The 56737-nt window shown below is 58.8% G+C and carries 53 protein-coding genes and 1 pseudogene (1 of these 54 cut by a window edge); 28 read left to right on the forward strand and 26 right to left on the reverse strand.

From position 1 onward, the window contains the following. From BMX55_RS16770 to BMX55_RS13645, 5 genes and pseudogenes are all read left to right on the forward strand, one after another. Window positions 1–524: pseudogene (locus BMX55_RS16770) on the forward strand (methyl-accepting chemotaxis protein); the annotation flags it as partial. An 11-nt stretch (window positions 525–535) separates the two neighbouring features. Then, window positions 536–1093, forward strand: coding sequence for a chemotaxis protein CheW (locus tag BMX55_RS13630; RefSeq protein WP_091458635.1), 558 nt, complete (start codon window positions 536–538; stop codon window positions 1091–1093). 47 nt (window positions 1094–1140) lie between these two features. Then, the gene (locus tag BMX55_RS13635; protein WP_091458636.1) at window positions 1141–1950 is read left to right on the forward strand and encodes a CheR family methyltransferase; all 810 of its coding nucleotides are present in this window, start codon (window positions 1141–1143) and stop codon (window positions 1948–1950) included. Between the two features lies 1 nt (window position 1951). Continuing rightward, window positions 1952–2461, forward strand: a complete 510-nt coding sequence (locus tag BMX55_RS13640) for a chemotaxis protein CheD (protein WP_177172916.1) — start codon at window positions 1952–1954, stop codon at window positions 2459–2461. Then, window positions 2458–3516 carry a protein-glutamate methylesterase/protein-glutamine glutaminase gene (locus BMX55_RS13645; protein ID WP_091458637.1) on the forward strand — a complete coding sequence of 353 codons (1059 nt, stop codon included), beginning with the start codon at window positions 2458–2460 and terminating at the stop codon, window positions 3514–3516. Before BMX55_RS13640 ends, BMX55_RS13645 begins: the two co-directional genes overlap by 4 nt. Here BMX55_RS13645 and queG read toward each other — a convergent pair. Further along, entirely contained in the window at window positions 3511–4590 is a 1080-nt protein-coding gene (gene queG, locus BMX55_RS13650; protein WP_091458773.1) for a tRNA epoxyqueuosine(34) reductase QueG, read from the reverse strand. The genes BMX55_RS13645 and queG overlap by 6 nt on opposite strands. A gap of 12 nt (window positions 4591–4602) precedes the next feature. Here queG and tsaE point away from each other — a divergent pair, with 12 nt between their 5' ends. Then, window positions 4603–5112: a tRNA (adenosine(37)-N6)-threonylcarbamoyltransferase complex ATPase subunit type 1 TsaE gene (gene tsaE, locus BMX55_RS13655; RefSeq protein WP_091458638.1), complete on the forward strand. Its 510-nt coding sequence runs from the start codon at window positions 4603–4605 to the stop codon at window positions 5110–5112. Beyond that, window positions 5109–6512 carry an N-acetylmuramoyl-L-alanine amidase gene (locus BMX55_RS13660; RefSeq protein ID WP_091458639.1) on the forward strand — a complete coding sequence of 468 codons (1404 nt, stop codon included), beginning with the start codon at window positions 5109–5111 and terminating at the stop codon, window positions 6510–6512. The genes tsaE and BMX55_RS13660 overlap by 4 nt, the downstream gene beginning before the upstream one ends. 9 nt (window positions 6513–6521) lie before the next feature. Here the strand turns inward: BMX55_RS13660 and BMX55_RS13665 are convergent, their stop codons facing one another. Both BMX55_RS13665 and BMX55_RS13670 read right to left on the reverse strand, forming a co-directional pair. Beyond that, on the reverse strand, window positions 6522–7391 hold the full coding sequence (locus BMX55_RS13665) for a lysophospholipid acyltransferase family protein (protein ID WP_091458641.1): 870 nt from the start codon (window positions 7389–7391) through the stop codon (window positions 6522–6524). Next, complete coding sequence (locus BMX55_RS13670) at window positions 7388–8239, reverse strand: lysophospholipid acyltransferase family protein (RefSeq protein WP_091458642.1); 852 nt, start codon at window positions 8237–8239, stop codon at window positions 7388–7390. Before BMX55_RS13670 ends, BMX55_RS13665 begins: the two co-directional genes overlap by 4 nt. Window positions 8240–8370: 131 nt before the next feature. On the opposite strand from BMX55_RS13670, the gene metK reads away from it, so the two are divergent. Further along, the gene (gene metK, locus BMX55_RS13675; protein WP_091458644.1) at window positions 8371–9552 is read left to right on the forward strand and encodes a methionine adenosyltransferase; all 1182 of its coding nucleotides are present in this window, start codon (window positions 8371–8373) and stop codon (window positions 9550–9552) included. A gap of 109 nt (window positions 9553–9661) precedes the next feature. On the opposite strand, the gene BMX55_RS13680 is transcribed toward metK, so the two are convergent. Further along, the gene (locus BMX55_RS13680; protein ID WP_091458646.1) at window positions 9662–10336 is read right to left on the reverse strand and encodes an NUDIX hydrolase; all 675 of its coding nucleotides are present in this window, start codon (window positions 10334–10336) and stop codon (window positions 9662–9664) included. Window positions 10337–10454: 118 nt separating this feature from the next. Here BMX55_RS13680 and BMX55_RS13685 point away from each other — a divergent pair, with 118 nt between their 5' ends. Genes BMX55_RS13685 through BMX55_RS13700 form a run of 4 tightly spaced genes read left to right on the forward strand, consistent with a single transcriptional unit; the run spans window position 10455 to window position 15322 of the window. Then, a complete protein-coding gene (locus BMX55_RS13685) occupies window positions 10455–11300 on the forward strand; it encodes a cysteine hydrolase family protein (RefSeq protein ID WP_091458648.1) in 846 nt (281 codons plus the stop codon). A 44-nt stretch (window positions 11301–11344) separates the two neighbouring features. Continuing rightward, entirely contained in the window at window positions 11345–12544 is a 1200-nt protein-coding gene (gene pncB / locus BMX55_RS13690; RefSeq protein WP_091458660.1) for a nicotinate phosphoribosyltransferase, read from the forward strand. A gap of 9 nt (window positions 12545–12553) precedes the next feature. Next, the gene (locus tag BMX55_RS13695; protein ID WP_091458662.1) at window positions 12554–14254 is read left to right on the forward strand and encodes an NAD+ synthase; all 1701 of its coding nucleotides are present in this window, start codon (window positions 12554–12556) and stop codon (window positions 14252–14254) included. Window positions 14255–14269: 15 nt separating this feature from the next. Continuing rightward, a complete protein-coding gene (locus BMX55_RS13700; RefSeq protein ID WP_091458664.1) occupies window positions 14270–15322 on the forward strand; it encodes a bifunctional nicotinamide-nucleotide adenylyltransferase/Nudix hydroxylase in 1053 nt (350 codons plus the stop codon). Here BMX55_RS13700 and BMX55_RS13705 read toward each other — a convergent pair. Then, the gene (locus tag BMX55_RS13705; RefSeq protein WP_091458666.1) at window positions 15319–16599 is read right to left on the reverse strand and encodes a sensor domain-containing diguanylate cyclase; all 1281 of its coding nucleotides are present in this window, start codon (window positions 16597–16599) and stop codon (window positions 15319–15321) included. The two genes, BMX55_RS13700 and BMX55_RS13705, sit on opposite strands and share 4 nt — an antisense overlap. Window positions 16600–16828: 229 nt before the next feature. Here BMX55_RS13705 and BMX55_RS13710 point away from each other — a divergent pair, with 229 nt between their 5' ends. Both BMX55_RS13710 and groL read left to right on the forward strand, forming a co-directional pair. Continuing rightward, window positions 16829–17119, forward strand: coding sequence for a co-chaperone GroES (locus BMX55_RS13710; RefSeq protein WP_091458667.1), 291 nt, complete (start codon window positions 16829–16831; stop codon window positions 17117–17119). Between the two features lie 47 nt (window positions 17120–17166). Further along, window positions 17167–18816, forward strand: coding sequence for a chaperonin GroEL (groL, locus tag BMX55_RS13715; RefSeq protein ID WP_091458669.1), 1650 nt, complete (start codon window positions 17167–17169; stop codon window positions 18814–18816). Window positions 18817–18898: 82 nt separating this feature from the next. Here groL and BMX55_RS13720 read toward each other — a convergent pair whose 3' ends face one another. Genes BMX55_RS13720 through BMX55_RS13730 form a run of 3 tightly spaced genes read right to left on the reverse strand, consistent with a single transcriptional unit; the run spans window position 18899 to window position 22708 of the window. Continuing rightward, on the reverse strand, window positions 18899–20500 hold the full coding sequence (locus BMX55_RS13720; protein ID WP_091458672.1) for a diguanylate cyclase domain-containing protein: 1602 nt from the start codon (window positions 20498–20500) through the stop codon (window positions 18899–18901). Between the two features lie 44 nt (window positions 20501–20544). Continuing rightward, entirely contained in the window at window positions 20545–22032 is a 1488-nt protein-coding gene (rng, locus tag BMX55_RS13725) for a ribonuclease G (protein WP_091458775.1), read from the reverse strand. A 46-nt stretch (window positions 22033–22078) separates the two neighbouring features. Continuing rightward, window positions 22079–22708 carry a Maf family protein gene (locus BMX55_RS13730; RefSeq protein WP_091458673.1) on the reverse strand — a complete coding sequence of 210 codons (630 nt, stop codon included), beginning with the start codon at window positions 22706–22708 and terminating at the stop codon, window positions 22079–22081. A gap of 180 nt (window positions 22709–22888) precedes the next feature. On the opposite strand from BMX55_RS13730, the gene BMX55_RS13735 reads away from it, so the two are divergent. The 3 genes from BMX55_RS13735 to BMX55_RS13745 all read left to right on the forward strand — a co-directional run bounded on the left by BMX55_RS13735 (window position 22889) and on the right by BMX55_RS13745 (window position 25165). Continuing rightward, the gene (locus BMX55_RS13735) at window positions 22889–24016 is read left to right on the forward strand and encodes a cupin domain-containing protein (protein ID WP_091458675.1); all 1128 of its coding nucleotides are present in this window, start codon (window positions 22889–22891) and stop codon (window positions 24014–24016) included. A 15-nt stretch (window positions 24017–24031) separates the two neighbouring features. Continuing rightward, window positions 24032–24535, forward strand: coding sequence for a hypothetical protein (locus BMX55_RS13740; RefSeq protein WP_091458677.1), 504 nt, complete (start codon window positions 24032–24034; stop codon window positions 24533–24535). A gap of 240 nt (window positions 24536–24775) precedes the next feature. Continuing rightward, complete coding sequence (locus BMX55_RS13745) at window positions 24776–25165, forward strand: hypothetical protein (RefSeq protein WP_091458679.1); 390 nt, start codon at window positions 24776–24778, stop codon at window positions 25163–25165. Window positions 25166–25274: 109 nt separating this feature from the next. On the opposite strand, the gene bamC is transcribed toward BMX55_RS13745, so the two are convergent. The 4 genes from bamC to BMX55_RS13760 all read right to left on the reverse strand — a co-directional run bounded on the left by bamC (window position 25275) and on the right by BMX55_RS13760 (window position 28782). Further along, window positions 25275–26369, reverse strand: a complete 1095-nt coding sequence (gene bamC / locus BMX55_RS13750; RefSeq protein ID WP_245751477.1) for an outer membrane protein assembly factor BamC — start codon at window positions 26367–26369, stop codon at window positions 25275–25277. A 53-nt stretch (window positions 26370–26422) separates the two neighbouring features. After that, window positions 26423–27319 (reverse strand): 4-hydroxy-tetrahydrodipicolinate synthase, encoded by an 897-nt coding sequence (dapA, locus tag BMX55_RS13755; protein ID WP_091458681.1) that lies wholly within the window; start codon window positions 27317–27319, stop codon window positions 26423–26425. Window positions 27320–27390: 71 nt separating this feature from the next. Then, complete coding sequence (locus tag BMX55_RS16495; protein WP_177172917.1) at window positions 27391–27555, reverse strand: hypothetical protein; 165 nt, start codon at window positions 27553–27555, stop codon at window positions 27391–27393. Window positions 27556–27558: 3 nt separating this feature from the next. Beyond that, the gene (locus BMX55_RS13760) at window positions 27559–28782 is read right to left on the reverse strand and encodes an MFS transporter (protein ID WP_177172918.1); all 1224 of its coding nucleotides are present in this window, start codon (window positions 28780–28782) and stop codon (window positions 27559–27561) included. Window positions 28783–28845: 63 nt separating this feature from the next. Between BMX55_RS13760 and BMX55_RS13765 the strand changes: the two genes are divergently transcribed. Genes BMX55_RS13765 through BMX55_RS13775 form a run of 3 tightly spaced genes read left to right on the forward strand, consistent with a single transcriptional unit; the run spans window position 28846 to window position 34817 of the window. Continuing rightward, window positions 28846–30828 carry a DNA topoisomerase IV subunit B gene (locus BMX55_RS13765; protein WP_091458683.1) on the forward strand — a complete coding sequence of 661 codons (1983 nt, stop codon included), beginning with the start codon at window positions 28846–28848 and terminating at the stop codon, window positions 30826–30828. Window positions 30829–30842: 14 nt separating this feature from the next. Next, complete coding sequence (gene parC / locus BMX55_RS13770) at window positions 30843–33203, forward strand: DNA topoisomerase IV subunit A (protein WP_091458779.1); 2361 nt, start codon at window positions 30843–30845, stop codon at window positions 33201–33203. A 30-nt stretch (window positions 33204–33233) separates the two neighbouring features. Continuing rightward, window positions 33234–34817 (forward strand): methyl-accepting chemotaxis protein, encoded by a 1584-nt coding sequence (locus tag BMX55_RS13775; RefSeq protein WP_091458685.1) that lies wholly within the window; start codon window positions 33234–33236, stop codon window positions 34815–34817. Window positions 34818–34823: 6 nt separating this feature from the next. Here the strand turns inward: BMX55_RS13775 and BMX55_RS13780 are convergent, their stop codons facing one another. After that, the gene (locus BMX55_RS13780; protein ID WP_091458686.1) at window positions 34824–35279 is read right to left on the reverse strand and encodes a RidA family protein; all 456 of its coding nucleotides are present in this window, start codon (window positions 35277–35279) and stop codon (window positions 34824–34826) included. Window positions 35280–35418: 139 nt separating this feature from the next. On the opposite strand from BMX55_RS13780, the gene BMX55_RS13785 reads away from it, so the two are divergent. The 3 genes from BMX55_RS13785 to BMX55_RS13795 all read left to right on the forward strand — a co-directional run bounded on the left by BMX55_RS13785 (window position 35419) and on the right by BMX55_RS13795 (window position 39692). Further along, window positions 35419–37947, forward strand: coding sequence for a DNA internalization-related competence protein ComEC/Rec2 (locus tag BMX55_RS13785; protein ID WP_091458688.1), 2529 nt, complete (start codon window positions 35419–35421; stop codon window positions 37945–37947). 63 nt (window positions 37948–38010) lie between these two features. Further along, entirely contained in the window at window positions 38011–38526 is a 516-nt protein-coding gene (locus tag BMX55_RS13790; RefSeq protein WP_091458689.1) for a GNAT family N-acetyltransferase, read from the forward strand. 23 nt (window positions 38527–38549) lie between these two features. Beyond that, window positions 38550–39692 carry a methyltransferase gene (locus tag BMX55_RS13795; RefSeq protein WP_091458691.1) on the forward strand — a complete coding sequence of 381 codons (1143 nt, stop codon included), beginning with the start codon at window positions 38550–38552 and terminating at the stop codon, window positions 39690–39692. 18 nt (window positions 39693–39710) lie between these two features. Here BMX55_RS13795 and BMX55_RS13800 read toward each other — a convergent pair whose 3' ends face one another. Together BMX55_RS13800 and BMX55_RS13805 are read right to left on the reverse strand one after the other, a co-directional pair. Then, window positions 39711–40205 carry a hypothetical protein gene (locus BMX55_RS13800; protein ID WP_091458693.1) on the reverse strand — a complete coding sequence of 165 codons (495 nt, stop codon included), beginning with the start codon at window positions 40203–40205 and terminating at the stop codon, window positions 39711–39713. Between the two features lie 102 nt (window positions 40206–40307). Next, entirely contained in the window at window positions 40308–40775 is a 468-nt protein-coding gene (locus BMX55_RS13805) for a hypothetical protein (RefSeq protein ID WP_091458694.1), read from the reverse strand. A gap of 120 nt (window positions 40776–40895) precedes the next feature. Here BMX55_RS13805 and BMX55_RS13810 point away from each other — a divergent pair, with 120 nt between their 5' ends. Beyond that, the gene (locus BMX55_RS13810; protein WP_091458696.1) at window positions 40896–41870 is read left to right on the forward strand and encodes a tRNA dihydrouridine synthase; all 975 of its coding nucleotides are present in this window, start codon (window positions 40896–40898) and stop codon (window positions 41868–41870) included. 27 nt (window positions 41871–41897) lie between these two features. Here the strand turns inward: BMX55_RS13810 and BMX55_RS13815 are convergent, their stop codons facing one another. Continuing rightward, window positions 41898–43100, reverse strand: a complete 1203-nt coding sequence (locus BMX55_RS13815; protein WP_091458697.1) for an ammonium transporter — start codon at window positions 43098–43100, stop codon at window positions 41898–41900. Between the two features lie 176 nt (window positions 43101–43276). Here BMX55_RS13815 and BMX55_RS13820 point away from each other — a divergent pair, with 176 nt between their 5' ends. Beyond that, window positions 43277–44395 (forward strand): acyltransferase family protein, encoded by a 1119-nt coding sequence (locus tag BMX55_RS13820; protein WP_091458699.1) that lies wholly within the window; start codon window positions 43277–43279, stop codon window positions 44393–44395. A 60-nt stretch (window positions 44396–44455) separates the two neighbouring features. Here the strand turns inward: BMX55_RS13820 and rnk are convergent, their stop codons facing one another. The 10 genes from rnk to BMX55_RS13870 all read right to left on the reverse strand — a co-directional run bounded on the left by rnk (window position 44456) and on the right by BMX55_RS13870 (window position 54090). Further along, window positions 44456–44869 (reverse strand): nucleoside diphosphate kinase regulator, encoded by a 414-nt coding sequence (rnk, locus tag BMX55_RS13825; protein WP_091458701.1) that lies wholly within the window; start codon window positions 44867–44869, stop codon window positions 44456–44458. An 85-nt stretch (window positions 44870–44954) separates the two neighbouring features. After that, the gene (locus tag BMX55_RS13830; protein WP_091458702.1) at window positions 44955–46709 is read right to left on the reverse strand and encodes a phosphoethanolamine transferase; all 1755 of its coding nucleotides are present in this window, start codon (window positions 46707–46709) and stop codon (window positions 44955–44957) included. 52 nt (window positions 46710–46761) lie between these two features. After that, entirely contained in the window at window positions 46762–47871 is a 1110-nt protein-coding gene (locus tag BMX55_RS13835; protein WP_091458704.1) for an S-(hydroxymethyl)glutathione dehydrogenase/class III alcohol dehydrogenase, read from the reverse strand. Between the two features lie 175 nt (window positions 47872–48046). After that, window positions 48047–49342, reverse strand: a complete 1296-nt coding sequence (gltA, locus tag BMX55_RS13840; RefSeq protein WP_091458706.1) for a citrate synthase — start codon at window positions 49340–49342, stop codon at window positions 48047–48049. Window positions 49343–49397: 55 nt separating this feature from the next. Further along, entirely contained in the window at window positions 49398–49721 is a 324-nt protein-coding gene (locus BMX55_RS13845; RefSeq protein ID WP_091458708.1) for an FAD assembly factor SdhE, read from the reverse strand. A 14-nt stretch (window positions 49722–49735) separates the two neighbouring features. Next, entirely contained in the window at window positions 49736–50443 is a 708-nt protein-coding gene (locus tag BMX55_RS13850) for a succinate dehydrogenase iron-sulfur subunit (RefSeq protein ID WP_091458710.1), read from the reverse strand. Between the two features lie 22 nt (window positions 50444–50465). Then, window positions 50466–52271 (reverse strand): succinate dehydrogenase flavoprotein subunit, encoded by a 1806-nt coding sequence (gene sdhA, locus BMX55_RS13855; RefSeq protein ID WP_091458712.1) that lies wholly within the window; start codon window positions 52269–52271, stop codon window positions 50466–50468. 22 nt (window positions 52272–52293) lie between these two features. Next, entirely contained in the window at window positions 52294–52659 is a 366-nt protein-coding gene (sdhD, locus tag BMX55_RS13860) for a succinate dehydrogenase, hydrophobic membrane anchor protein (RefSeq protein ID WP_091458714.1), read from the reverse strand. 58 nt (window positions 52660–52717) lie between these two features. Continuing rightward, the gene (gene sdhC, locus BMX55_RS13865; RefSeq protein ID WP_091458716.1) at window positions 52718–53152 is read right to left on the reverse strand and encodes a succinate dehydrogenase, cytochrome b556 subunit; all 435 of its coding nucleotides are present in this window, start codon (window positions 53150–53152) and stop codon (window positions 52718–52720) included. A gap of 146 nt (window positions 53153–53298) precedes the next feature. After that, a complete protein-coding gene (locus BMX55_RS13870) occupies window positions 53299–54090 on the reverse strand; it encodes a GntR family transcriptional regulator (RefSeq protein WP_091458718.1) in 792 nt (263 codons plus the stop codon). 169 nt (window positions 54091–54259) lie between these two features. Between BMX55_RS13870 and BMX55_RS13875 the strand changes: the two genes are divergently transcribed. From BMX55_RS13875 to BMX55_RS13885, 3 genes are all read left to right on the forward strand, one after another. Beyond that, window positions 54260–55249, forward strand: coding sequence for a malate dehydrogenase (locus tag BMX55_RS13875; RefSeq protein ID WP_091458719.1), 990 nt, complete (start codon window positions 54260–54262; stop codon window positions 55247–55249). An 84-nt stretch (window positions 55250–55333) separates the two neighbouring features. After that, a complete protein-coding gene (locus BMX55_RS13880) occupies window positions 55334–56323 on the forward strand; it encodes an HpcH/HpaI aldolase/citrate lyase family protein (protein WP_091458721.1) in 990 nt (329 codons plus the stop codon). Window positions 56324–56346: 23 nt separating this feature from the next. Beyond that, window positions 56347–56737, forward strand: partial view of a hypothetical protein gene (locus tag BMX55_RS13885; RefSeq protein ID WP_091458723.1) — the 5' portion only. Its footprint extends 236 nt past the window's final position; 391 of the gene's 627 nt are visible here — the first part of the coding sequence; it begins with the start codon at window positions 56347–56349; its stop codon lies beyond the right edge, outside the window.

Below are 56737 nucleotides of genomic sequence, written 5' to 3' on the forward strand. Positions count from 1 at the left end.
TGGCCGAGCGCAGCCAAGTGGCGGCGCAAGAAATTGGAGAAGTGGCAGGTTCAAGCGTTGATCTGGCGGAAAAGGCGGGCAAACTGCTCGATGAGATCGTGCCCAGCATCAAGAAGACCTCGGATTTGGTGCAAGAGATCACGGCGGCCTCAGAGGAGCAATCGTCGGGGGCTGGGCAAATCAACTCGGCCATTAGCCAACTGAGCCAAACGACGCAGCAAAATGCCTCCAGCTCCGAAGAGTTGGCGGCCACTGCCGAAGAAATGAGCGGCCAAGTTGAGCAGTTGCAACAGACCATGGCTTTCTTCAAAATCCAAGGTGGTAGCCGTCAGGTACGTAAGTCTGCATCTGTCGTCCATGGGCCCCGTGCAAGCGCGGGCGGTACCGGCTATGCCAACGGTGGGCGCAAGTTTGGCAATTCATTGCCCACTAAGGCGTTTACGGAGTCGGTGGGTTTGGGTGCCCGAAGCACGTCAGATATGGGCGATACGGAAATTGACGAAACCAAGTTCACCAAGTTCTGAAAGGCAGCGCCATGAACCAACTCGTCCCAGCATCAGCTAAATCGGCCCATGCAACGGTACAAGAAAACCAGCAGTATCTGACGTTTTTACTCAATGGCGAGCCCTTCGCCATTGGTATTTTGTGTATCAAAGAGATCATCGAATACAACGGTCTGACCGAAGTGCCGATGATGCCCCATTGCATTCGTGGCGTGATTAATTTGCGTGGTGCGGTGTTACCCGTGCTGGATTTGGCCGTGCGTTTTGGCAAAAAGCCGGGTGCAGTGAGCAAAAAGACCTGTATCGTCATCGTAGAGGTGAGGATGGGCGAAGAAAGTCACGACATGGGCGTGGTGGTCGATGCCGTCAATGCGGTGCTAGAGATTCCGCGCAATGAGATCGAGCCTGCCCCGGCCTTTGGTGCCAAAATCCGCACCGACTTTATTGAAGGTATGGGTAAGGTCAATGGCCATTTTGTGATTTTGCTCAACGTCAATGAAGTGTTGTCGATTGATGAAATTGGTTCTATGGGGCGGGCGGCGGCGGCAGTGGCCGACACGGTGTCATCAGCATCTGCACTGGGTAGCTGAACAACCCTATGCCGCGTTTTGGCTTCCTTGCACGGTAGCCATGCAACATGACTACACCCCTGAACGATCAAGAGTTTGCGCTGTTTCAACGCTTTATCTTTGACGCCGCTGGCATCACCTTGCCAGCCTCGAAAAAGGCACTGGTCAGTGGGCGGTTAGCTAAACGTCTGCATCACTTTCAACTGGAAAGTTATAGCGAATATTTCCATCTGCTGCACAGCGGGCACAACCTTGCCGAACTGCAGATGGCCATTGACCTGCTCACCACCAACGAGACCTATTTTTTTCGCGAATCCAAGCACTTCGATTTTCTGCGCCAACAGGCCCAAGCCGCCCGTGGGCGTACCGCTATGTTCCGGGTTTGGAGCGCAGCCAGCTCTAGTGGTGAGGAGGCTTACAGCATTGCGATGGTGTTGGCCGATGTTTTGGGCACTGAAACCCCTTGGGAAGTGGTAGGCTCAGATATCAGCACCAAGGTGTTGCGTGGCGCGACCAGGGCACACTACTCAATGGAGCGCGGGCGTAATATTCCAACGGACTATTTGCGCAGGTTTTGCCTGCGTGGTACACAGGAATACCATGACACCCTGCTCATAGACCGTAGTTTGCGCCAGAAGGTGCATTTTCGCCAACTCAACCTTAATGCTACCCTGCCCCAACTGGGCCTGTTCGATATCGTGTTTTTGCGCAATGTGATGATCTACTTCAACGATGCCACTAAACGCGAAGTGGTAGCCCGTGTTATTGCAGCGATCAAGCAGGGCGGATACTTTTTCATTGGCCATGCCGAGAGCCTCAACTACATCACCGACGAGGTGCAGCCGCTCGCGCCATCCATTTACCGCAAAAAACTATGACATGGCGCGCCTGAACGATTTAATCGACATCTTTCTCAAGCCCGGAGAGTATTTTGTCGGAGATGCCAACTACCAGATACGCACCATGCTCGGCTCTTGCGTGTCTATCACTTTGTGGCACCCGGTCAGCGGCATCGGAGCGATGTCCCATTTTTTGTTGCCCACACGCAATCTCGTAGATACCAGCGTCCGGCCCTTGGATGCCCGTTATGGGGACGAGGCACTGCAACTGATGTTGGCCGAACTGGCTCAAGCAGGTATCAAGCCACAACAATGCCAGAGCAAAATTTTTGGTGGCGGCAATATGTTTCCTAAGCAAACTCGCAAGGGGCTGATGCACATTGGGCGCAAGAATGGCGAAGCCGCCCGAACCCTGTTGTGCGCCCATGGTATCCCTATTGTCTCGGAGAGCCTGTTTGGCATTGGCCACCGGCAAATTATTTTTGATGTCAGCACTGGGGATGTCTGGTCACACCAGGTTAAGCCCTTACCCATCCCCCCTTCGCCATGAAACGTATCAAAGTGATTGTGGTGGACGACTCCGCCGTAGTGCGCCAAGTTGTCACTGCCCTGCTCGAAGCCGACCCCGAAATTCAGGTGCTGGCCGCAGTGGCTGACCCGATTTTGGCCATGTCACGTATGGCCCAACAGTGGCCCGACGTATTGGTGCTCGACATCGAGATGCCGCGCATGGATGGCATTACCTTTTTGAAGAAAATCATGGCTGAGCACCCGACGCCAGTGGTGATTTGCTCTACCCTGACGGAAAAGGGCGCCCAAACCTCGCTGGCGGCGCTGTCTGCGGGTGCCGTGGCCATCATTACCAAGCCCAAGCTGGGGCTCAAGCAGTTTTTAATGGATGCCAGCGACGATTTGACCTCTGCCGTCAAGGCGGCGGCACGGGCCAATGTGCGCAAATTGCAGCCGCGCGACAAACTGACAGCGGATGCTATTTTGCCTGCCGTAGACAGTGCCCGCCAAGCCATGATCCAGACCACCGAGCGCGTGGTGGCGCTGGGCACCTCTACGGGCGGCACGCAGGCGTTGGAGGTGGTGCTCACGGCGCTGCCCAGAGTTTGCCCCGGTATTGTGATTGTGCAGCACATGCCTGAGCAATTTACGGCAGCCTTTGCCAATCGTTTGAACGGCTTGTGCCAAATTGAGGTGAAAGAAGCGCAAAACAATGACCGTGTGATGTTGGGGCGGGCGTTGATTGCCCCTGGTGGTAAACACATGCTGCTGCGCCGCAACGGGGCGCAGTATTTTGTTGAGGTGGTAGATGGCCCGCTGGTCAATCGGCATCGGCCTTCGGTGGATGTGTTGTTTCGCTCGGTGGCCAAGAGTGCTGGAACCAATGCGCTGGGCGTCATCATGACGGGTATGGGAGACGATGGTGCCGCCGGGCTGCTGGAAATGCGCAAGGTAGGGGCACAAACGCTGGGCCAAGACGAAAGAAGCTGCGTGGTTTATGGGATGCCCAAAGAAGCGGTCAAGCGCGGTGCCGTGATGCGTGCGGTGCCACTCGAATCGATTGCCCGCGAAATCCAAGCGCAGTTGTCGCTATAGCCTGCTACCCATTTGCACCGAGGAAGCTTGCCCCTGCGCCAGTGCCCAAACCACATGCTCGCGCACCAGCGCGCTGCTATCGGCCACACGCTCTTGCAGTGCAGTGCGCAAATCGAGCACTTGTTGGCTATCAGCGGTGCGTAGGGCGTTGCCCAAGGCCACGGCCACGTTGCGCAACCAGCGTTCATGACCAATACGGCGGATCGGGCCGCCCTCGGTCAGGCGCAAGAAGGTGGCTTCATCCCAAGAAAATAAGTGAATGAGTTGTTGGCCCGACACACCAGTGCGGGCATCAAAATCGGGCAGGGTGCTGGTCTGAGCAAACTTGTTCCACGGGCAAACCAGTTGGCAGTCGTCACAGCCATAAATGTGATTGCCCAGCAGGGGGCGCAACTCCAAAGGAATAGGCCCACTGTGCTCAATGGTCAGATAAGAGATGCAGCGGCGGGCATCAAGCCGGTACGGAGCTACGATGGCTTGGGTGGGACACACATCCAAGCAAGCCGTGCATTGGCCGCAGTGTGCGCTGACTGGCTCAGTAGGCTCCAAGGCCAAGTCGATGTAGATTTCGCCTAAAAAGAACAGCGAACCAGCTTGCCGGTGCAGCACCAGCGTGTGTTTGCCGCGCCAGCCTTGGCCGCTGCGGGCGGCCAGTTCGGCTTCTAGCACCGGGGCCGAATCGGTAAAGACGCGGTGGCCCAGCGGCCCTACGGCCTGCGCCAGTTGGTCGGCCAACTTTTGCAGCCGAGTGCGCAACACCTTGTGATAATCGCGGCCACGCGCATACATTGAGACCACACCCTGCGCAGGTTGTTGCAAACGCGCAAACTCTAGCGCCTGCCAACCGGCGGGGGTGGTGCGCGGCAGGTAGTCCATGCGTGCGGTAATCACGCTGACGGTGCCTGGCACCAGTTCTGCCGGGCGCGCCCGCTTGAGGCCGTGCGCTGCCATATAGTGCATATCGCCGTGGAACCCTTGCTCCAGCCACTGTATCAACCCCGCTTCTGCGCTGGATAAATCTACACCGGCCACGCCAATTTGGGAAAATCCCAATTCGCGCGCCCATTGCCGAATTTGAGGAACGAGTTGACTGCTGCTTACCACCATTGCCCGATTGTAGAAACTACCGCTCCCCCGGTGGTGTTCACATGGCACCATGAAGACGACACCGCCCGTTTTGCCCAGCAGTTGGCGGCGCAGCCACTGCTGGCCGATGCCTTCATTACCCTGCATGGCGACCTAGGGGCGGGCAAAACCACGCTGGTGCGTCACCTGCTGCGCGCTTTGGGCGTGCAAGGGCGTATTAAAAGCCCCACCTATGCCGTGGTAGAGCCGCACCAGACAGAAACGCTGTCTATCTATCACTTTGATTTTTATCGCTTTGATGACCCGCGTGAGTGGGAAGATGCAGGTTTTCGGGATGTTTTTGCCAGCCCCGGCCTGAAACTGGCTGAATGGCCTGAAAAGGCGCAGTCGGTTTTGCCCTTGGCCGATGTGGCCATCACCCTAGAAGCCTTGGACGAAGACGTCCGCCAAGCCACGCTGCAAGCGCATACCCTGTGCGGCCAGCAATTGCTGCAAGGATTGCAGGCATGAATTTTGATCTCCATCCCCTGACAACTACCCGGCGCGCCCTGTTGCAACGCGGTGGACTGGTGCTGCTACTGGGTACCAGCGAGTTGGCCCGTGGTGCTGGCATTTTGGCAGTGCGCGTCTGGCCTGCTGCAGACTACACGCGCCTGACCATCGAGTCGGACACGCCACTCAAAACCAAGCAATTTTTCATCACTAAGCCGCCCCGGTTGGCCGTGGATATCGAGGGCATAGAGCTGAATGCTCAACTGCGGGAGCTGGTGGCCAAGGTGCGCGCTGATGACCCGAACATTGCAGGCATCCGCGTGGGCCAAAATGCCCCGGAGGTCGTACGGCTGGTGATTGACCTCAAGCAGGCAGCGCGGCCCCAAGTGTTTGCCTTGCCCCCCGTGGCTACCTATGGACATAGGCTGGTGCTGGACTTGTACCCGGCCACCCCCGTCGATCCGCTAGAAGCGCTGATTGCCGAGCGGCTGCGCGAACCAACATCGGCCAGTGCCAACAAACCATCTGCCGCACCCAGTCCAACAGGGGGTGTCGTCGATCCGCTCGATGAACTGATTGCTAAGCACGGGAGCAATAACCCCAGTAGCTTTACTACCCCGCGTCCTGCACCCCCCGCGCCGCCTCCTTCCCAAGCGCCCAAAACCAGCCCAGCCCCTAGCGCCCCACGCCAGACCGACCGGCTCATCATCGTTGCCCTCGACCCCGGCCACGGTGGCGAAGACCCCGGTGCTATCGGCCCCAATGGCACCCGCGAAAAAGACATCGTGCTGCGCGTGGCGCACTTGCTGCGCGAACGTATCAACCGCACCACGGTGGCGGGCAACCCGATGCGGGCCTACCTGACCCGTGATGCCGATTATTTTGTGCCTCTGGGCACCCGCGTGCAAAAAGCGCAGCGGGTACAGGCCGATTTGTTTGTCAGTATCCATGCCGATGCTTTTACCAATCCGGATGCCCGTGGTGCCAGCGTTTTTGCCTTGAGCCAAGGCGCAGCATCTAGCACGGCGGCGCGTTGGTTGGCGAACAAAGAGAACCAAGCCGATTTGGTGGGCGGCATCAATGTGCGCGCCAAAGACCAGCATGTGCAGCGCGCGCTGTTGGACATGAGCACCACGGCACAAATTAACGACAGCCTGAAACTCGGCAGCGTGCTGTTGGGCGAAATTGGCAACCTAGGCAGGCTGCACAAGCCGCGTGTGGAACAAGCGGGTTTTGCCGTGCTCAAAGCCCCTGATATTCCCAGCGTGTTGGTAGAAACCGCCTTTATCAGCAACCCAGAGGAAGAAGCCAAGTTGCGCAGTGTCAACTACCAAGAGCAACTAGCCGATGCGCTGATGCGTGGCATTACGCGCTACTTTGCCAAGAACCCACCGTTGGCGCGCAGCCGTTCGGTGTAGTGGTTGTTTTTAATACACCGCAGGCTCGCCCGCAGGCCGGGTTTTAAAGCGCTTGTGTACCCAGTAATACTGACCCGGTATGGGGTCGATGTAGCGCTGTAGCTCTTGGTTCATGCGCGCGGTGTCGGCCTCTACATCGCCACTGGGAAAATGTTCCCACGCCGGGGTGATCTCAGCCACATAGCCGGTGGGTGTTAGGCGTGTGACCATGCCCACTACCTTGGCCCGCCCCAGCCGGGCAAAGCGCGACAGCGACGGCACGGTGGCTGTTTTTACCCCATAAAACGGTACAAAAATGGATTCGTTCGGGCCAAAATCCATATCGGGCAGCAAATAGAGCAGGCCGCCTTGGCGCAGATTGGCAATGATGGGTTTGACACCATCGGCGCGGTTGAGCATGCGCACATCGCCAAAGCGCTGGCGACCCTGCATAAACCAAGCATCCACGGCAGGATTGGGGTGGGTAGAAAAAATCGAGGTGAAAGCACGGGTGGTATGCAAAGGCAGTGCCAGCCCACCGGCATCCATGCCGTAAAAATGCGGCGCAAAAATGATGGTGGGGGTGTCGCCCTCCAGCTCATGCAGTGCGCCTTGCAACTGCACCCGCTTTAAGACCAGCTCCGGCGGCGCAGCCCACAGCCAACTGCGATCCAAAAAAGTTTGGCAGAAAACGACAAAACATTCACGCGCCCACGCTTTGCGCTGTGCGGCGCTGGCCTGCGGAAAGCACAGTGCCAGATTGCGCAGTGCTATCTTGCGCCGGGGGGCGGCTAGCACAAACAACAAGCGCCCAATCAGCCAGCCCAAGCCACGCAGCACACGCAAGGGCAGCCGCGCCAGAACTTGGCGCATAAGCCACACGCCTAGGCGGGCGCTCATGCTGGCACCTCGGTAGTGGTAGCCTCAGTGCGCGGTTGTTTGTAGCGGCCATAACCCCACAGGTATTGTTCAGGGCATTGGCGAATGACATGTTCCATAGCTTGGTTGATTTGTAGCACGGCAGTTTCTAGGTGTGCATTCAGTGGCACCGGCAGGGGTTCAAAAAAAACAACAAAGCCACGCCCCCAAGACAGGCGCTCACAGCGCACTAGCACCACCGCAGCGTTGGTTTGCAAAGCCAGCCGAGCGGCCAGTGTCATGGTGTAGGCATTGCGGCCAAACATGGGGGCCCAATGGCCTTGGCCTTCGGGTGGTACTTGGTCGGGCAGCAAACCCACCGCTTCGCCCCGGCGTAGCGCCTTAATCATCTGGCGCACCCCAGCCAGTGTGGTGGGTACCGCTTGCATACCTGGGCGGTTGCGTGCGGTCTCCATCACCTTGGCCAGCCAAGGCTGGCGCGCTGGGCGGTACAGTACAGTGATGGGGCCATGCTCGCTGCTCCAGCGCCGCGCCGTGGCTTGGGCGCAGAGTTCAAAGCAGCCCAAATGCGGTGTGAGGTACACAATGCCACGCCCGGCAGCATAGGCTTGCTGTACGCATTCTTCCCCCACCAAACGGCAAGGCGGCGGTGCCCCCAGCCACAACCGGGGCAATTCAGCCACCATGCGCCCGGCATGGGCCACGCCAGCGCGCACTTGGGCAAAGCCGTAGCCTGCCAGCGCAGCATGGGCTATAAAGCGACGCCGGTAGGTGGGCGAGGCGCAAAAAACTACCCAGCCCAGCACTGCACCCAAGGCGTGCAACAACCACAGCGGCAGGATGGAGAAAATTTGGAAAGCAACAGGCATTAAGATGGAGGGGTCGCTGAGTTAAAAGAGCAACTTGCAGGGCGACGTTAAACACATCTGCTAAAGCGTTCGCCAAAACTCGTTTCGGGTGGGCGCAACGCCCAAGTGCTGAACTACAGGAGTTTATTCAAATGGCGAACGACTTTCTTTTTACCTCCGAATCGGTCTCTGAAGGGCACCCCGACAAGGTGGCCGACCAGATCTCTGATGCGATTTTGGACGCTATCTTCAAAGAAGACCCCCGCTCGCGGGTGGCTGCTGAGACGTTGACCAATACCGGCTTGGTGGTGTTGGCGGGCGAGATCACCACCAACGCGCATGTCGATTACATCCAAGTCGCCCGCGACACCATCAAGCGCATTGGTTACGACAACACCGACTATGGCATTGACTATAAAGGCTGCGCCGTATTGGTAGCCTACGACAAGCAAAGCAATGATATTGCCCAAGGCGTCGATCATGCCAGCGATGACCACCTGAACACCGGCGCGGGTGACCAAGGCCTGATGTTTGGCTACGCCTGCGACGAAACCCCTGAGCTGATGCCCGCGCCGATCTACTACGCACACCGCTTGGTAGAGCGCCAAGCACAACTGCGTAAAGATGGCCGCCTGCCGTTTTTGCGCCCCGATGCTAAGAGCCAAGTGACGATGCGCTATGTGGACGGCAAGCCGCACAGCATTGACACCGTGGTGCTGTCCACCCAGCACCACCCCGACCAAAGCGAAAACCAGCACAAGATGAAGGCCAGCTTCATTGAGGCGGTGATTGAAGAAATCATCAAGCCAGTGCTGCCCAAAGAGTGGCTGCAAGACACCAAATACCTGATTAACCCCACGGGGCGTTTTGTCATTGGCGGCCCGCAAGGCGATTGTGGCCTGACTGGGCGCAAGATCATTGTCGATACCTACGGCGGCGCTTGCCCCCACGGCGGTGGTGCCTTCTCTGGCAAAGATCCGACCAAGGTAGACCGCTCGGCTGCTTACGCTGCCCGCTATGTAGCCAAGAACATTGTGGCCGCTGGCTTGGCCAAGCAATGCCAAATTCAGGTGGCTTACGCCATTGGCGTGGCCCACCCCATGAACGTCACCGTTTATACCGAAGGCACCGGCGTCATCCCCGACGACCAGATTGCTGCACTGGTCAACCAGCACTTTGATCTGCGTCCCAAGGGCATCATCCAAATGCTCGATTTGCTGCGCCCGATCTACGAAAAAACCGCCGCCTACGGCCACTTTGGCCGCGAAGAGCCAGAGTTCACTTGGGAACGTACAGACAAGGCGGCGTTGCTGCGTGCAGCAGCCGGGCTGTAAGCTGCGCTAGCAGATTCAAGCCGCTTTGCGTTACAAGGCCCAACTGCTGCGCAATGCAGCAGGCCTGAAAGGCTGAGGCCTGCATTAGCAGGCATCATGGGGGCTTGCGCTACAGTCCGCGCGCGCTCAAAGACAACTGCTGGCGAAACGCCGCCCGCACACGGTACAACTGTGCGGGCCGGTGGGCAGCGCCCGTTTGTAGTTGGCCGGGCAGGGCTTCGAGCATCCCCAGTTCCTCCATCTTGCGGCGAAAGCTGACTTTGTTCAGCGTTTCGCCCAGCACGGCTTCGTACACACTTTGCAATTGCGGCAAAGTGAAGGGCTGGGCGCACAAATGCACCGGCAATGACGAATACAAGCTCTTGCTGCGCACCCGCTCCAGCGCGGTGGCAAGGATGTCGGCGTGGTCAAAGGCCAGTGCAGGCACGTTTTGCACCGGCAGCAACTGCAAACCACGCGACTGCTCTAGCACTGAGGGTGGCACCAGCGCACAGTAAGCCACCGACACCGACCAGCCACGTGGGTCGCGTGCTGGCCCCGAAAACGTGGCTAACTGCTCTAAATAGGGGCTGACCAATCCGGCTTTGGCTTGTAGCACGCGGGCGGCGCTGGCCTGCGTACCAGCATCTTCTTGGGCATGGACATAGCCTCCCGGCAGCGCCAGCACACCGGCAAACGGTGCTTTGTCTCGCGGCAACAACGCGACGTGCAAAGCACCGTGCAGCAAAGTCAGCAGCACCACATCGACTGTGCAAATGACATGGTGCTGTTCGGTAGAAGGCATATTCTAGTTTGTCCAATTTTTGAAGAAACAAGCGTATCACTGGGATGTTTGTTCTTTAGTTAGTTGCAAATTTAATCTAACTAAATTATACTGACTGCACCCCCTCAAGGAAAACGTGATGGCCTACCCCGTACAGCTTTTGGTGATTGACCCCCAAAACGACTTTTGTGACCTGCCCACGGCATGGCAGCCCACCTATCCATTGACAGGTGCGCGCATGGCACCCGCACTGCCCGTGGCCGGTGCCCACGCCGATATGCAGCGCTTAGCCCACTTCATCAGCGTGCAAGGGGCGGCGATAGACGCCATCACTATCACGCTGGATGCACACCAGCGCTACGACATTGCCCACCCCGATTTTTGGTATGGCGCACAGGGCGTTGAGGTAGCCCCATTTACCCCGATCACTGCTGCCCAAGTGCGGGCTGGTACGTATCGCCCGCGCCATGCAGACAGCTTGCCGGGCGTACTGGCCTATTTAGATGCGTTAGAACAGCAAGGCCGCTATACCCACATGGTGTGGCCGGTGCATTGCGAAGTCGGCCACTGGGGGCATAACATCCATCCCAGTGTGGCGGCAGCGTGTGGCGTTTGGCAAGCGCGGCGCCAGCGTGCTGTGACCCATGTTTTGAAGGGTATGAACCCTGCCACCGAGCACTACAGCGCCTTGCAAGCCGAAGTGCCCGACGCCACCGACGCCCACACGCAACTCAACACCCGCCTGCTGGCCGCGCTGGACAGCGCCCAAGTGTTGTTGATTGCAGGCGAGGCCAGCAGCCATTGTGTGCGCGCCACCACCGAGCACTTGGTGCAGCATCTACCCAGCCAGTGCCCCGAACGCATCGTGTTGCTGACCGATTGCATGAGCCCAGTCGCAGGTTTTGAAACCCAACACGCTGCGTTTTTGGCCGAGATGCAAGCACGCGGCGTGCAACTGGCCCGTTCAAGCCAGATTCAGCTCTAACCGTTGTGCATTCATCGCCATCCACCCTCACCGGAGCTACTGCCATGCAGCCGATCATCACCAGCTTGCTTGATACCGATTTGTACAAGTTCACTATGTGGCAGACCATGCTGCACCGGCACCCGCAAACTCAGGCCGAGTACCACTTTGTCTGCCGCAACAAACCACAGTACCCGCTGGCCGACTTGCTGGATGAGGTCAACGCCGAGCTAGACCAGTTGTGCAGCCTGCGCTTTACCCCGGCTGATTTGGATTACTTGGCTGGGTTGCGCTTTATTCGCTCAGACTTTGTCGATTTTTTGCGCCTTTTTCAGTTCCAACGTGCTTTTATCCACGCCCATGCCGAAGGTGACGCCCTGCACATCGTGGCGCGGGGGCCGCAAGTGCATGTGATGGCGTTTGAGATTTTTGTGCTGTCTATCGTTAACGAGCTGTACTTTCGCCGCTTTGACTCCGCCACCGCTTTGGCGCAAGGGCGGGTGCGTCTGCAACAAAAAATCGGCCAATTGCAAGCACTGGCCAGTGAAGTGGCCATGGCGCATCCGTTTGAGCTGTTTGACTTTGGCGTGCGCCGTCGTTACTCCGGGGTGTGGCAGCGCGAAGTGGTGCAAGCCTTTGCCCGCGAAACGGGGCAATGGTTCAAAGGCACCTCCAACGTGCTGTTGGCGCGTGATTTGGGGTTGGTGCCCATCGGCACCATGGCCCATGAGTATCTGCAAACCTACCAAGCCCTGGGCGTGCGCCTGCGCGATTTTCAAAAAGCAGCGCTAGAAGACTGGGTGCAAGAATACCGGGGTGATTTGGGCATTGCCCTGACCGATACCGTGGGCATGGACGCCTTCTTGGCCGATTTTGACCTCTACTTTGCCAAGTTGTTTGATGGCCTGCGCCACGACTCCGGTGACGCCATCGTATGGGGCGAGAAAGCCTTGGCCCACTACGAGCGCCTGCGCATTGACGCCCACACCAAACGCTTGGTGTTCTCTGATGGGCTGGACATCTGCCGTGCCTTGGAGCTGTACCACCACTTTGGCAACCGCACCCAATTGGGTTTTGGCATTGGCACACACTTGACCAACGATATGGGCCTGCCCGCATTGAACATCGTCATGAAGCTCACCCACGCCAACGGTCAACCCGTAGCCAAACTCTCTGATAGTCCCGGTAAAACGCTGTGCGACGACCCTACCTTTTTGGCCTATCTGCGCCAAGTGTTTGCGGTTACTCCCTCACCCCAAGCCTAGGAGAACGCCATGCTTCGCATCACCGTAGCCCAGCTTAATCTGACCGTTGGCGACATCGAAGGCAATGTGCAGCGTATGGTGGCTGCTGCCGAGCAAGCCGCCGCCGTCCAATCTGAATTGGTGGTGTTTTCAGAGTTAGCGCTGTGCGGCTATTACCCCGGCGATTTGCTGGAGGAACCCGCTTTTTTGCAGCGCATGGAGGCCGGGCTGGCAGCACTGTTGCAAGCCTCTGAACAATGGCCTGCGCTGCATTGGGTGGTGGGCACGCCTACCCCAGCCCACGGCCCCGGCAAGCGCTTGCACAACAGCCTACTGGTGCTGCAAGGCGGCCAAGTGCGTCTGCACTATGCCAAACAACTGCTGCCCACCTACAACATCTTTGATGAACGCCGCCACTTTGAACCCGGCCCCGACGTAGCCCAAGTGCTGCGTATTGGCAGCGCACAGGTAGGCTTTTTGATTTGCGAAGATGGCTGGAACGACCACGGCGCCGATTACGCCACCAATCCGTTTCAAACGCTGGCCGATGCCGCGCCTGACTTGGTAGTCAGCATCAACGCCAGCCCCAGCCACCTTGGTAAACGGGGGCAACGCCAGCAGATCTTTGCCGATGCAGCGCGCCGCCACAGTCTGCCCATTGTGTATGTCAACCAAATTGGCGGCCATGACCAACTGGTGTACGACGGCGCATCGTTTGCGGTAGAACCGGCCAACGGCGTCGTTTTTGAAGCCCAGCGGTTTACCGAAGACATTTGCACTTTGCAATTCAAGCACGGTCAGTTTTTGACTGCCCAAGGCCAGCCCCCCACGCCGGTATCGGCCCAAGACATCTCCAGCCACGATTTTTACCACCGGCAAATGGTGCTGGGCCTGCGCGACTATGCGCGCCGCTGCGGTTTTACCCAAGCGGTGGTAGGCAGCTCCGGCGGCATCGACAGCGCCCTGACGCTGGCGCTGGCGGTGGAGGCACTGGGGGCCAGCAATGTGGTGGCTGTGACCATGCCGTCAGAGTTTTCTAGCAGCGGTTCGGTGGATGATTCGGTACAGCTTTGTCGCAATTTGGGCATTGCGCTGCACACCCATCCGATTGCCGATTTGGTGACCTGCTACGCGCAGCAGTTTGCCACCAGCTTTGGCACACCCTTGCGTGGCCTAGCGCTGGAAAATGTACAAGCGCGCATTCGGGGCACAGTGCTCATGGAATACTCCAACACCTTTGGCCACTTGCTTTTGACCACCGGCAACAAGTCAGAAATATCGGTAGGCTATTGCACTCTGTACGGTGATACCAACGGCGGGCTGGGGTTGATTGGTGATTTGTACAAAACCGAAGTGTTTGCGCTGGCCCAGTACCTGAACGCTCAGGCCGGGCGCGAACTGATCCCACAAGCCATCATCGACAAAGCCCCTTCGGCAGAACTCGCCCCCCAGCAAAAAGACGCCGACAGCCTGCCGCCCTACCCGGTGCTGGACGAAGTGCTCAAACTGCTGATCGAAGGCGAGCGCTTGGCTGCTGCCGAATATGCCAGCGCACACGCTGTGGTGCAGCAACTCCAGCAACACGACGCAGGCCGGGCGCTGGTGCAGCGCGTGCGCCAGATGGTGGCGCGCAACGAATATAAACGCCGCCAAGCCCCGCCCATCGTGCGGGTACGCGCCCGTGCTTTTGGCAGCGGGCGACAAATGCCCATTGCAGCGCACACCGTTTAAAGGAATCCATTGATGATGAACGACACCGCCATTTATATCGGGCGCTTTGAGCCTGTTCACCACGGCCATTTGGCGCTGTTGCGCCACGCACTGGCCCATGCCCGTCAGATGGTGGTGGTGTTGGGATCGGCGTGGCAACCGCGTTCGGCCAAAAATCCTTTTACTTGGCAAGAGCGCGCTGACATGCTGCGCCAAGCCCTGCCCGCCGCTGACCATGCGCGTGTGCAGTTTGTGCCAGTGCGCGACTACTACAACGAAGCGCGCTGGGTAGCCAGCGTGCGCCAAGAAGTGGCGGCACGGGTGCCTGCTGGTGCTCGTATCGCCTTGGTCGGTCACTTTAAGGATGCCAGCAGCAGCTACCTGCGCAGTTTTCCGGGCTGGGAGTTGCTGGGCGTAGCCCGCCAAGGCAGTATTGACGCCACCACCATCCGCGATGCCTACTTTGGCGCGGGCAGCGGCGCGGTGTTGGCTGCCCTAGCTCCGCTGGCCGAACAGATGCCCGCCACCACCTTGGCGATGCTGCACCGCTTTGCCCAAGGTAGCGATTACCTTCGGTTGCAACAAGAATGGCAAATGCTGCGCCAATACCGGGCCGCTTGGGCCAGTGCGCCCTATGCGCCCGTCTTCGTCACGGTAGATGCGCTGCTGCGCTGCCAAAATCAGGTGTTGTTGATTCGCCGAGGCCATGCTCCCGGCGTCGGGCAACTGGCCTTGCCCGGTGGTTTTTTAGAGCCACGCGATACCCTCTGGCAATCGTGTCTGCGCGAGCTAGCTGAAGAAACCCACTGCGATCTGCCCGAAGACACCTTGCGCGCCGCCCTGCGCCAGATCAGCGTGTTTGACCACCCAGATCGCAGCCAGCGCGGGCGTACCATCACCCACACCCACTACTTTGATTTGGGCGCGCAGCCACTGCCCGCTGTACAGGCTGGGGATGATGCGGCGCAGGTGCAATGGGTGCCCATCAGCCAATTGGCCGCACTGGAAGCTGAGTTTTTTGAAGACCACTTTCATATGCTGGACCACTTTTTGGGCTTGACCAGCAGCTTGCCCAGTGCCAGCCCTTAGGCCAGCACTGCCAGTTCTACCCGGTTGCGCCCTTGGGCCTTGGCTCGGTACAAGGCCGAATCAGCGGCCAAAAATAGTTCGTCCACCTGTTGGCCGTGCTCTGGAAACATCGCGACGCCAAAGCTGCAAGTAATGCCTTTCAGCCCCGGTACTTCGGGCCAATCGAGTTCTTCTAGCCGCATCCGCAGCCGCTGGGCACAGCGGAGCACATGCCCACAAGGTGCCCCGGCACTGACCAGCAAAAACTCCTCGCCGCCCCAACGAAACAGGCTATCGGTGGCCCGCACCTGCGCTTGGATCTCCCGCGCTACTTTGCGCAGCACCTCATCGCCTGCTTGGTGGCCAAAGCGGTCATTGATGTCTTTGAAGTGGTCTAGGTCAAACAAGCACAGCCCCAAGGGCAAGTTTTGTTGCTGGCATAGCTGCAATTGCTGTTGCAAGATATGTTCACATTCGCGCCGGTTGAGCAAGCCTGTCAGGGCATCGTAGGAGGCTTGCATTTGCAGGGCCTGCTCGGCGTGCTTGCGGTCGGTGATGTTCTGCACCATGCCCACTACCCGCGTGGGCTGGCCTTGGGCATCGCGTTCACAAACGCGACCTCGGTCATGCACCCACAGATAATGGCCGTTGCGGTTGCGCAGCCGGTATTCGGCCTCATAGCGTTCTCGCAGGCCTTTGATATGTTCTTGCAGCGCCCGGCGCACCCGGCTGGCATCATCGGGGTGGACGTTGGTGGCCCAAGTCTCTAGTGTGGGCTGCATCTCGTGTGGGCCATAGCCCAACATGCGCTTGAGCTGGGGGCTAAAAAACACCTCGTTAGTGGGTAGGTTCCAGTCCCATAGGCCATCAGATGCCTCGGTCAAGGCGTAGCGCAACTGCACATCGCGGTTGTTCAGGTCTTGCTCTAGGGCTAGGCGGCGGCTGATGTCGCGCGCCACCGAAACAAAATACTCGCACCCTTCATGCACTAAAGCGCTCGTAGCCACTTCTACCGGCACTTCTGCGCCGCTGTGGTGGCGGTGGCTGCCAATAAAAACAAACTGCCCTTGGGCCTGGCGGATAGCTTGGGCAATGCTGGCCCAATGCTCAATACCAAGCACATCCTTTTGCAAACTCAGCACTGAATGCTGTACTACCTCCTTGCGCGGCAACCCCACCTGCTGCAAGGCGGCGGCGTTGCAATCGAGGATGTTGGACGTTTGCGGGTCAATCAGGTAGACCGCATCGGGCAGATGCTCAAATACCAACTGGTGCAAGGTGGGTGTAGAAGTCTGCATGGTGTGGTTCTTTTTATCGGGCAGCCTGCCCGTGGGGGCGCGTAAGGTGCAATGTTAAGGCACAGGCTTTGTGTGCCCTCTCTTGAAATCCAGCAAAAAGCCCTTATCATTAGCACTCGACTGGCAAGAGTGCTAACAAGCCCTTGCCAGCGGAAGATTGGCCAGGCGTCTGCTCATGCAGGCACCGGTAGATAAAGTAAATTTTTTGACCCCTTCAGGAGATAGATCCATGAAACTTCGCCCCCTGCACGACCGTGTCATCGTCAAGCGCATCGAAAGCGAAACCAAAACAGCCTCCGGCATCTATATCCCTGACAACGCCGCCGAAAAGCCTGACCAAGGTGAAGTGCTGGCCGTTGGCCCCGGCAAGAAGAACGACAAGGGCGAAATCGGCACCATGAACGTCAAGGTCGGTGACCGCGTGCTGTTTGGCAAATACAGCGGCCAAACCGTCAAGGTCGATGGCAATGAACTGTTGGTCATGAAAGAAGACGACCTCTTCGCCGTGGTTGAAGCCTAAGCGCTTTGCGCACTGACCCCTGTTTTTAGAATTCTGGAGAAATACACATGGCAGCAAAAGACGTAGTTTTCGGTGGTGAAGCCCGTGCCCGTATGGTCGAGGGCGTTAACGTCCTGGCCAACGCCGTTAAAGTGACGCTCGGCCCCAAGGGCCGCAATGTGGTGCTGGAGCGCTCGTTCGGCGCTCCTACCGTGACCAAGGACGGTGTGTCCGTGGCCAAGGAAATCGAACTCAAAGACAAGCTGCAAAACATGGGCGCGCAGATGGTCAAGGAAGTCGCTTCCAAGACCTCTGACAACGCCGGTGACGGCACCACCACTGCTACCGTGCTGGCCCAAGCCATCGTGCGCGAAGGCATGAAGTACGTGGCCGCTGGCATGAACCCCATGGATTTGAAGCGCGGTATCGACAAGGCTGTTGAAGTCCTGATCGCCGAGCTGAAGAAGGCTTCCAAGCCCACCACCACTTCCAAAGAAATCGCCCAAGTGGGTTCCATTTCTGCCAACTCTGACACCAGCATCGGTGAAATCATCGCCAATGCCATGGACAAAGTGGGCAAAGAAGGCGTGATTACCGTTGAAGACGGCAAGAGCCTGCAAAACGAACTCGACGTCGTTGAAGGTATGCAGTTTGACCGTGGCTACCTGTCGCCCTACTTCATCAACAATCCCGAAAAGCAAGCAGCGATTCTGGACAATCCCTTCGTGCTGCTGTTCGACAAGAAGATCAGCAACATCCGCGACCTGCTGCCCACACTGGAGCAAGTGGCTAAGGCTGGCCGTCCGCTGCTGATCGTGGCTGAAGATGTCGAAGGCGAAGCTCTGGCAACGCTGGTGGTTAACACCATCCGTGGCATCCTGAAGGTCGTGGCTGTCAAGGCTCCTGGCTTTGGCGACCGTCGCAAGGCCATGTTGGAAGACATCGCCATCCTGACTGGCGGCAAGGTCATCGCTGAAGAAGTCGGCCTGACTTTGGAAAAAGTCACGCTGGCCGATCTGGGCCAAGCCAAGACCATCGAAGTGGGCAAAGAAAACACCATCATCATCGACGGCCACGGCGCTGCCGCTGACATCGAAGCGCGCGTCAAGCAAATTCGCGTGCAAATCGAAGAAGCCACTTCCGACTACGACCGCGAAAAGCTGCAAGAGCGCGTGGCCAAGTTGGCTGGCGGTGTGGCCGTGATCAAGGTCGGCGCTGCCACCGAAGTCGAAATGAAGGAAAAGAAGGCCCGCGTGGAAGACGCCCTGCACGCTACCCGCGCTGCGGTGGAAGAAGGCATTGTGGCTGGTGGTGGCGTGGCTCTGCTGCGCGCTCGCCAAGCTGCTGGCACCATCAAGGGTGACAACACCGACCAAGACCACGGCATCGCCTTGGTGCTCAAGGCCATCGAAGCGCCCCTGCGCGAAATCGTGGCCAATGCCGGTGGCGAGCCTTCGGTGGTGGTCAACGCCATCTTGGCTGGTGCTGGCAACTACGGCTTCAACGCTGCCAACGACACCTACGGCGACATGATCGAAATGGGTATTCTGGACCCCACCAAGGTGACCCGCACGGCGCTGCAAAACGCTGCTTCTGTGGCCAGCCTGATGCTGACTACTGAGTGCATGGTTGCAGAGACCCCCAAGGCTGAATCGGCTGGCGGCCCTGACATGGGTGGCATGGGCGGTATGGGTGGCATGGGCGGCATGGGTATGTAATACCCAGCCCGGCTGGCGCTCTATCAGTGCCAGCCTTGCTTGCCAAGCCCGCAGGTTGCAAAGCCTGCGGGCTTTTTTGCATTTAACCCACCGCTGGTGCTGCTTGGTAAAACTGCACCTGATTGCGCCCGGCCTCTTTGGCTCGGTACATGGCGGCATCGGCCTGATCGAGCAATTGGGCTGGGGTGCTGCCGTGCCCGCAAAAGAAGGTCACACCAGCACTGGCGGTGCAATGGTGTTCTACCGTGTGGGACTGGCCGTCTTGGGTCACTTGCAAGCGGTAAGGCTCCGACAGGGCTTGGATGATTTTCTCTGCCACATGGCGTGCTTGTTCGGTGGCGGTGGGCAGGTTGGGGCTCAGGCCATTGAGCACCACCACAAACTCATCGCCCCCTAAGCGTGCAGCGTTATCGGTGCCCCGGATGCTCTGGCATAGGCGCTGCGCCACTTCTATCAGCAGCAGATCGCCCACATTGTGGCCATAGCGGTCGTTCAGGGGTTTGAAGTTGTCTAAATCCATAAACAGCACCGCGCTGTGTTGCTGGCTACGCTGGTTTTGTGCCATTGCCCGCTCTAGGTGCTCATGCAGTAAACGGCGGTTGGGCAGGTGCGTCAGGGCATCATGAAATGCCAGCTCGCGGATGCGCGCGTCTATCTCTTGGCGCTCGGTGATATCAGAGCAAAAATTGAGCGTGGAGGGCTGGTCGCACCAGTCGATAGCCACGCCGCTGATCTCCATCCAGCGCACGCCGTGCGTTTTGGTTTCTACGCGGGCCGGGTATTTCAAATCGTCAGCGTGGCCTTCTAAGCGCTTTTGGTGGTTCTCGCATACCAGAGCGCGGTCATCGGGGTGGATAAAGCGCAGGATTGGTTGGCCGAGCAATTCATCATGGTTATAGCCAAACAGCTCGATAAACTTGGGATTGACAAAGCGCAGGATGCCTTTTTCGAGCACGCAAATGCCCTCGTTGGCCGATTCGATCAGTTTGCGGTAGCGGTCTTCGCTGTCTACCCGCGCCTGCTCGGTACGCTCTTGCACCATGACCAGCATACCGACCGACAGCAGCAGGGTATCGAGCAGCGATAGCATGAAGCTCAAAATTACTGTGATGGTGGAGTCAGTGACCTTTTGTGCCGGATCCCAGCCTGCCAAAGTGACCACGATCCGGTAGATCATGGTCAAGGCGGTAAATACGGCGGCAAAACCCAAGATGTATTGGCCGCGCCCAGCGGTTTGATGACGCCATTGCCACAGCAGTACCGACATGTGGACAAATTGCAGCAAAGTGATGGCCGATAGCAGTATCCGGCGCGCTTGGTATGCATCGACCAGCCACCAAGTGCCCAGCCCCACCAAAACTACCGGAATAGCCACCAACCCCCTAGGGGGTGTGCGGCACTGAAAGCGGTATAGCGCCAGCACATACAGCGCCATCGCCCCATTGATCGCTATATTGGCTAGTACCACCGACAGCAGTGGTGACACCTGACCACGCAAAAAGAACAGGGCATAACCCATGCCCTGTGACATCAGGCCGAAAGAAAAAACCAACAAATCGGGCTGGCGGCGGTAAGCCACCGAAGCAATTGACAATGCCATTGCCGTCACGCCGACGAAGAGCATGACAAACATGGTGGGAATATGCAGGCTTGTCACGGTGGCGGTGGTAGGCAATGGTGGCAAACGAACAGCCTAGGGGCGGGCCACCATCTTATGCGCGATAGGCGCTAGAGCAGCACAATGTCGTACTGTTCTTGCCCAATAGCGTTTTCTGCTTGCAAAGAGATAGGCTTGCCAATAAAGTCACTCAGGCCCGCCAGATGCTGGCTTTCTTCGTCCAGCAGCAGTTCCACCACTTGGGGGGCTGCCACCACACGAAATTCACGCGGGTGGAATTGGCGTGCCTCGCGCAAAATCTCGCGCAAGATGTCGTAGGCGACGCTGCGCACGGTTTTGATGGCACCACGCCCTTGGCACGAGGGGCAAGGCTCACACAGCATGTGCGCTAACGAGTCACGGGTGCGCTTGCGCGTCATCTCCACCAGCCCCAGTTGCGAAAAGCCGCCCGCCATTGTCTTCACGCGGTCACGGGCCAGTTGCTTTTTGAACTCGGCCAGCACCGCTTGCTGGTGGTCTTCGCGCACCATATCAATAAAATCGACAATGATGATGCCACCCAGATTGCGCAGGCGCAGTTGCCGTGCAATGGCCCCAGCGGCTTCTAGGTTGGTTTTAAAGATCGTGTCGTCAAAATTGCGCGCCCCGACAAAACCGCCGGTGTTCACATCCACGGTGGTCAGGGCTTCGGTTTGGTCAATGATGAGGTAGCCGCCCGATTTCAGATCTACCCGGCGGCCCAGCGCACGGGCAATTTCTTCGTCAATCGAATACAAATCGAAGATCGGGCGCTCGCCCTTGTAATGCTGCAACTTTGCGGCAGCGGCGGGCATAAATTCTTGACCAAAGGCGCGCAGGCGCTGGAACTGCTCCATCGAGTCGAGCCGGATGGTGTGCGTATGTTCGCCCACCAAATCACGCAGCACCCGCTGCAATAAATCCAAGTCTTGCAGCAGTAGCGATTTGGGTGGCTGCTTGAGCGAGGCTTGCTTGGTGCGCGCCCAAGTTTTGCGCAAGTAGGCGATGTCTTCGGCCAGTTCGGTATCAGTGGCATCTTCGCCATTGGTGCGCAGGATAAAGCCACCACCGCCGCCGGTTTCTTTGCTGCCCACCAGCGCCTGCAAGCGGGCACGCAGGGCGTCGCGCTCGGCCACGGGTATTTTTTGCGACACGCCTACATGGTCGTCTTGTGGCAAGAACACTAGTAAGCGCCCAGCAATGCTGATTTGCGTGGACAAGCGTGCGCCTTTGGTGCCCATGGGGTCTTTGACCACCTGCACGATCAGCGTTTGGCCTTCAAATACCTGTTTTTCAATTGGCACCAGTGGCTCGCCCTTGCGCGCCAGCGCGGGCGGCTCGCCGTCGGGCTGGCGCTGCCAAACATCAGCTACGTGCAAAAAGGCAGCGCGCTCTAGCCCGATATCGATAAAAGCCGACTGCATACCCGGCAGTACGCGCACCACTTTGCCCAAATAGACATTGCCCACCAGGCCGCGCTCTAGCGGGCGCTCTAGGTGCAGCTCTTGCACCGCGCCGTTCTCGACGATGGCAACGCGGGTTTCTTGGGGCGACCAGTTGATGAGGATGTCTTGTTGCAGGCTGGGCATGGGGGGTGGGTGCGCACGGGCGCACGGCAAAGGGGAATCAGAGGGCAAATCCGACGCCGCGCAGCAATTGCGCGGTTTCGAACAGGGGTAGTCCCATGATGCCTGAATAACTGCCGCTGATGTGCTGCACGTAGGCCGCTGCCAGACCTTGAATGCCATAGGCACCAGCCTTGCCCAGCGGCTCACCACTGGCTACATAGGCGGCAATTTGCTCTGTGCTCATGGGGGCAAAAGTGACCCGCGATACCGACAAAGCGCTCCAGCGCTGCGTGCCGTGTTGCAAGGCCACGGCGGTGAGCACGCGGTGCGTGCTGCCCGACAGTTGCGCCAGCATCTGCGCGGCGTGCGCTGCATCGTCGGGCTTGCCAAAAATGGTGCGTCCTTGGGCCACGGTGGTGTCGGCACACAAAATGGGCGCGGGTGGCAACCCCCGGCGGGCATGGCGGGCCACGGCGGCATCGAGTTTCAGGGCCGTAACGCGCTGCACATAGGTGGTAGGCGCTTCGTTGGGCCGCACGGCTTCTAGGGCCTCGGCGTCTTCGGCCTCATCGGGGTGGTTGGGTGCGTGGGCCAGCAACAACTGGTGCGCGATGCCCAATTGTTCTAGCAATTGGCTGCGGCGCGGGCTTTGCGAGGCCAAATAAATAAAAGAGGAATGGTGGCTCACGGTTCAGACGGGCATCAGACTTCCTTTGGTAGAAGTCGAGAAAGCGCAAAAAGTAGCAACAAAAAGAAAAGTGAAGAGATTACGATACACCACGAAGCGGCTTGAAAAAGCCACGGCTGTTCCGTAGCAGAATTGTCGCAGTTTGACCAACAGGCCCTTTGCCGGGCCAGAAACCTTGTCATGGACACCAAGCAACCCCTCGTCCTACTGGCTGGCCTGACGCCTGCACAGTTTATGCGCCAACATTGGCAGAAAAAACCCCTGCTGGTGCGCCAAGCCATACCGGGCTTCAAGGCACCGCTGTCGCGGCCCGAATTGTTTGCACTAGCGGCCCAAGAGGGCGTGGAGTCGCGCCTTGTGCAGCAGACCGATGGTGTTTGGTCATTGCGCCACGGCCCTCTGCCCCGGCGTGCCTTGCCACCTTTGCAGCGGCCCCATTGGACAGTGTTGGTGCAAGGGGTTGATTTGCACCACGAAGCTGTGCATGCGCTGATGCAGCAGTTTCGCTTTGTGCCCGATGCCCGCTTGGACGACTTGATGATCAGCTACGCCAGTGATGGCGGTGGGGTTGGCCCGCACTTTGACAGCTACGACGTATTTTTGCTGCAAGCGCAAGGCCGCCGCCGTTGGCGCATTGGGCGGCAAAAGAACCTCACCTTGCGCGACGATATGCCGCTGAAAATCTTGGCCCAGTTTGAGCCAGAAGAAGAATATGTGCTCGAACCGGGCGATATGCTTTACCTGCCACCGGGTTGGGCGCACGATGGCATTGCTGAGGGCGGCGACTGCATGACCTATTCGGTCGGGTTTCGCGTGCCTGAGCGGGTTAATTTGGCACAAGAACTGCTGGTGCGGCTAGCCGATGAAGACGAAGGCGAGCAAGACCAGTTGCTCTACCAAGACCCGAAACAGCCCGCCGTCAGCCATGCGGCAGAAATTCCTACCACCTTGCATGACTTTGCCCGCAAGGCGCTAGATTGGGCCTTGCAGCAGCCCCAAGCATTAGAGCGGGCTTTGGGTGAGTACCTGACTGAGCCAAAAGCCAATGTCTGGTTTGAGCCGGGGCCAGAAGGGGTGATGCTAGAGCAGGTGGTGCTCGACCGGCGCACACGCATGATGTACGACGCCGAGCACATTTTTATCAACGGTGAAAGCTATCGCGCCGCTGGAGAAGATGCGCAACTGATGCGCCAGTTGGCCAATGACCGCGCTTTGGATGGCCGTGCCTTGGCCCATGCCAGCGACGATGCACTGGAGCTGCTGTCTTCTTGGTGTGATGCCGGTTGGTTGCACGCCCAAAAACCCTAACTCCAGCGCGTTGCCATGACCGTTGCACCGACCCACCTTTTACCCCAAGGGCGTTTTCAGGGGCGCGAGGCCTTTCAGCAGTTGGTGCGTGACGCCTTGGCTACCGCTGCCGCTGAAGGTTGGCGCGAGATCATTCTCAGCGACGCCGATTTTCACGATTGGCCCTTGGGCGAGCGTGCGGTGGTGGAGTCTTTGCAGGCGTGGGCGGGCAGTGGGCGGCGCATGACGCTGCTGGCCTGCCAGTACGACGATGTGCTGCGCCGCCATGCCCGCTTTGTGCAGTGGCGTCGCACTTGGGATCACCTCCTGACGTGCCGCCGCAGTGCAGCCGCAGATCGGCTGGATGTGCCCAGTGTAATTTGGTCGCCGGGTTGGGTGTTGCAGCGCCTCGATCCTGAGCGCTGCAACGGCGTGACAGGGGCCGAACCAGAGCGCCGGGTGTTGCAGCGCGAAAGCCTGAATGAGTGGCTGCACAACAAAAGCTCCCCAGGATTTCCAGCTACCACACTGGGTTTGTAATCGATTTGTCAGCTCTGTGGCCTGCATTTGGCAGCAAAACTGTCAGATTGTTGCAACGTCTTGGGTAGGCAGGTATGTGTAAGCGTTAGCCTGTATTGACAGAATCCCAATATAATCGCGGGCTGTAAATAAGTAAGCAGACGCAAAACTTCTTGCGTCCATTTGCCCAAGCGTAGTTGGCTGCGCCAAGCCCAACGCGATGGCATCCCCGTTTTTGACTGTCCAACTAGGAAACCTGAAATGAACAAGACCCTTGTCATCGCTTCGTTGATTGCTGCTGCCGCTCTGGCCGCCTGCGGTAAAAAAGAAACTCCTCCCCCCGCACCAGCACCTGCTCCCGTAGAAGCTCCCGCTGCTGCCCCCGCTCCTGCTGCTGCCCCTGCTGCCGCTGCTGATGCCGCCCAAGCTGCTGCTGGTGCCGCTGGCGCCGCTGCTGGTGCCGCTGGCGATGCTGCCAAGGCTGCTGGTGATGCCGCTGCTGGCGCTGCTACTGCCGCTGGCGATGCTGCTAAGGCTGCTGGTGCTGCCGCTGCTGGTGCTGCTACTGCCGCTGGCGATGCTGCCAAGGCTGCTGCTGACACTGCTGCTGCCGCTGCTGCTCCTGCCGCTGCTCCTGCTGCCGCTAAGTAATAAGCAAGCGCTGTTCTGGGGCTAAAGCCCCAGAAACTAGCAAGCCCCGTGCTCACGCAACGGGGCTTTTTTTATGCTCCTCCCAAACAAGGGAGGGGCCACTTAGGCGTCAGTTGAGCTCGTCGGCTAACACGCGCACAATGCTGGCTGCACTGGCCGAGGTTTCGGCAGCGCCGCTGGCATTGAGCACCAAGATGGTGGAAGCATTACCCTCGCTGCGCACGACGATACGGTATTTTTCTGGCGTGATGGTGGGGGTGCTACTGAGCAGCTTGCTAAAGAAACCCTGCTCTTGCTTGTTGGCGTTGGCCGGGACATAGCGCACAAAGTACAAGCCTTGGCTGCGGTCGCGGTCTTCTACGGTAAAGCCGGTGCGATCTAGTGCCAGCCCCACCCGACGCCAAGCGCGGTCAAAACCCTCGTTCAGTTGCAGCACGGGAGTATTGTTGACGGTTTCGAGGCGCGCAGTGGGGGTAGCTGGGGTAGTAGCTACCGTTGCTGCTTGCGCCTGCTGCTCTTTGCTGGCCCCCAGCTTGACCATCATGCGGCGCAGAAATTCGGTCTCTAGCTCAGGATCAGCCTGTCGCGGTTGCCAGTGTGTGGCATCTTTGCTGCTGTTGCTATAGACCTCCACCATGCCTCGGTGGGCGACATAAATTTCTGTGCCACCATTGGCATTGCGCTCTAAGCGGATGCGAAATTTGTCGCGCTCGCCAGTGGAGTAGATCGAGTCCAGCACCTTGCCCAGCGCACTGCGGATAAAGTCTTGTGGAATCTTAGCCCGATTTTCTGCCCAATCGGTTTCCATGATGCCCAGATTGGCTTGGTCTTGCACCAGCACAAAGCCGTTTTCGAGCCAGAACTCGCGCACAGGTTCCCACAGTTGCTCGGCAGAGCGGTTGACTACCAGCCAGCGCTGGTTGCCTGCGCGCTCAATGCGTACATCGCCCAAGCTGTTGACTGCAGTGGCCGGGCCTACCGGCTGCACGGCTTGCTTGGTTTGCAATGCATTGGCTGAGACCACGCCACCGGGGGCGGCATAACGGCTGTCGCGCGAGAGCTGTTGCAAATCAGGTGGCACCTCCAGCGTGGCAGCCTTGGTGGCACTCTTGTAGTTGATTTTGTCGCTTTCCAGTGCGGAGCAGGCAGACAGTGCAATCGTCAGGCCCAGCAGGCCCAGTCGTGCAATAGGGGTTGGTTTCACGCAGAAATCCTTGAAAAGACAGGCAGGCACACTTAGGCTGGCACGCGCAGGGCTTAGAGCAATTGGGCGCTGCGCAATGCCGCTTCGACCACGGCTTCGTTGCTGCTGCTCAAAGGCGTCATGGGCAGGCGCAGAGTGCCGCCACACAGACCCATGCGCTGCATAGCCCACTTGACCGGGATGGGGTTGGCCTCGACAAACAGTTGCTTGTGGATGGGCATGAGCTGGAATTGGATTTGCATGGCGCGGGCAATATTGCCTGCCAGCGCTGCGGCGCACAACTCGTGCATCAGGCGTGGGGCCACATTGGCCGAGACGCTGATGTTGCCATGACCGCCGCAGAGCATCAGTGCCACAGCGGTAGGATCATCGCCCGAATAGACGCCAAAGCCTTGGGGCACATCACGGATCAGCCATTGGGCGCGCTCGATGTTGCCCGTGGCTTCTTTGATGCCGATGATGCCGGGCACTTGGGCCAAGCGCAGCACGGTGTCGTGCTGCATATCGGCCACCGAGCGGCCCGGCACGTTGTACAAAATGATGGGCAAATCGCCCGTGGCCTCGGCAATGGCCTTGAAATGCTGGTACTGGCCCTCTTGCGTGGGCTTGTTGTAGTAGGGAACGACCTGCAACTGGCTGTCGGCACCTACGCCCTTGGCAAACTTGGCTAGCTCAATTGCCTCAGACGTGGAGTTGGCACCGCAGCCCGCCATGATGGGCACGCGCTTGGCGGCCTGCTCTACGGCTACGCGGATGATCTCGCAGTGCTCTTGCACGTTGACGGTGGGTGACTCGCCCGTAGTGCCAACCACACCAATGCAGTCGGTGCCTTCGGCAATGTGCCAGTCGATGAGTTTGCGCAAGGTGGGGTAATCCACGCTGCCGTCTTCGTGCATGGGGGTGACGAGGGCGACAATGCTGCCGGTAAGGGAGACGCTGGAAGTGGTCATATCCGCAGTGATAAACGGTAAAAGGGCATTCTAACTAGAGGCCGGGTGGGCCGATAGCTGTAGAGACCAAGTCAAAAGCACGACCAGACCTGATTGGCTAGCAGCACCATGAAGTCGGGCTGGGTGTAGAGTGCAAAAACGGCCAGCAATGCCAGTATGGCAGCAATGCGGGCCAACCAAGGGAGCCATTGGTGCTCAAGTTGAGCGCTAGAGTCTGCGGACGAGGGTGCCGACATACTTCAAGCCCCTTGCATGGCTGGGCGGTCAATGGCCTGCTCTTTGATGGGTAAGCTGACCAAGGCGGCCAACAGCCCCAGCACGATAGAGATGCCCCAGACGATGTTGTAACTGCCCGTTTGGTCGTACAAATAGCCGCCCAGCCAGACGCCCATAAAGCTGCCCACTTGGTGGCTAAAAAAGACAAAGCCGCCCAGCATAGATAGATGCTGCACGCCAAAAATCTGCGCTACCGTGGCATTGGTCGGTGGCACGGTGGACAGCCACAAAGTACCCATCACCGCTGAGAACAAATACACCGACCAAGGCGACAACGGTGCCCACAAAAACAGCACAATCGCCACCGAGCGCGTGAAATAAATGGTGGCCAAAATATAGCGCTTGGGCACGCGCTGGCCCAAGCTGCCAGTCAGGTAGGTACCCACCACATTGAACAGGCCGATCAGCGCCAGCGCATGGCTGCCCACATCAGGCGAGAGGCCATGATCGCGCAGGTAACTGGGCATGTGTACGCCAATAAACACCACCTGAAAGCCACAAACAAAATAAGAGGCCGTGAGCAGCAAAAAGCTGGGGTAGCGCAGCGCTTCGCCCATCGCTTGGGCAATGCTTTGCCCCCGCTGCGCTGCGCCACTGCCCTGAAAGCCCGGCTCACGCAGGCCCAACGCCAGCGGCATGATGAACAGCACCATCACCCCCAGCACCAACAACGACTGTTGCCAGCCCAATGCATTGATTAAAAAGCCCTCCACCGGCACCATCAAGAATTGACCAAAGGAGCCTGCGGCTGCTGCCACCCCCATCGCCCATGAGCGCTTGTCTGGGGCAATCTGGCGGCCCAGTACGCCATAAATCACGGCATAGGTGGTGCCCGCTTGCGCCGCACCAATCAACACCCCCGCTGTGAGCGCAAACATGGTGGTGTTGGGCGACCAAGCCATGCCTGCCAGCCCCAGCGCATACAGTAGCGAGCAGCCCACTAGCACCTTAAAGGCACCAAAGCGGTCGGCGGCCATGCCCATAAATACGCCAATCACCCCCCAAGACAGGTTTTGTATCGCCAAGGCCAGTGCAAATGACTGGCGTGTCCAGCCCATCTCTTGCGTGATGGGTTGCAACCACAGGCCAAAGCCGTGGCGTATGCCCATCGACAAGGTAACGATGGCGGCACCACAGGCCAGCACTTGGAACATGGAGAGTTTGCGGGGGGACGGCGAAGAAGGCATCGGGCAACTGTAATAGCAACGGCGTTATTGTGCTGTAGCCGCCACGGCCTAGAATCCGCGCCCATGCCAGCCAAACCTACCTCTCCCTCCCTTCCTGAATATTCTGAAAGTTCGATCCGTGTGCTCAAGGGGCTAGAACCCGTCAAGCAGCGCCCCGGCATGTACACCCGCACCGACAACCCGCTGCACATCGTGCAGGAGGTGCTAGACAACGCGGCCGACGAAGCCTTGGCCGGATACGGCAAAAAGATCAAAGTGAGCCTGCACCTCGATGGCTCGGTGAGTATCGAAGATGATGGCCGGGGCATTCCCTTTGGTCTGCACCCCGAAGAAAACGCCCCCGTCGTAGAGTTGGTTTTTACCCGCCTGCACGCCGGTGGCAAGTTTGATAAGGGCCAAGGCGGCGCTTACAGCTTCTCAGGCGGCTTGCACGGCGTGGGCGTGAGCGTGACCAATGCGCTCTCGACCCGCCTCGAAGTGACCAGCCACCGCGAGGGCCAAATGGCCTGTTTGGCCTTTGCTGGGGGCGATGTGGTCGAAGCCTTGCAAGTGCGCCCCTTGCAGGCGGGCGAGCGCAAACAGGGCACCACGGTGCGCGTTTGGCCCGATGCCAAATACTTTGAATCCAGCCAGTTGCCTATGGGTGAATTGGTGCATCTGCTGCGCAGCAAAGCGGTGCTGATGCCGGGTGTCATTGTGACCTTGGCCAACGAAAAAACCCGCGACACCCAAACGTGGCAATACAAAGGCGGTCTGCGCGACTACCTGATGCAAACGTTGGTGGCCGACCCCGTGATTCCGCTGTGGGAGGGCGAGGGCTTTGCCGATAGCAGCCACGATAGCTTTGCCGAGGGCGAAGGGGCCGCATGGGCGGTAGCCTTTACCGACGAAGGCGCGCCAGTGCGCGAAAGCTATGTCAATTTGATTCCGACCAGTGCCGGTGGCACCCACGAATCGGGGCTGCGCGACGGCCTGTTTCAAGCGGTAAAAAGCTTTATCGAATTGCACAGCCTTTTGCCCAAGGGCGTCAAGCTGATGCCCGAAGATGTGTTTGCCCGCGCCAGCTATGTGCTCAGTGCCAAGGTGCTCGACCCACAATTCCAAGGCCAGATCAAAGAGCGCCTGAACTCGCGCGATGCCGTGCGCTTGGTGTCGGGCTTTGTACGCCCAGTGCTGGAGTTGTGGCTGCATGAGCATGTGGAATATGGAAAAAAACTGGCCGAATTAGCCATCAAAGCCGCGCAAACGCGCCAGCGCGCTGGGCAAAAGGTAGAAAAGCGCAAAGGCTCCGGCGTAGCCGTGCTGCCGGGCAAGCTGACGGATTGTGAAAGCCGCGACATTGCCTACAACGAACTGTTTTTAGTGGAGGGCGACTCCGCTGGGGGCAGTGCCAAAATGGGCCGCGACAAAGAAAACCAAGCCGTGCTACCGCTGCGCGGCAAGGTGCTCAATACGTGGGAAGTAGAGCGCGACCGGCTGTTTGCCAACAACGAAATCCACGATATTGCCGTGGCGATTGGCGTCGATCCGCACGGCCCAGAAGATGAACCCGACTTGTCGGGGTTGCGCTACGGGAAAATTTGTATTTTGTCGGATGCCGATGTCGATGGCTCGCACATCCAGGTGCTGCTGCTGACACTGTTCTTCCGGCATTTTCCCAAGCTCATTGATACCGGCCATGTGTTTGTGGCGCGGCCACCGCTGTTTCGCGTCGATGTGCCAGCACGCGGAAAAAAACCTGCCAGCAAACTCTATGCGCTCGACGAGGGTGAGTTGACCGCCATTCTGGACAAATGCACCAAAGAAGGCGTACCACGCGACAAATGCACCATCAGCCGCTTTAAGGGCTTGGGTGAGATGAATGCCGACCAACTCTGGGAAACTACCCTCAATCCCGATACCCGGCGCTTGATGCCGGTGCATTTGGGAGCGCTGGACTTTGCCGCTACCGTGGCCTTATTGACCAAGCTGATGGGCAAGGGCGAGGCCGCCTCGCGCCGCGAACTGATGGAGCTGCACGGCGACAGCGTAGAAGTGGATATATAGGCTGAATGCACAACATGATTTCTGATCTTCTGAACCCTCCGGCATCCCCGGCCTCCGCCTCTGACCACCCTGAAAGCCTAGGCGGCTATGCCCAACGGGCTTATCTCGAATACGCCCTGAGCGTCGTGAAAGGCCGGGCTTTGCCCGATGTCTGCGATGGCCTCAAGCCCGTGCAGCGGCGTATCTTGTACGCGATGGATCGCATGGGCCTGAGTTACTCTGGCCCCACCGGCAATGTGGCTCCCAAACCCGTGAAAAGCGCCCGTGTGGTGGGCGATGTGCTGGGGCGCTTTCACCCGCATGGCGACCAATCGGCCTACGATGCTTTGGTGCGCATGGCGCAAGACTTTGCCCAGCGCTACCCGCTGATTGACGGCCAAGGCAACTTTGGCTCGCGTGATGGAGATGGCGCAGCAGCCATGCGCTACACCGAAGCGCGTCTGTCCAAAATTACCCGCTTGCTTCTAGATGAAATTGACGAGGGCACGGTCGACTTCATCCCCAACTACGATGGCTCTACCGTGGAGCCGCACCAGTTGCCCGCCCGCCTGCCCTTTGCCTTGCTCAATGGGGCCAGCGGTATTGCGGTGGGCTTGGCGACAGAAATCCCCAGCCACAACCTGCGCGAAGTGGCTGATGCCTGCGTGGCGCTCATCAAGAATCCGCAACTCTCGGCAGAAGAGTTGCAAGCCCTGATTCCCGGCCCCGATTACCCCGGTGGCGGCCAGATCATCAGCAGTGCCAGCGATATTGCCGATGCCTACCGCACCGGGCGCGGCAGCCTGAAAGTGCGCGCCCGCTGGAAAATAGAAGAACTGGCACGCGGCCAGTGGCAATTGGTGGTCACGGAGTTGCCCCCTGGCGTGAGCACGCAAAAGGTGCTGGAAGAAATTGAAGAACTGACCAACCCCAAGGTCAAGGCGGGCAAAAAAGCCCTGAGCCAAGAGCAAAACCAGCTCAAGGCCAGCATTTTGGCGGTCTTGGATGGTGTGCGTGACGAGTCGAGCAAAGATGCCGCTGTGCGCTTGGTGTTTGAGCCAAAAACCAGCAAAACACCGCAACAAGAACTGATTACGGCGCTGCTGGCGCATACCAGTTTAGAAACCTCTGCGCCCATCAACCTGACGATGGTGGGCTTAGATGGCAAGCCGGTACAAAAATCACTGCGCCGCATGTTGGAAGAGTGGATTGCCTTCCGCCAAAACACCATTACCCGGCGCAGCCAGCACCGGCTAGACAAGGTGCTCGACCGCATCCACATTCTGGAAGGGCGGCACACGGTGCTGCTGCACATTGATGAAGTCATTGGCATCATCCGTGAGTCTGATGAACCCAAGGCCGCGTTGGTGGCCCGTTTTTCCCTGAGTGAGCGCCAAACCGACGATATTCTCGAAATCCGCCTGCGCCAACTGGCCCGGCTCGAAGCCATCAAAATTGAGCAAGAGCTGCAAGAGCTGCGCGACAGCCAAGGCAAGCTTGAAGATATTTTGGGCAGCCCGGCCACGCTGCGCCGCCTGATGGTGCGCGAGATCGAGCAAGATGCTAAGCAGTTTGCCGATGCGCGCCGCACCCTGATTCAAGCTGAGAAAAAAGCCGTGGTCGAGGTCAAGGTGGTGGATGAGCCGGTCACGGTGGTGGTGTCAGAAAAAGGCTGGGTGCGTACCCGCAACGCGCATGGACATGAGGCGGGCAGTTTTGCCTTCAAGGCAGGCGATGGGCTGCACACCACCTTTGAATGCCGCACGGTAGATACGCTGGTGGTGTTTGGCACCAATGGCCGCGTCTATTCGGTACCGGTGGCGCAATTGCCCGGTGGGCGCGGCGATGGTCAGCCCATCACCACGCTGATCGAGCTAGAAGCGGGCACCCAGATCGCCCATTACTTTGCTGGCCCTGCACAGGCGCAACTGTTGTTGGCCAGCAGTGGCGGCTATGGATTTTTGGCGAATGTAGAAAACTTGGTGGCGCGCAATAAGGGCGGTAAAGCCTTTATCACCTTGGCCGAAGGGGAGACGGTGTGCCTACCCTCGGTGGTGGCTTCTGGCTGCACTGCGCCAACCACAGAGGCTGCCGCCACCCATGTGGCCTGCATTTCTAGCGGCGGACGTCTGTTGACCTTTGACCTCCAAGAGCTTAAAGCCTTAGAGCGCGGCGGGCGTGGCTTGATGCTGCTGGCCTTAGAAGACAAAGATACGCTGGCCGGGGTGGCCGTCTATAGCCGCAGTATTCGTATCGCTGGCGTAGGCCGTGGTGGCAAGCCCCGCGAGGAGGTGCTGGAGCTGCGCTTGCTCAATGCCGCCCTAGCCCCGCGTGGCCGTAAGGGCAAAGAGGCCCATTTTGGCTTTAAGCCCACTAGCGTGGCCCGCTGCGTGTGAATACGCTAGAGGCCAAACCAAGGAAGTGACATGAATAAAACACCAAAAATTTCGCAGCAATTGTGGCTGACGGTGGGAGCCGTGATTCTTCTGATGCTGCTGGCGATGGGGTTCATTGGCCGCCATGTCATACAGCAGCAGGCCCAAGATGACGCCATGACGGCAGAGTTGAGCCAGCGGTTGGACACTGCCACCCGCTGGATGGGGCTCACAGAGACCAATGCAGCGCGCACACAGGCCATTGTTACTAGCAGCGATCCGGCGGTAGAGGTGGTGTTCAAAGAGACGATCAGTGCTACCTCAATGCAGATTTCGACTTTGCAAAAATCGCTTGAAGCCATGAATCTGCGCGCTATTGATCGCGAGCAGATGGCCAAGGTGGGCGCTGCGCGCAAGGCGATGCTGGAGTTGCGCGCTAAGGCCCGCCAACTCAAGGCCGACGGCCAGCCTGAGCAGGCGGTGGCCCTGATTGCCCAGTCGTACAACCCAGCCACCACTGCCTATCTGCAAACATTGAAAGGTTTTGTACAGTTGCAACACGACGCCCTGCAAACTTGGCAGCAAGAACAATCACAGGTGCGGCGTCAAACTTTGGTGCTGGTCGGGCTAGTGTTGTTGTGCATTATTGTGGTGATGGTGGTGGGGGCTTGGCTGCTGATTCGGCACATGCAGCAATCATTGGCCCAAGCGGTTTCTTTGGCCGAGCGCATTGCGCAAGGCGATTTGACGGCTTCGGTGCAAGTGGCCCGCCAAGACGAATTTGGCGCGCTGCTGCGTTCATTGCAGGCGATGGGGCAATCTTTGGCACAGGTGGTGCAGCAGGTGCGCGATAGTGCTGGCAGCATTGCTACGGCCAGTGCCGAGATCGCGATGGGCAACCAAGATCTGTCCATGCGTACTGAGCAGACTTCCAGCGATTTGCAAAAAACAGCCGCTTCCATGGAGCAGTTTGCGGGCACGGTAGAGCATAGCGCCAACAGTGCCCAAGAGGCCAGCCGCTTGGCTGCTGGTGCCTCAGAGGTGGCACAACGTGGTGGCCAGATGGTGGCCCATGTCGTCTCCACCATGGAAGATATCAACCATAGCAGTCGCAAAATTTCCGACATCATTGGGGTTATTGACGGCATTGCCTTTCAGACCAACATTTTGGCGCTCAATGCAGCGGTAGAGGCCGCGCGGGCCGGTGAACAAGGCCGGGGTTTTGCAGTGGTGGCCTCTGAGGTGCGCAGCTTGGCTGGGCGTAGTGCCCAAGCAGCCAGAGAAATCAAGGCGCTGATTGGCGCTTCGGTGGATCGGGTGGAGGAGGGCTCGCGTTTGGTGCAAGACACAGGCACCACTATGCAAGACATCGTGCAGGCGGTGCAGCGCGTCAATGACATGATCGGCCAGATCAGCACTGCTGCTACCCAAGCCAATGCAGGGATTGCCCAAGTCAACCAAGCCGTAGGCAGCCTAGACCAAATGACGCAACAAAACGCTGCCTTGGTGGAAGAGAGCGCTGCTGCGGCACAAAGCCTGCGCGAACAGGTCGACCAATTAACCCGTGTGCTGTCGGTGTTTACCAGCAGTGCGCCTAGGGTGCAGGCCCCACGGTTGGCCGCCGCAGTGTTTTAAGTGGTTTTAGGCCAGTTCGGCAATCAACTCAATCTCGACGCAGGCTCCCAGCGGAATCTGCGCCACGCCAAAGGCGCTGCGGGCGTGTACGCCCTTGGCACCAAACACCTCGCCCAGCAACTCCGAGCAGCCGTTGGTGACAAGGTGCTGCTCGGTAAAGTCGGCGGTAGAGTTGACCAAGCTCATCACTTTGACGATGCGGGCAATCTTGTTCAGATCGCCAGTGGCGGCGTGCAAGGTGCCCAGCAGATCAATCGCCACGGCGCGGGCAGCCAGTTTGCCCTCTTCGGTGCTGATGTTGCGGCCAAACTGGGCTGCCCAAACTTGACCATCTTTGCGCGCAATATGGCCGCTCAAAAACAGCAGCTTGCCACTTTGCACAAAAGGTACATACACAGCAGCCGGGGTAGCTGCGGGTGGCAGTGTGATGTTCAGGGCTTGCAGTTTGTCGTAAACGCTCATGGAGGAAATCCTTGTAATAAAAGGGGTTGAAAATAAAATTGCCAGTGTGGCACAGCCGCCATCGCGTTAGCAGGCGCGTAGGATGATGCCCGCCATGAATGCAAGCCCTACTCCGTCCATTACTGCATCCTCCTACTTGATGGCAGATTGTCCAGCCCGATCACGGCCTTGGCATTTTCTGGCCTTGTTGCTGGGTAGTTTGGCCGGTGCAGCGGTGCAGGTGAACCAAGCCCAGCTTTGGCCTGTACAGTGGTATGAAGTTTTGGCCTTGATAGGCTTGGTGCTGCTCTTGGCGCTGTGGTGGACGAGGCGCTGGTTTGCCAAAAACTGCACGATTTGCACCCCTGTTTTTGGGGCCTTGGCTGCAGCCCTCCTGCTGTTTGCTGTCACTGGTCTGCGGGCCAGCCACTTTACCGCGCAGGCATTAAATCCAGTTTTGGAAGGGCGCGATATCCGTGTCACGGGCATGGTAGTGGCTATGCCCCAGCCCTTGGAGGGCGGGCAGCGCTTGCGCTTGGCGGTGGAGTCGGCCACGCTGGAAGGCCAAGCGGTGCGCTTGCCAGAGCTGATGGATTTGGGTTGGTACCACCGCCCACAGCATGGCAGTGCCGACGCCGATACCGTAGCCCCGGCCTTGGTGCGTCCCGGCGAGCGCTGGCAAATGACGGTGCGCCTCAAAGCCCCGCATGGGCTGCGCAATCCACATGGCTTTGACTATGAACTCTGGGCGTGGGAGCAGGGTGTGCAAGCCGTGGGCGATGTGCGCGCAGGCAAAAAAGACACAGCACCGCAGCGGCTGGCAGCCACTTACCAGTATCCCGTAGAGCAGGCCCGCCAGCAGGTGCGCGACGCCATCATGGCGCAACTGGCTGCCAACCCTGCTGATGCCGCCAGCCAGCGCGTGGCCGGTGTGGTGGCGGCCTTGGTGACCGGAGACCAGCGTGCCATTGAACGCTCCGACTGGGACTTGTTTCGCACCACCGGAGTCTCTCACTTGATGAGTATCTCTGGGCTGCACATTACCCTGTTTGCGTGGTTGGCAGCAGCGCTGATTCGGCTGCTGTGGCGGCGCTCCACGCGCCTGTGCCTGCTGCTGCCCGCACCTTCTGCGGCGCTGGTGGGTGGGGCGTTGCTGGCGGCAGCCTATGCTTTGTTCAGTGGCTGGGGCATTCCGGCGCAGCGCACGATTTCCATGTTGTGCGCAGTGGCGCTGCTGCGCCTGTGGGGGCTGCGCTGGCCTTGGCCCCACGTTTGGTTGCTCACCTGTGCTGCTGTGGTGTTGCCCGACCCGTGGGCGCTGTGGCAGCCGGGGTTCTGGCTCAGTTTTGTGGCCGTGGGGATTTTGTTTGCCAGCGATCCGGGCGCTGGCGTGCCAGATTCGCCCAGTGTAGTGGGCCGTTTTTTGTCCATGCTGCGCGAGCAGTGGGTGGTGACGCTGGCCCTGACACCACTGGGATTGTTGATGTTTGGTCAGGTCTCTTTGGTAGGGTTTGGGGCCAATATGCTGGCTATTCCGTGGACGACATTGGTGGTCACGCCGTTGGCCTTTTTGGGCGTAGTGTGGGCACCACTGTGGCAGTTGGCGGCCATGGCCGTGCAGGCGATGGTGCTTTTGCTGGAGTGGTTTGCCGCCGTGCCTTGGGCGGCACTGTGGCTGCCGATAGCACCGCTGTGGGCGGGCATGGCTGCGGTGGCGGGCGGCACCTTGTTGGCTTTATCTTGGCCGTGGCCGGTGCGCTTGCTGGGGTTGCCCCTGATGATTCCGGTGTTTTTTTGGCAGCCGCCGCGCCCGGCACCGGGGCAGTTTGAATTGCTGGCTGTGGATGTGGGCCAAGGCACGGCGGTGCTGGTACGCACCGCCACACGCACACTGCTTTATGACGCCGGGCCGCGCACCAGCGCGGGCAGCGATGCGGGCAGCCGGGTGCTGGTGCCCCTGTTGCGTGCGCAGGGCGAGCGCCTCGATACCCTACTCCTCAGCCACCGTGACAGCGACCACACCGGCGGTGCGCTGGCCGTGCTGCAAGCACAACCGCAGGCGCAGTTGCTTGGTTCCGTGACCGAAGAGGCCGACTTGCAGGCGCTGCGCCCTGTTACGCCTTGCGTCGCGGGCCAACGCTGGCGCTGGGATGGTGTTGAATTTTCCATCTTGCACCCCCAGCCGCCAGAAGCTGCGCCAGCCACCGTAGGCGCGCGCAAGGCGCGCAGTAGCACCAATGCGCAAAGCTGTGTGCTGCGCATTGTGGCTCCCAGTGGGGTAGCTGCGTTGTTGCCTGGCGATATTGAAAGCGCCCAAGAACAGTTTTTGTTGGCACAAAATGCTCCACTGCGGGCCGATGTGTTGCTGCTACCCCACCACGGCAGCAAAACCTCATCCAGTGCTGCTTTTTTGGATGCCGTACAGCCGCGCAGCGCTTGGGCGCAAAGCGGCTACCGCAACCGTTTTGGTCATCCAGCCCCAGAGGTTCTAGAGCGTTTGCAGGAGCGTGGTATTGCTCTGGTTGATTCCGTGCGCTGTGGTGCGGCCCAGTGGTCTTCAACACAGCCGGGCAGCGTGCATTGCCAGCGCCAATTGCAAGCACGTTATTGGCAACATCTGCCTGCCGGCTTGAGCCAGCAGTTTTCTGGTGATGGTCACCGGGTTAAAGCCCTTGAGCGCTACCGCTAGAAATCCATTTGCGGCGACAATGCCGCTCCTTTTGATTTTTTCCTGTTTTCGTTCGGTTTTTTCATGTCCATTCAGGTACGTCCCGCTACGCTACGCGATGCCAAAGCCATCGCTCAACTCCATACCCTATCGGCCCAAACAGTTTATAAGGGTCTGATTCCTGATGAGCATCTCAAAACCATGTCGGTGGAGAGACGCCAAGCTTATTGGCGCGAAGCCATCGAATACTGCGAGCCGCAGGTACAGGTGGCTGTAGAAGACGACAAAATCGTCGGCTTTGTTGGCTACGACCGCTCCCGCGATGAAAAGTCCCGCCCCACCACAGGTGAAATCTGGGCTATCTATGCCGCCCCCAGCCACTGGAATCAGGGCGTCGGTTTGGCCTTGTGGGATGCCGCCCGCGAAGGCTTGCAAGAAGAAGGCTGCACCAACGTCACCGCTTGGGTGCCACTGCGCAACGAGCGCGCCATCCGTTTTCACGAACTCGCGGGCTTTAAGCGCGAGATGTCCACCGCCAAAACCGCTGTGGTGGGCGGCGTGAAAATCGAAGAAGTGCGCCTTAAGCGCTCCCTCAACTGAAATCCACTTTACCGAAAGCTACCATGATCGAATGGAACGAACAGGGCGAGGTGCGCACAGCGCGCTGGCGTTCCGAAAGCGGCGCACCCGCGCCCAAGCGCGTGATTCTTGCCGACGACACCTTGTCGGCAGACACCGCTTACCGCCATGCCTGCGCAGGCACCGCCCTGCTGTGGCGTGGTGATTTTCAGAACGCCCGCTTGCTGTTGCAGGCGCTGATGCGCCGGGTCGATCGCAAGCCAGCCAAGGCGGCGGCCCGCAGTGCCAGCAAACGCGCCCAAGCCACGCCAGAGCAGGCGTTCCACCTGCACCGGCAGGCACAATCGCAGCGCGCGCGCACGCTGGCGGCCATCGTCATTCAGTTGGAGGGCGACTACCGCATTGCCTTGCGCCGTGCCCCCGATTGGGTGCAAGCCTGCACGCAAGCCTGGGGTGAAGCCACGGGCGAAGCCCAAGTGGTCACGCTGCGCGAGTTGCTAGGCTTGGTTGGCGCTTATGAGTGGCGAAAAAAGGGGGTAGAGATTGCCGCCTTGGGCGCAGATGCGCGTATTCATCCACATTACGGTGTCTTCTCCCCCGTGCGTGGCGAGTACATTGATCTGGTAGCGCAAGCGCCCTTGCCCTCGCAAGAGCTGGCGTTTGATATTGGCACCGGCACCGGCGTACTGGCCGCTGTGCTGGCCCGTCGGGGTGTGCGTCACATCGTGGCCACCGAAAATGCCCCGCGCGCGCTGGCCTGTGCGCAAGACAACCTCCAGCGTTTGGGCCTGACAGCACAGGTGCAAGTAGAAGCAGTGGATTTGTTCCCCGCTGGGCAAGCGCCATTGATTGTGTGCAATCCCCCTTGGCTGCCCGCCCGGCCCAACTCGTCGATAGAGCAGGCTGTCTATGACGAAGGCAGCCGTATGTTGCGTGGCTTTCTGGCCGGGTTAGCCGCACACTTGGCCCCCGGTGGCGAGGGCTGGCTGATTTTGTCGGATCTGGCCGAACACCTAGGCTTGCGCCCGCGTGAGCAGCTATTGGGCTGGATCGCCGAGGCAGGCTTGCGCGTGCTAGAGCGCCGCGATGTGCGTCCGCAGCACCCCAAGGTGCAAGACAGCAGCGACCCCCTGCACGCAGCCCGGGCCGCTGAAGTTACCTCACTGTGGCGGCTGGTGCCTGCCTGAGCGCTTGAGAGCAGGTTCTTAGCACGATTCCAGCGCCATTTCTGGCGCTGGGCCAGCCCATACCGCAGACACTTGGGCGCGCAGCGATGCCGCGCGCTCATCGCCCGCATGGTGGGTCACTTGGGCAAACAGTTCTTCGGCCACATGGCGCAGGGTGTCGCCATCGCGGGCATTGCGTAGTGCTGTGCGTAGGCGGTGGGCCAAATCAGGATGACGACGGGCAAACATGCGCTCGCAGACATCAAACAGGTACATGCGCGCCCCGGCCAGTGACAACTCGCTGCGCTGCACCGCTGCTTGTTCGGTTTGGGCATGGGCTTGGCTGGTACGCGTCAGGTAGCCTTGGTGCAGTAGGCTCTCGACAATTTGTGCGCCCATGCCGTGGTACATGGCCTGCAAGGCCGATACCGGCTTGCCATCGGCCAGTAGCAGCAACGAACGCTCACGCAGGCTCAGGGTGCGCACACCGGGTGAGAGTTCCTGGTGGGCTTTTTCAGTTTTCTGCAACAGCATGAAAATTAACCGTGGGGGCAAGTAAAAGAACGATTACATCACCCTTGAATGACAATCTGATGAAGTGAAATCCTTTGTCAGTGGGGACTTGTTTCATCATTTTCAACCTGTCTTCTCATTGAGTGCTGGAGAGGTCAATGCCGCAGGCATCTGGGCGCGCAGGGATGCAGCACACTCATCGCCAGCATGGTGCGTGATTTGGGAAAACAGTTCTTCGGCCACATGGCGCAGGGTGTCACCATCGCGGGCATTGCGCAAGGTTGTGCGCAGGTGGTGGGCCAAATCAGGATGGCGGCGGGCGAACATGCGCTCGCAAACGTCAAACAGGTACATACGCGCACCGGCCAGCGATAGCTCAGTGCGCATTGGCACATGGGTTGTGTTGTCTGTGAGGTAGCCTAGGTGCAACAGACTTTCGAGAATTTGCGCACCCATACCGTCGTACATGGCTTGCAAGGTCGAGGTCGGCTTACTACCGGCCAGCAGCAACAACGAGCGCTCACGCAGCCCTAGGGTACGCATACCGGATGAGAGTTCTTGATGAGCTTTTTCAGTTTTGTGCAACTGCATGAAAGTCAATCATTTGGATGGGAAGATCAACGATTGCATCGTCTTTGAATGACGTTCTGATGAATGCGATACTTGCCGCCAGTAAAGCCTTGGCACTCTCCCTTTTTTCTGATTTTTTTTATGCCTTTGCTCTTGGCCCCCATGGAGGGCTTGCTTGATTTTGTGCTGCGCGATGTACTCACCCGCGTGGGTGGTGTGGATCGTTGCGTGTCTGAATTTATTCGCATCACCGGCACTTTGCTGCCCGACAAGGTGTTCTTGCGCTATGTGCCAGAGTTGCACCACGGCAGCCGCACGCTGGCCGGGGTGCCAGTGCGGGCGCAACTGCTCGGCTCTGACCCGGTGTGCATGGCCGAAAATGCGGCGCGTCTGGCGGCTCTTGGCCCCGAAGGCATCGACTTAAACTTTGGTTGCCCAGCCAAGGTGGTCAACCGCCACGGTGGTGGTGCTGCGCTGCTACAAGACCCGGAGCATATTGCCCTACTGGTGGCCGCCGTGCGCCGCGCTGTGCCCACGCAACTGCCAGTCTCGGCCAAGATGCGCCTAGGCTACCACGATGCCAGCTTGGCGCGTGAGTGCGCCCAAGCTATGGCCGACAATGGAGCTTGTGAGATTGTGGTTCACGCCCGCACCAAGCAAGACGGCTACCGCCCCCCCGCCTATTGGGAGCAGATTCCGGCCATTCAGGCTGCCGTGTCGGTGCCGGTGGTAGCTAACGGTGAAATCTGGACGGTGCAAGACGCCCAGCGTTGCCGGGCGGTGTCCGGATGCCATGCCCTGATGCTGGGGCGTGGCATGGTGGCTGATCCGGGGCTGGCACTGGCTATCCGCGCTGCGGATGCTGCCGCTAGTGGTCAAGTGCCAGAGGCAGCTTTAGCCCCAGTGCAATGGCCTGATCTGTGGCCCCACCTTGCCAGCTTCTGGCAATTGGTCTGCAACCATTTAGAACCGCGTCAGCGGGCGGGTCGCCTCAAACAGTGGCTCAATTTGTTGCGCCGTCGCTTTCCAGAGGCCGAAGTGGCCTACCAGCAAGTTCGCACCCTGACCGATCAGCGCACCATCACCATTTGGGTGCAAGCGCAGCAGCCAAGGTGATGGCGGCTGTTCGCACCATTTTGGGGTTTACCAGCTCACTTCGCGGTCGGGGGTGGCACTGATTTTGTGCAAAGACAAATCGGCCCCATCAAATTCTTCTTCTTGCGATAGGCGCAGGCCCAGTGTGGCCTTGAGCGCACCATATACCAGCGTACCCCCCAGCAAGGCCCAGCACACGCCCATGGCTGTGCCCATCAGTTGCCCCCAGAAGCTCACGCCGCCTAGCCCCCCCAAGGTCGATTGCCCGAAGATGCCAGCGGCAATGCCGCCCCAGGCACCACACAAGCCATGCAGGGGCCAAACGCCCAGCACATCGTCAATCTTCCACTTGTTTTGTGTGAGCGTGAACATCTGCACAAAAATGCTGCCCGCAATGGCACCAACCACCAGCGCCCCCAGTGGGTGCATCAGGTCAGAACCTGCACACACTGCCACCAAGCCCGCCAACGGGCCATTGTGGACAAAGCCCGGATCGTTCTTGCCCAGCACCAAGGCCGCTAGGGTTCCGCCCACCATCGCCATCAAAGAATTGACGGCCACCAAGCCAGAAATTTTGTCCAGCGTTTGTGCGCTCATCACGTTAAAGCCGAACCAGCCGACAATCAAAATCCAAGCGCCCAAGGCCAAGAACGGAATATTCGAGGGTGGGTGTGCCGAGATGGCACCATCCTTGCGGTAGCGGTTGGCACGCGAGCCCAGCAGCAGCACGGCAGGCAAGGCGATCCAGCCGCCCACAGCGTGTACCACCACCGAGCCAGCAAAGTCGTGAAACTCCTCGCCAGTCAGGGCCTTGATTTTCTCTTGCACACCAAAGTGCTGATTCCAGACAATGCCTTCAAAGAAGGGATAGACCAAGCCGACAATCACGGCGGTGGCGATCAGTTGCGGCCAGAACTTAGCCCGTTCAGCAATGCCACCGGAGATGATGGCTGGAATGGCGGCGGCAAAGGTCAGTAGAAAGAAAAAGCGCGTCAGCTCGAAGCCATTTTTCTGTACCAACACCTCGGCACCGACAAAAAAGTGGGTGCCATAGGCCACACCGTAGCCCACAGCAAAGTAGACTACGGTAGAGACCGAAAAATCGACCAAAATCTTGACCAGAGCATTAACTTGGTTCTTTTTGCGCACCGTGCCCAGTTCTAAAAATGCGAACCCAGCGTGCATTGCCAGCACCATGATGGCACCTAGCAAGATGAAAAGGGTGTCTGTGCCCTGTTTGAGTGATTCCATGACTTTCTCGCGGCCTCGCAAGAGGTAAAAAACGACGTTTTTGGTGCATAGCACCAACTTTGCACCAGAAACAAGCAAAAATTGCGCCAGCCTAGTTTGTCAACCAGATGACAAACTGGGGCGTTAAACGGGGGCTTTTGCTTTCTCGGTGTAGCGGCCTCTCAGCCAGCCTGTTTATGAATTCCCCCCTCTCTCGTAACCCCTTGATGGATGCCATCAAGGGCTTGGCCTGTGCTGCCATTGTTTGGCACCACCTCGCGTTTTATGGGCCGATGTCCGATGTGGTGCATCTCCAAGCCCCGACCCTGATGGAGTGGTTGTACGACAACGCTCGCATGGCGGTACAAGTTTTTTTGGTGCTGGGCGGCTATTTGGCGGCAGCCAGTTTGGCACCGCAGCGGGTAGCGCGTTTTGACAGCGTGGGCGCGCAACTGCTGCGCCGCTTTGTGCGCCTGCTGGTGCCCTATGCCGTGGCGTTGTTGCTGGCTATTGTGGTGGCTGCTTTGGTGCGGCCTTGGTTTGACCATCCCAGCGTGCCTGAGGCCCCTTCGCTGGCGCAACTCCTAGCCCATGCTTTGCTGTTACAGGATGTGGTGGGTGAGGAGGCGCTTTCTGCCGGGGTCTGGTATGTGGCCATTGATTTTCAACTGTTTGCCCTGAGCACGGTATTGCTTGCTGGGGTACGGGCTTGGCCGGGGCTACCTCGTCGCAGTGCAGCTACCGTGAGTACGGTGCTGGTGCTGGTGTTCACGGCAGCCTCCTTGTGTTTTTTCAACCGAGACCCGGCTTGGGACGCGTGGGGCTGGTATTTTTTTGGTGCCTATGGCTTGGGCATGTTGTCGTATTGGGCCGTACATGCTTCGCGCCCCGGCCTGTGGCTGGCAGGTATCGCGTTGCTGGGCGCACTGGCACTGGGGCTAGAGTTTCGGGCGCGCATCGCTGTAGCCTTAGGCACGGCGTTGGGGTTGGTGCTGCTGATGCGTCGTCCGCTCGCCGTTTCTGGTTGGTCTGGCATGGCCTTATTACAGCGCTGGGGGCAGATGTCGTACTCTATTTTTCTGGTGCATTTTTCGGTTTGTCTGTTGGCCAATGCCGTGGTGAGCTATTTTTGGCCGCAAGATTTGTTGGCCAATAGTGCGGGTCTGCTGCTGGCTTTTGGGCTGTCCTTGCGGGTGGGGCGCATCTTGTACCAGCGGGTCGAATCCCGAGTGCCTGCATGGAGCATGGCATGGCGCTGGCAGGCCAGTTTGATTGGCATGGGCTTGTTGGTGGCGTGGTTGGAGTTATTGGCCTGAGGCTCCATCGCCCGTTTCACATTCAAATAAAGTGAGCGGAACTTTGCTGTGGTGCATAGTCTAGCGGTGCAGTTCCCCAGCGCGTTCTGGTTGGTACAAAATGTCGGTCACGCGCACGGTCATGGCTTTACCGCCGGGGCCGGGCCAAGCCAGCTCATCGCCTGCCGACAAGCCCAGCAACGCGCTGCCCACGGGGGCCAAAATCGACACCTTGTCGGCGCTGCCATCCAAATCACGCGGATAGACCAGCGTTAAACGCAGTTCCTTGCCCGTCTCTACGATCGTGAACTGCACGGTAGAGTTCATAGTGACCACATTAGGCGGCATTTCTTCGGGTGCCAGTACATCGGCGCGGTCTAGTTCTGCCTGCAACTCGGCTTTGCCCGCCAAGGCACTGGAGGGAATGCCCGCCAGCAGGGCTTCGATCCGATCCAAATCCAAAGAAGACAAAATCAGCGGCGGCTTGTGGCTCATGGCATCCTCACGGTAGGCAAAATGGCGCAATGTAGCCCATTGCCAATCTCGCACTGGTGCGCACGGGCAATGGCCGCACCCATCTTTAGCTGCTGGCCTTGGCTGTGGGCACGCTGCGGCAGGGGGCATAGATGTCTTGGCTGCTTTGGTACACCGTGCTTTGCACGTCCATCAGGCCAAGCACTGAATGAAAATAGGCATCGTGGCTGATGGGCTTGTCCGCCAATTCTTTTTGCAAGCAGCCCGTGCTTATGTGCTGGCGTGCCTGCATGGCGGGCGACAGCCAAGTAATCCACGGTACTTGCTTTTGCACATCGGGGGCAATACGGTAGGGCAGGCCATGTAGGTAGATGTTGCCTTCGCCCAAAGACTCTCCGTGGTCTGACACATAAACCATTCCGGTGGCGGCCTGCGCTGAGCGGGCTTGCAACCACTCAATAGTGGTGTGCAGAAAAGCGTCGGTGGCCACAATGCTATTGTCGTAGGCGTTAACCACCTGCTCTTGTCCGCACTCTTGCAGGGCATTGGAGGTGCATTCTGGCCCAAACGCTTTTTGCGCCTTGCTGGAGCGTTTGAAGTAGGCTGGGCCGTGGCTGCCCATTTGGTGCAAAACGACCACCACGCCACGGGCGCGTTGCTCTGCGGGCAGGGCGGCGATTTGGGCTTCCAAGTTTTTCAGCATGATGGTGTCGGGACACTCACCAGCAGGGCACAGTTCTGGGTCTTTTTCTTGGCTGGTGCTGGCTTGGGCAACGCGGTCACAAATGCCTTTGCAGCCCGATTGGTTATCTACCCAGAGTACGGCCAGCCCGGCATGGTGTAGCACATCCATCAGGCTCTCAAAATTGGCCTTGCGGCCTTCAAAACCCTCACGGCCTAGGTGTGAGAACATACACGGCAGCGAGGCCGCCGTGCTGGTGCCACAAGACCACGCATTGCGCGCACTAATCACATCGGTGCGCGCCGACAATAGCGGCGTGGTGTTGCGTGTATAGCCATTAAGGCCAAAATTGACACTGCGGGCGGTCTCACCCACCACCAACATGAGCAGCGGTGGCTGGGCTTGTCCGGCATAACTGGCCCCCAGTTGAGCATCGCGCCCCAGCGGCAGCAGCGTGCTGGTGTCCATGCGCAGCGGTTTGGAAGCCAGATGCACCAGCGCATACACGCTGTTGAGCGGATTGATCAGGTAGCGCAACTGCGTATGGTTGCGCATGGTAGAGGCAAAATCTTGAAACACCAACAACAGCGCCGCCACCAGCACCACTACAGCGGCCAATAACAAGCCGACATTGTGGGCCAGATGGCGCAGCACGCCCAAACGGCGGATGGGCTGGCGCAAAACCCACCACAAAGGCGGCGCTGCCAACGCTAACACGGTGGCAGGCAAGCGCCAGTTGAGCAAGTCGCCTGCTTCACGTACATCGGTTTGCAGCACGTTGGTCAACATGCTCGAATCAATGACGATGCCATAGTTGAGCATAAAGTAGCTACCAAACGCGGCCATCAGCACAAAACTGACCAACACCGCCTTGGTGGCCCGTCCCCAAGTGAGCAAACTGAGCACCGCTACGTTGCCAGCGGCCACGATCACGCCAAAGGCAAGGATAAACATCCAGCCGCGCAGCCCAGCGCTGCTAGACAGGCTGCCGACCTCACGCCATAGGGCGACGTTACATACAGTGGCCAACCAAGCACTGACCAACAACACCAGCCAAGCTGGATGCTTGGCAGGCAAAGACGAAGGGGTGATAGCTGCCAGACAGACGCCATCAGCAGAAGAGGAACGGCGCTGGCCGCCAACAAGGGCGGCCAGCCGCTGCGAAAATTGAACGAGCATGGAGGCTATTGTTTCGCAGCAGCCTTAACCCCACATTAACCTTGGGCAGCGCTCAATAGCGCACTACGCTGCGAATGGACTTGCCCTCGTGCATCAGGTCAAAGGCGGTGTTGATGTCGGTCAGTGGCATGGTGTGCGTGACAAAGGGGGCCAGCTGGATTTTTCCGCTCATCGCGTCTTCAACCATGCCGGGCAGTTCGCTGCGGCCTTTCACACCGCCAAAGGCCGAGCCCAGCCACTTGCGGCCCGTTACCAACTGGAATGGGCGGGTAGAAATTTCTTTGCCTGCACCAGCCACGCCAATAATCACCGATTGGCCCCAGCCCCGGTGTGCGCACTCCAGCGCTGCACGCATGACATCGACATTGCCAATGCACTCAAAGCTGTGGTCTACGCCCCAGCCTGTCATCTCAATAATGACTTGCTGGATGGGCTTGTCAAAGTCTTTAGGGTTGATGCAATCGGTGGCACCAAACACCTGGGCCAGATTGAACTTAGTGGGGTTGGTGTCAATGGCGATGATGCGGCCAGCTTTGGCTATTTTTGCACCCTGAATCACCGCCAAGCCGATGCCACCCAAGCCAAATACGGCTACGGTGTCGCCTTCTTGCACCTTGGCCGTATTCTTGACGGCACCCAAGCCGGTGGTCACGCCACAGCCCAGCAGGCAGACCTGCTCCGGATTGGCATCAGGGTTGATTTTGGCCAACGAGACTTCGGCCACCACGGTGTACTCGCTGAAGGTGGAGCAGCCCATGTAGTGGTAGATGGGCTGACCGTTGTAAGAGAAGCGGGTGGTGCCATCGGGCATCACGCCCTTGCCTTGGGTGGCACGTACCGCCACGCACAGGTTGGTTTTCCCACTCTTGCAGAACAGGCATTCGCCGCATTCGGCGGTGTAAAGCGGAATCACATGGTCGCCGGGTTTGACGCTGGTCACGCCTTCCCCCACTTCGACCACAATGCCCGCGCCTTCGTGGCCGAGCACAGCGGGGAAGATGCCTTCGGGGTCTTCACCCGACAGGGTAAACGCATCGGTATGGCAAACACCGGTGTGGGTGATCTTGACCAGCACCTCGCCCTTTTGCGGCGGTGCTACGTCGATTTCGACGATTTGCAGGGGTTCTCCGGCCTTGAAGGCCACAGCAGCTTTGGATTTCATCATTTCATTTCTGAAAGGGTTGCAAAGGGGGCCGCAGTAGCATCGCAGCGCTCCACGAAACCGCTACTATAGGTCAGCATATTGCGGTGAGCCAGTAAAGCACTGGCAACAAAAAACCCGCCGGGGCGCGGCGGGTTCGACAACTTGCAGCGCACAGGCGCTGCAAAACGGCTCTTTAGGCCACGTCGCGGCGGGGTGCGCCGGTGAACAGTTGGCGTGGGCGGCCAATCTTGTACTCTGGGTCGCTGATCATTTCGTTCAGTTGGGCAATCCAACCCACGGTACGGGCCAGCGCAAAAATGCCGGTGAACAGGTTCACTGGAATGCCAATGGCGCGTTGCACGATACCGGAGTAGAAGTCCACGTTCGGGTAGAGCTTGCGCGAGACGAAGTAGTCGTCTTCCAAAGCGATTTTTTCCAGTGCCTTGGCCAGCTTGAACAGCGGATCGTTTTGCAGGCCCAGTTCGGCCAGCACTTCGTCGCAAGTTTCTTGCATGAGCTTGGCGCGGGGATCGTAGTTCTTGTACACGCGATGGCCAAAACCCATCAGCTTGACGCCGGAGTTCTTGTCCTTGACCTTTTCCATGAACTCGCCCACCTTGTCGATACCGCCTTGGCGCTGGATTTCTTCCAGCATGTTCAGGCAGGCTTCGTTGGCACCGCCATGGGCAGGGCCCCACAGGCAAGCCACACCAGCGGAGATAGCGGCAAACGGGTTGGTGCCCGAAGAGCCGCACAGACGCACGGTGGAGGTGGAAGCGTTTTGCTCGTGGTCTGCGTGTAGGATGAAGATGCGATCCATCGCACGTTCGATCACGGGGTTGACCTTGTACTCTTCGCAAGGAGTACCAAACATCATGCGCAGGAAGTTGCCTGCGTAGCTGAGGTTGTTTTGCGGGTACATGTAAGGCTCGCCCTTACCGTACTTGTAGGCCATAGCGACCAAGGTGGGCATCTTGGCGATCAGGCGAATCGCGGCCACATCGCGGTGCTCAGGGTTGTTGATGTCGGTGCTGTCGTGGTAGAAGGCCGACATAGCGCCTACCAAGCCGGTCAACACAGCCATTGGGTGGGCATCACGGCGGAAGCCACGCAGGAAGAACTGCATCTGCTCGTTGACCATGGTGTGTTGCAGCACCAACTTGTGGAAGTCGCCACGTTGGTCGGTGTTGGGCAGTTGACCCTTGAGCAGCAGGTAACAAGTGTCGAGGTAGTCGCACTTGGTGGCCAGTTGTTCGATAGGGTAGCCACGGTAGAGCAACTCACCCTTGTCGCCATCAATGTAGGTGATGGCAGATTGGCAGGAGGCGGTGGACAGGAAACCGGGGTCGTAAGTGAACATGCCGGTTTGGCCGTACAGCTTGCGGATGTCAATGACGTCCGGGCCGATGTTGCCTTGGTACACAGGAAGTTCCACGCTGGGGCTGCCGTTGGAGAACGACAGGGTGGCTTTGTTGTCAGCTAACTTCATTGCTAATTTCCTTGGGGTAGGTTGCCGATGGTTGGGGCTGGGGAGCGGTGTGGGTTCAGTGCGCTGGCGCTAGTGCGCCGCTGCCACCTTGGCGCATCATGCCAAGCACTTCACGCACTTCTTCGGTGTTCAACGCACCTTCTGGCTCACGCCGCCACAGCAGCAAATCCAGCAGGTCGTTGTCCGCCAAATCCATCAACGCATTCATGCCGTCGGCATGGCGTTGATTTAGTTGGGAGGCAAAGCGGGTGAAAAACCGTTCGATGAACAAGTCGTTCTCTACCATGCCGCGTCGGCAGCGCCAACGCAGCTTGCTTACAGCCCGCTCATCGAGCAGCGGCAGTGCCGCTGCGGTGCAAGAGGATGGAGTTTCACCCATGATCGGTCTGGGGCTTAGATGGCGCGACGCACCATCAGCTCTTTGATCTTGCCAATGGCCCGCGTCGGGTTCAGGCCCTTGGGGCAGACATCGACGCAGTTCATGATGGTGTGGCAGCGGAACAGGCGGTACGGGTCTTCCAAATTGTCCAGGCGCGCAGCGGTTTCTTCGTCGCGGCTGTCGGCAATGAAGCGGTACGCTTGCAGCAGACCGGCAGGGCCGACAAACTTGTCGGGGTTCCACCAGAAGCTGGGGCAGCTGGTCGAGCAGCTGGCGCACAAAATGCACTCGTACAGGCCGTTGAGCTCTTCGCGCTCTTCCGGCGACTGCAAACGCTCCTTGGTGGGCGAAGTCAGGCTGTCGTTTTGCAGGTAGGGCTTGATCGAGTTGTACTGCTTGAAGAACTGCGTCATGTCGACGATCAAATCGCGGATCACGGGCAGGCCGGGCAGGGGCTTCAAGACGATGTCACCTTGGAGGGTGTTCATGTTGGTCAGGCATGCCAAGCCATTCTTGCCATTGATGTTCATGGCGTCCGAACCACACACGCCTTCACGGCAGGAGCGACGGAAGGAGATGGAAGGGTCTTGTTGCTTGAGCTTGACCAGCGCATCCAGCAACATGCGTTCGTGACCGTCGAGTTCGATCTCGACGGTTTGCATGTAGGGCTTGGCATCCTTGTCTGGATCGTAGCGGTAGATTTTGAAAGTGCGTTTTGCCATTGTTTGCTCCAGTGCGCTGCGATCAGAAGGTACGAACCTTGGGTGGCACGCTGTCCACGGTCAAGGGTTTGAGGTTCACGGGCTTGTAGGTCAGGCTATTGTTTGCGCTGTGCCACAGGGTGTGCTTCATCCACTCCTTGTCGTTACGACCCAGCGGGAACTCAGCGTGGTCAGCCGGGTGCTCGTAGTCATAGACGGTGTGCGCGCCACGGCATTCTTTGCGTGCCGCTGCCGAGGTCATGGTGGCTTGGGCTACTTCGATCAGATTGTCTACTTCCAGCGCTTCCATGCGGGCTGTGTTCCAGACCTTGGACTTGTCTTGCAAAGTGACAGTGGAGACTTGGTCGCGCAGGCCGTTGATTTTGACCACGCCTTCGTCCATGCTCTTTTGCGTGCGGAACACGCCAGCGTGCTGCTGCATCGAGGTGCGGATGTCGTTGGCCAGCGTCTGGGCGTAGGTGCCGCTCTTGGAGTCTTGCAACTGGTTCAGGCGTGTCAGGGTGCGCTCGGAGCCATTGGCTGGCACAGCTTGGTGCTCGCCATGATCCTTGACGAACTGCACAATGTGCTTGCCCGCCGACTTGCCAAACACCAACAAATCGAGCAGCGAATTGGTGCCCAAGCGGTTGGCACCGTGTACCGACACGCAAGAGCATTCGCCCACAGCATAGAGGCCATTGACGACATGGTTTTGCACGCCATCATGCACCACCACTTGGCCATTGATGTTGGTGGGGATACCGCCCATTTGGTAGTGGATGGTAGGCACCACAGGGATAGGCTCTTTGGTGATATCGACATTGGCGAAGTTGTGGCCAATTTCTTCCACCGAGGGCAGGCGCTTGCGGATGGTGTCGGCACCGAGGTGATCCAACTTCATCAGGATGTAGTCCTTGTTCGGGCCACAGCCACGGCCTTCCTTGATTTCTTGGTCCATCGAGCGCGAAACGAAGTCGCGTGGAGCCAAGTCTTTCAGGGTAGGCGCATAGCGCTCCATAAAGCGTTCGCCATTGCTGTTGAGCAAAATAGCGCCTTCACCACGGCAGCCTTCGGTCAGCAACACGCCCGCACCGGCGACGCCAGTGGGGTGGAATTGCCAAAATTCCATGTCTTGCAGCGGGATGCCAGCGCGTGCGGCCATGCCCAAACCGTCGCCGGTGTTGATAAAGGCGTTGGTAGAAGCAGCAAAAATGCGGCCTGCACCACCGGTAGCCAGCAGCACAGCCTTGGCGTGCAGTTCGTACAGATCGCCAGTTTCCAGTTCGAGTGCAGTGACGCCGACCACATCGCCTTGGCTGTTGCGGATCAAGTCCAGCGCCATCCATTCAACGAAGAAGTTGGTTTTGGCCTTGACGTTTTGCTGATACAGCGTGTGCAGCATGGCGTGGCCGGTACGGTCAGCCGCAGCGCAGGCGCGTTGCACAGGCTTTTCACCGTAGTTGGCGGTGTGGCCGCCGAACGGACGCTGGTAGATGGTGCCGTCGGGGTTACGGTCGAATGGCATCCCGAAGTGTTCCAACTCGATAACGACGTTGGGCGCTTCGCGGCACATGAATTCAATCGCATCTTGGTCGCCGAGCCAGTCGGAGCCCTTGATGGTGTCGTAGAAGTGATAGTGCCAGTTGTCCTCACTCATGTTGCCCAAAGAGGCCGAGACGCCACCCTGAGCTGCCACGGTGTGGCTGCGGGTGGGAAACACTTTGGACAGCGAGGCCACATTCAGGCCAGCGCGCGAGAGTTCAAGGGCGGCACGCATGCCGGAACCGCCAGCGCCGACGATAACGACGTCGAATTTGCGCTTAGTGATGTTCGCTTGGGTATAGCTCATTGTTTGCCTTCAGTCGCAGAAATCAGAGACGCCACAGTACTTGGAAACCCCAGCCGGCACAGCCGACCAGCCAGACGATGGAGAAAACCTGCAATACCAGGCGCAGTCCCACGGGTTGGATGTAGTCCATCCAGATGTCGCGTACACCGACCCAGACGTGCCAAGCCAGCGCCACGATGACAGAGAAAGTGACGGTTTTCATCCATTGGCTGGAGAAAATGCCAGCCCACGCAGCGTAACCGATCGGGCCTTTGGTAAAAATCAGTTGTGCAAGCACAACCACGGTAAACAGCGCCATCAGGGCGGCGGTGACGCGTTGGCTGAGCCAGTCGCGCAGACCATAGTGGGCACCGACGACGATGCGCTTGGAGCCGTAATTGACGGACATGGTGAGATTCCTCTTCTAAATATAGGGGTGCTAGGGTACTGTGCGGGCCGCAGGGCGATCAGTACAGGCCAAACAGTTTGGCACCCAAAATGAGTGTCAGGGCTACGCTGATGGTCAGGGTGACCACTGCGGAGGATTTGCCCGATTCTTTGGTGACCGAGTCGTGGTTCATGTCCATGCGCAGGTGGCGTACGCCAGCGCAGAAGTGGTGCAGGTAAGCCCAGATCAATGCCAAAGTAACCAACTTGATGAACCAGCCCGGCACAAAACCCAACCCAGCACTGAACGCAGAGGTAAAACCTGCAAAAGAAATCTCAGAAGACACCGACATGTCGAACATCCAGAGGATGAACGGCAGCAGCAGGAACATGATGACCCCACTGATACGGTGCAGGATGGAGACAATGCCAGCGGCTGGCAAGCGGTAGCTTGGCAGGTCCGTGATGGCGTTGATATTGCGGAATTCAGGCCGCTTTTTGGCTAGCTCGGTCATGGCAAATGCTTTCGTAGGTGTAACTGCGTGTTAATTTTTGCGCAGGCAAGGGAAGCCAAAATTCTATTGCAATGCAACAAGGCGTGGGTTTGGCGCGGCGCGTATTGTCGATGGTTTGCTGACATGGTGCTGATGGAGCTGCCAGTTCAGCTCAGGTCGTTGCGGTAGTGGTGGGTATCGGTGCGGTACAAACCACGGCGCAATTCCATTGGAACATCGTTGTAGGTGTAGGCCAGCCGTTCAACGCTGAGGAGCGGCGTTTCGGGGGAAACTTGTAACAGATCGGCTTGTTCTGGGTCGGGCAAGACGGCGCGTATTTTTTCTGCGGCCCGTACCATGCGTACGCCAAAGTGAAGCTCAAACATGGCGTAGGTGGGGCCGGGGTAGCTGGTCATTTGGGTGGCAGTCAGGCCCTTGAAGGAGGTGCCCGGCAGCCAAATGTCTTCCAAAATGGTGGGCACGCCGCTGAACGAAAGCACCCGGCGTGCCTGCATGACAGCATCGCCTGCGCGCAGCCCCAGAATGCGGGCAACATCGGCACTGGCCCGCACCCGCTTGCAATCGATGATGTGGCGCTGCGCTGGGCCTTCGACGCTAGCGTCGCCGCTGTCGGGCAGTAGGCGCAAAAAGCGGTATTGCACCTGTTGTTCGGCATGGGTAGCCACAAAAGTGCCTTTGCCTTGGCGGCGCACGACCAAATTTTCGGCGGCCAAGTCGTCAATGGCTTTGCGTACGGTGCCTTGGCTGACGCGAAAGCGCGCAGCCAGTTCCATCTCGCTGGGAATGGCCTCGCCCGGTTTCCATTCGCCCGCTTGCAGGCTGTGCAAGATCAGCGCCTTGATTTGTTGGTACAAGGGGCTAAAAGCAGGCACAGACAACCCCGCAGCACTGGGCAACGAGATCGGGTTATCAGAGGAGGAAAGGGGCAATGACGACATGGTGACGCAGGCGCATCATATCTTATATAAGACATAAGACAAATTGACGCAGGACAAAAATCGAGGCTACAATCTTCACCTGTTTGCGGGGCACATGTTGCTGGTAACAGGCGCAAGTGGCAACCGCTGCAATCTCCCCTGTTTCTCTTCACTTCCTGGAGTTTCCACCATGAGCAAAGCACCCGTTCGCGTGGCCGTCACCGGCGCAGCAGGTCAAATCGGTTACGCCCTGTTGTTCCGCATCGCCTCCGGCGAAATGCTGGGCAAAGACCAGCCCGTCATCCTGCAACTGCTCGAAATCCCAGACGAAAAAGCCCAAAACGCCCTCAAGGGCGTGATCATGGAGCTGGAAGACTGCGCTTTCCCACTGCTGGCTGGCATCGAAGCCCACAGCAACCCCGAAGAAGCCTTCAAAGACACCGACTACGCCTTGTTGGTGGGTGCCCGTCCCCGTGGCCCCGGCATGGAGCGCGCTGACCTGTTGGCCGCTAACGCTGCCATCTTCACCGTGCAAGGCAAGGCCCTGAACAAGGTTGCCAGCCGCAACGTCAAGGTGCTGGTGGTCGGCAACCCCGCCAACACCAATGCCTACATTGCCATGAAGTCGGCTCCCGATCTGCCAGCCAAGAACTTCACCGCCATGCTGCGTTTGGACCACAACCGCGCTGCTTCGCAAATCGCTGCCAAGACCGGCACCGCCGTGGGCGACATCAAGGGTCTGACTGTGTGGGGCAACCACTCGCCCACTATGTACGCTGACTACCGCTTTGCCACCATCAATGGCGCTTCGGTCAAAGAAACCATCAACGACCAAGTCTGGAACGCTGAAGTGTTCTTGCCCACCGTGGGCAAGCGTGGTGCTGCGATCATCGCCGCCCGTGGCCTGTCTTCGGCTGCTTCGGCTGCCAACGCTGCCATCGACCACATGCGCGATTGGGCCTTGGGCTCCAACGGCGAATGGGTGACGATGGGCGTGCCTTCCAACGGCGAATACGGTATTCCTGCTGGCATCGTGTTTGGCTTCCCCGTCACGACCACCCCCGACGGCGAATACAAAATCGTTGAAGGTCTGGAAATTGATGCCTTCTCGCAAGAGTGCATCAACAAGACTTTGGCCGAGCTGCAAGGCGAAGCCGACGGCGTGAAACACCTGCTGTAATCGCCCCTGACAGCGCAGACCCGGATGCCTGTGTGTGTTCCGGGGCTGCGCTTTGCTTTTTTCCGGCCTAGTGTGTAATTTTTTATGACCCATCCCCGCGACGTTCTCCTTGGTGCGCAGGCGCAAACCGGTTTTTTGCCCGTCTGTGACCATTACAGCGGCGTCGAAGTGCGGATGCGCAAAAGCCTGCAATTGCAGGCTGAAATGACCGAAGAATTTGGTACCTGCGTCTTTGATGTGACGCTGGACTGTGAAGATGGTGCCCCCGTCGGTGGTGAGGCACCCCATGCCACCTTAGTGGCCTCCTTGGCCCGTGAGGCCGCCCCCGGTGCCCGTGTGGCAGCCCGTGTGCATCCTGTCGATCACCCGGCCTTTGCCAACGACATGGCCACCATTGCGGGCGAGGCGGGCCATCGGTTGTGCCACATCATGCTGCCCAAAGTAGAGTCAGTCGATGATGTGTTGCTGGCTGAAAAGGCATTAGAGCGCGCTGGGGCCGCCCACCTGCCTTTGCAAGTATTGATTGAGTCCCCGGCAGCGGTGCATCGCGCTTTTGACATCGCTGCCCATCCACGGGTGCAAAGCCTGAGTTTTGGCCTGATGGATTTTGTCTCGGCGCACGGTGGCGCTATTCCTGCATCGGGCATGACTTCTGCGGGGCAGTTTGCACACCCTTTGGTGGTGCGGGCCAAGCTCGAAATTGCCGCCGCCTGCCATGCCCACGGCAAGACGCCTTCGCATTGCGTAGTGACAGAATTTAACGACAGTGCCGCCATGCAGGCTGCCGCCCACCGCGCCTCTGCTGAGTTGGGTTACACCCGGATGTGGAGTATCCATCCGGCGCAAATTCGCCCCATCTTGGCGGCTTTTGCCCCAGCACAGGATGAAATCGACCACGCTGCCCGCATTATTGCCGCTGCTGCCGCTGCCGATTGGGCACCGATCAGCGTGGATGGTGTTTTGCATGATCGCGCCAGCTACCGCTATTTTTGGCAACTGCTAGAACGTGCCCACCAGACCGGTCGGTCTTTGCCCGTTGCGGTACAACACTGGCTGGCACCTGTCCATTCCTGATTTGATTTTTGCTGGAGTTCTCCATGAAAAACCTGTTTGCCTCTGCCTTATTGGCCCTGACACCCGCCTTGGTATTGGCGGCTCCCTCTACGCCCAAAGCGGGCACCGCAGCTAAAAAAACCTCCGTGGTCAAAGCCAAGCCAAGCCAAAAAGTGCTGGTGGCTAAGGCTGACACCAGTAGCCGCTCCAGCCGGGGCCGTGCGATGGCCGTAGGCGCTGCGGCAGTGGGTGCTGGTGCCTTGGGTGCTGCTGCCTTGGCTAGCAGTGTCCCAGCAGTTGCTGCGCCCCTGTCGTCTGAAGTGCTGTCGGTGGCCGAGCGTGTACACACTGGCACCATCGCTTGCGAGTTGGGTGCCTCGGTGCGCGTCACTGCCGACCCCCAAGCCCCCGGCCACTTCCACATTGACGGCAAGG

It is taken from the genome of Giesbergeria anulus (assembly GCF_900111115.1).
In the GTDB taxonomy this organism is placed as follows: domain Bacteria; phylum Pseudomonadota; class Gammaproteobacteria; order Burkholderiales; family Burkholderiaceae_C; genus Simplicispira; species Simplicispira anulus.

Coding starts and splice junctions, on each gene's coding strand:
- BMX55_RS13630 (WP_091458635.1), top strand. CDS start 536: ATGAACCAACTCGTCCCAGCATCAGCTAAATCGGCCCATGCAACGGTA.
- BMX55_RS13635 (WP_091458636.1), top strand. CDS start 1,141: ATGACTACACCCCTGAACGATCAAGAGTTTGCGCTGTTTCAACGCTTT.
- BMX55_RS13640 (WP_177172916.1), top strand. CDS start 1,952: ATGGCGCGCCTGAACGATTTAATCGACATCTTTCTCAAGCCCGGAGAG.
- BMX55_RS13645 (WP_091458637.1), top strand. CDS start 2,458: ATGAAACGTATCAAAGTGATTGTGGTGGACGACTCCGCCGTAGTGCGC.
- BMX55_RS13660 (WP_091458639.1), top strand. CDS start 5,109: ATGAATTTTGATCTCCATCCCCTGACAACTACCCGGCGCGCCCTGTTG.
- BMX55_RS13665 (WP_091458641.1), bottom strand. CDS start 7,391: ATGAGCGCCCGCCTAGGCGTGTGGCTTATGCGCCAAGTTCTGGCGCGG.
- BMX55_RS13670 (WP_091458642.1), bottom strand. CDS start 8,239: ATGCCTGTTGCTTTCCAAATTTTCTCCATCCTGCCGCTGTGGTTGTTG.
- metK (WP_091458644.1), top strand. CDS start 8,371: ATGGCGAACGACTTTCTTTTTACCTCCGAATCGGTCTCTGAAGGGCAC.
- BMX55_RS13680 (WP_091458646.1), bottom strand. CDS start 10,336: ATGCCTTCTACCGAACAGCACCATGTCATTTGCACAGTCGATGTGGTG.
- BMX55_RS13685 (WP_091458648.1), top strand. CDS start 10,455: ATGGCCTACCCCGTACAGCTTTTGGTGATTGACCCCCAAAACGACTTT.
- pncB (WP_091458660.1), top strand. CDS start 11,345: ATGCAGCCGATCATCACCAGCTTGCTTGATACCGATTTGTACAAGTTC.
- BMX55_RS13695 (WP_091458662.1), top strand. CDS start 12,554: ATGCTTCGCATCACCGTAGCCCAGCTTAATCTGACCGTTGGCGACATC.
- BMX55_RS13700 (WP_091458664.1), top strand. CDS start 14,270: ATGAACGACACCGCCATTTATATCGGGCGCTTTGAGCCTGTTCACCAC.
- BMX55_RS13705 (WP_091458666.1), bottom strand. CDS start 16,599: ATGCAGACTTCTACACCCACCTTGCACCAGTTGGTATTTGAGCATCTG.
- BMX55_RS13710 (WP_091458667.1), top strand. CDS start 16,829: ATGAAACTTCGCCCCCTGCACGACCGTGTCATCGTCAAGCGCATCGAA.
- groL (WP_091458669.1), top strand. CDS start 17,167: ATGGCAGCAAAAGACGTAGTTTTCGGTGGTGAAGCCCGTGCCCGTATG.
- BMX55_RS13735 (WP_091458675.1), top strand. CDS start 22,889: ATGGACACCAAGCAACCCCTCGTCCTACTGGCTGGCCTGACGCCTGCA.
- BMX55_RS13740 (WP_091458677.1), top strand. CDS start 24,032: ATGACCGTTGCACCGACCCACCTTTTACCCCAAGGGCGTTTTCAGGGG.
- BMX55_RS13745 (WP_091458679.1), top strand. CDS start 24,776: ATGAACAAGACCCTTGTCATCGCTTCGTTGATTGCTGCTGCCGCTCTG.
- dapA (WP_091458681.1), bottom strand. CDS start 27,319: ATGACCACTTCCAGCGTCTCCCTTACCGGCAGCATTGTCGCCCTCGTC.
- BMX55_RS16495 (WP_177172917.1), bottom strand. CDS start 27,555: ATGTCGGCACCCTCGTCCGCAGACTCTAGCGCTCAACTTGAGCACCAA.
- BMX55_RS13760 (WP_177172918.1), bottom strand. CDS start 28,782: ATGCCTTCTTCGCCGTCCCCCCGCAAACTCTCCATGTTCCAAGTGCTG.
- BMX55_RS13765 (WP_091458683.1), top strand. CDS start 28,846: ATGCCAGCCAAACCTACCTCTCCCTCCCTTCCTGAATATTCTGAAAGT.
- parC (WP_091458779.1), top strand. CDS start 30,843: ATGATTTCTGATCTTCTGAACCCTCCGGCATCCCCGGCCTCCGCCTCT.
- BMX55_RS13775 (WP_091458685.1), top strand. CDS start 33,234: ATGAATAAAACACCAAAAATTTCGCAGCAATTGTGGCTGACGGTGGGA.
- BMX55_RS13780 (WP_091458686.1), bottom strand. CDS start 35,279: ATGAGCGTTTACGACAAACTGCAAGCCCTGAACATCACACTGCCACCC.
- BMX55_RS13785 (WP_091458688.1), top strand. CDS start 35,419: ATGGCAGATTGTCCAGCCCGATCACGGCCTTGGCATTTTCTGGCCTTG.
- BMX55_RS13790 (WP_091458689.1), top strand. CDS start 38,011: ATGTCCATTCAGGTACGTCCCGCTACGCTACGCGATGCCAAAGCCATC.
- BMX55_RS13795 (WP_091458691.1), top strand. CDS start 38,550: ATGATCGAATGGAACGAACAGGGCGAGGTGCGCACAGCGCGCTGGCGT.
- BMX55_RS13800 (WP_091458693.1), bottom strand. CDS start 40,205: ATGCTGTTGCAGAAAACTGAAAAAGCCCACCAGGAACTCTCACCCGGT.
- BMX55_RS13805 (WP_091458694.1), bottom strand. CDS start 40,775: ATGCAGTTGCACAAAACTGAAAAAGCTCATCAAGAACTCTCATCCGGT.
- BMX55_RS13810 (WP_091458696.1), top strand. CDS start 40,896: ATGCCTTTGCTCTTGGCCCCCATGGAGGGCTTGCTTGATTTTGTGCTG.
- BMX55_RS13815 (WP_091458697.1), bottom strand. CDS start 43,100: ATGGAATCACTCAAACAGGGCACAGACACCCTTTTCATCTTGCTAGGT.
- BMX55_RS13820 (WP_091458699.1), top strand. CDS start 43,277: ATGAATTCCCCCCTCTCTCGTAACCCCTTGATGGATGCCATCAAGGGC.
- rnk (WP_091458701.1), bottom strand. CDS start 44,869: ATGAGCCACAAGCCGCCGCTGATTTTGTCTTCTTTGGATTTGGATCGG.
- BMX55_RS13830 (WP_091458702.1), bottom strand. CDS start 46,709: ATGCTCGTTCAATTTTCGCAGCGGCTGGCCGCCCTTGTTGGCGGCCAG.
- BMX55_RS13835 (WP_091458704.1), bottom strand. CDS start 47,871: ATGAAATCCAAAGCTGCTGTGGCCTTCAAGGCCGGAGAACCCCTGCAA.
- gltA (WP_091458706.1), bottom strand. CDS start 49,342: ATGAAGTTAGCTGACAACAAAGCCACCCTGTCGTTCTCCAACGGCAGC.
- BMX55_RS13845 (WP_091458708.1), bottom strand. CDS start 49,721: ATGGGTGAAACTCCATCCTCTTGCACCGCAGCGGCACTGCCGCTGCTC.
- BMX55_RS13850 (WP_091458710.1), bottom strand. CDS start 50,443: ATGGCAAAACGCACTTTCAAAATCTACCGCTACGATCCAGACAAGGAT.
- sdhA (WP_091458712.1), bottom strand. CDS start 52,271: ATGAGCTATACCCAAGCGAACATCACTAAGCGCAAATTCGACGTCGTT.
- sdhD (WP_091458714.1), bottom strand. CDS start 52,659: ATGTCCGTCAATTACGGCTCCAAGCGCATCGTCGTCGGTGCCCACTAT.
- sdhC (WP_091458716.1), bottom strand. CDS start 53,152: ATGACCGAGCTAGCCAAAAAGCGGCCTGAATTCCGCAATATCAACGCC.
- BMX55_RS13870 (WP_091458718.1), bottom strand. CDS start 54,090: ATGTCGTCATTGCCCCTTTCCTCCTCTGATAACCCGATCTCGTTGCCC.
- BMX55_RS13875 (WP_091458719.1), top strand. CDS start 54,260: ATGAGCAAAGCACCCGTTCGCGTGGCCGTCACCGGCGCAGCAGGTCAA.
- BMX55_RS13880 (WP_091458721.1), top strand. CDS start 55,334: ATGACCCATCCCCGCGACGTTCTCCTTGGTGCGCAGGCGCAAACCGGT.